Below are 57,671 nucleotides of genomic sequence, written 5' to 3'. Positions count from 1 at the left end.
CTTCGACCCGCTGGCGATGGAGCGCGACGGGCTCGCGGCCTTCCGCGCCCTGGTCCAGGCCAACATGCGCCACGCCGGCGCGATCCGGATCGACCACGCCTTCCAGCTCGCCCGCCTGTTCCTGATCCCGCTGGGGGCAGGGGCCCAGGCCGGAGCCTACGTGGCCATGCCGTTCGAGCCGATGCTGGCGGTGCTGCGGCTGGAGAGCCACCGCAACAAGTGCCTCGTCATCGCGGAGGATCTCGGCACGGCGCCCGAGGGTTTTTCCGACGCGCTGATGCGGGCCGGTGTGCTGAGCTACCGGATCCTCGCCTTCGAGCGCGAGGGCGACGGGCGGTTCAAACCGCCCTCGGCCTATCCGCGCGACGCGCTGACCGCCATCACCACCCACGACCTGCCGACTTTCGTCGGCTGGTGGCGCGGGGTCGACACCGACACCCGCCAGTCGCTCGGCCTCTACGACCAGGAGCGGGCCGAGGCCGAGCGGGGCGAGCGGGTGGTGGAACGCCGCCGCCTCGCCGAGGCGCTGGCGGCCGAGCAGCTGCTGCCCGCCGCCGAGCCCCCGGATTCCGCGCCCTTCGAGGCGGCCGCCCGCTACCTCGCCCGGGCGCCCGCGATGCTCACCGCCGTCCAGTACGAGGACGTGGTCTCGGAACTCGCCCAGGCCAACGTGCCGGGCTCGACCGAGGGCTACCCGAACTGGCGGCGCAAGCTCGACCGGGACCTCGTGGACATCGCCGCCCCCGGCGGCCCCCTGGCGAAGCTCGCGGCCGCCCTCTCGGCCGAAGCGCGCGGCCCGCGCTCGGGCGCCGCGCGCCTCGCCGCGCCGCCGCCGCGGTCGACCTACCGGCTGCAGTTCCACAAGGACTTCACCTTCGCGGATGCGGGCCGGATCGTCCCCTACCTGCGCCGGCTCGGGATCAGCCACGTCTACGCCTCGCCGCTCCAGACGGCGCGGCCCGGCTCGACCCACGGCTACGACATCGTCGACCACGGCGCGATCAACCCGGAACTCGGCGGCGAAGAGGGCTTCATCCGGCTCTCCGAGACGCTGCACGCCCACGGGATGAAGCTGCTGCTCGACATCGTCCCGAACCACATGGGCGTCGGCGGCGCCGACAACCCGTGGTGGCTCTCGGTGCTTGAATGGGGCTCGCTGTCGCCGTTCGCCGACGCCTTCGACATCGACTGGCAGCGGCTCGGGGCCGGGCGCAACCTCGTGATCCCGTTCCTCGGCGACCGCTACGGCGAAGCCCTGGAGAAGGGCACGCTGGAGCTGAAATTCGACCCCGACAAGGGCGCCTTCAGCGTCTGGCACTACGAGCACCAGCTGCCGATCCGCCCCTTGAGCTACCCGACGATCCTCAACCGGGTGATCGCCGCCATCGGGGCCGTGGACGACGACACCACCGCGGAATTGCTCGCCATCTCCGAGCGGCTGCGGGCGATGTCCATCGACCCCGACGAGACCCGCAGAAGGAGCTTTCCTGAGGAGGCCGAGGGCCTGAAGCGCCGGCTCGCCGAGATCTACGGCGTGTCGCCGCTGATCCAGGAGGCCACCGCCAGCACGCTGGCGCTGCTCAACGGCTTCAAGGGCCGCCCGGACAGTTTCGGGCCGCTGCACCGGCTGCTGGAGGCGCAGGCCTACCGGCTGGCCCACTGGCGGGTGGCGTCGAGCGACATCAACTACCGCCGCTTCTTCGACGTGAATTCTCTGGCCGGGCTACGGGTCGAGCTGTCCGACATCTTCCACCGCTCGCACGAGACCGTGTTCCGGCACGTCCGCGAGGGCCGGATCGACGGCCTGCGCATCGACCACATCGACGGCCTCGCCGACCCGCTGGGCTACGCGCGGGCGCTCCAGGCGGCGGTCGGACCGGGCTTCTACGTGGTGGTGGAAAAGATCCTGGAGCCGGGCGAGCGGCTGCGGCCCTGGCCGGTCGCCGGGACCACGGGCTACGACGTCCTCAACCAGCTCGACGGGATCCTGGTCGACAAGTCCCGGCGCGGGAAGGTCGAGCGGCTCTACACCTGGGCCACGGGCTTCGACGAGCCCTACGGCTTCCAGCTCCGCGCCGCCAAGGCCGAGATCCTGGAGATCAGCTTCGCGAGCGAATTGGAGGTGCTGACCTCCGACCTGAAGGAGGTCGCCGACGCCGACCGGCGCACCCGCGACTTCACCGTCAACGCGCTGCGCCGGGCGCTGATCGAGATCATCGCGCGCTTCCCGACCTACCGCAGCTACCTGCCGCCGGAGCTGGAGGAGGGGGAGGTCGAGCCCGAGGACGTGCGCCTGATCGAGGGGGCCGTCGCCAAGGCCAAGCGCTGGTCGAGCCTGCCGGACCGCTCGGTCCACGACTTCGCCGCCGACGTCCTGCTCGGGCGGATCGAGACGTCGGGCCCCGGCCGGCCGGACCCGCGGGTTGCCCTGCGCTTCCGCCGCCGGTTCCAGCAGCTCACCGGCCCGGTCATGGCCAAGAGCCTGGAGGACACGCTGTTCTACCGCTACGCCTGTCTCCTCGGCCTCAACGAGGTCGGCGGCGATCCGGGCGAGTACGGCATCGACGCCGAGCACTTCCACGACCTCCAGACCGCCCGCGCCCGCGACTGGCCGAGCGCCATGATCACCACCGCGACCCACGACACCAAGCGCGGCGAGGATGCCCGCACGCGGCTCCTCGCCCTCTCGGAGATCCCCGAGGAATGGGCCAAGGCCTGGGACCTGTGGCAGCGGACGGCCGGTCCCCACCTCGCGCGCATCGACGGCGAGCCGGCCCCCGACGCCAACGACCAGTGGATGTTCTTCCAGGCGATCCTGGGCGCCTGGCCGCTGGAGCTTCTGGAGCGGGATGAGCCCGGGGCGATCGAGGCTTTCCGCGATCGTCTGATCGCCTATGGCGAGAAGGCCATGCGCGAGGGCAAGCGCCGGTCGAGCTGGGTCAACGTCGACGACGTCTACGAGGGCGCGGTCCGGAAGCTGTTTACGGCGCTGATCGCCCCGGGCTCGGATTTCTTGGCGGAGCTCCGGCCCTTCGCCCGGCGGCTCGCCCATCTCGGCATGCTGGCGAGCCTCGGCCGGACGGTCCTGAAATGCACCCTGCCGGGCCTTCCCGACACCTACCAGGGCACGGAAATCTGGGACTTCTCCTTCGTCGATCCCGACAACCGCCGCCCGGTGGACTACCCGGCCCTGGAGCGGATGCTGGAAGAGGGCGGCGAACCGGCGGCGCTTCTGGCGCACTGGCCGGACGGGCGGGTCAAGCAGGCGACCCTGACGCGGCTCCTCGCCGAGCGGTCCGAACGCCCGGATTTTTATGCGAGCGCCGCCTACGAGCCGGTCGACGCGACGGGTCCGCGCGCCGACCACGTGCTCGCCTACCGGCGGACCGATCCCGGCCAGGAGGGCGGCGACCTGTTCGTGGCGGTGCCGCGGCTGGTGGCGGGCTTCGTCGGGGAGGCGGTCTGGTCGGGGGAGGCCTTCGCGGGCACCCGGGTCGATCTCGGCGCGGGGACCCGCTGGCGGGATCTCGCGACGGGGCGGGTGATCGAAGGGCAGGGGGAAGGCGACGGGGCCGATCTCGGCACCCTCCTGCGCGACCTGCCCTACGCGATGCTGCGGCGGGACGCGTGATCCCTTTGTCGTCGCGGGCGCAGCGAAGCGATCCAGGGACACGCGACCTCGGCAGGCGTGGCGCTTCTGGATTGCTTCGCTGCGCTCGCAGGGACGGCGGCGGTCGGGGTGTTTCGACCTGCTCTCCCTCCGCAGCCGTGTCACGCAACTCTGCTGAGACATGTCGGGCCGATCCGCGCGGCACACCCGCGCGGTTCGGGCGTTACGACACAGGGAAGGGGAGCCGAGGGGCCGCATGAACGCACCGACCAAAGCCGCCGCGACGTCCGGAGCCGAGGCCGTCCTGCCGGCCTCGCTCGCGCCCCGGGCCGAGGGGCCGCGGATCTACAACCTGTTCCCGCTCCTGGTCGGGCGCGTCGCGGACTGGACCGCCGAATTGCCGCGGATCGCGGCCCTCGGCTTCGACTGGATCTACCTCAACCCGTTCCACCAGACCGGCGGATCGAAGAGCCTCTACGCGGTGGCCGATCCGGAGCGGCTGGACGAGCGCTTCCGCGACCCCGACGGCACGCCGGACGACGAACAGATCCGCCGCTTCTGCACCGCCGCACAGGCGCTGGGCCTGTCGGTGATGACCGACCTCGTGATCAACCACACCGCCGACGACGCGCGGCTCGCCACCGAGCGGCCCGACCTGTTTATGAAGGAGCCCGACGGCTCGATCATGCACCCGGCCGCCGTCGACCCGGACGACCCGTCGATCCGCACCGTCTGGGGTGATCTGGCCGAGCTCGACTATCACACGCCGGCCGCCCGGGACACGCTGACCCGGATCTGGGGCGCCTACGTGGCGCATCTCCAGGGGCTCGGCGTGAAGGGCTTCCGGTGCGACGCCGCCTACAAGGTGCCGCCGGAGACGTGGCGGGTGCTGATCGGGCAGGCCAAAGAGCGCGACGCTGCCTGCCTGTTCGCCGCCGAAACGCTAGGCTGCACCTTCGAGGAGGCCCGGGCCACGGCCGGCGCCGGCTTCGACTACCTGTTCAACTCCTTCGCGTGGTGGGACCTGAAGAAGCCCTGGGCGCTGGAGCAGTACGAGCGCCTGCGGGTGCTCGCCCCCTCCATCGCCTTCCCCGAGAACCACGACATGAAGCGGCTGGCCGCCGACATCGGCGGCGGCCCCGAGGCCGTGGCGCAGCACCTGCGCACCCGCTACGCGCTGGCCGCCTTCTTCTCGGCGGGCGTGCTGATGCCGATCGGCTACGAGTGGGGCTACCGCCGGGCGCTGCACGTGGTCGAGACCACCCCGCGTGACCGCGAGAACGAGACCGGCATCGACATCTCCGCGTCCATCCGGGCGATCAACGCCCTGCGGGCGGAGCTGCCGGCCGCCAACGTCGAGGGCGCGCAGGTCCGGATCTCATCCCCCGACAGCGATCTCGTGGCGCTCGCCCGCTTCGACACCGGCCACCCGGCCTCGGCCCGGCACGGGCTGATCGTGCTCTACAACCCGACCGACAAGCCGGTGCCGGTGGAGGCCGGCGCGCTCATCGCCCGCACCGGCGGCCTGCTCGGCGCCTTCGTCGACCGGACGCCCGAGGCCGAGCCGATCGCCTTCCACCCCGGCAGCGCCATCGACCTGATGCCCGGCGAGCTGCGCATCCTCGCCGCCAACGCCCAGGAGGTCGCCCGGCTTCCCGCCCGCGGGATCCCGGACGGCGAGGGCCGGGTGGTGATCGAGGCGGTGAGCCCCGAACTCGACGGCGGCCGCTCGGCGGTGAAGCGGATCGTCGGCGAGTCCCTGCGGGTCGAGGCCGACATCTTCTCCGACGGCCACGAGATCATTGACGCCGCGATCCTGTCGCGGGTCGCCGGCAGCGACAAGTCCGGCGGCGAGACCTGGCGCGAGGACCCGATGGTCTTCGTCGACAACGACCGCTGGGCCGGGCACTTCCCCCTGGAGCGGAACGCCCGCTACGAGTTCACCCTGATCGCGTGGCGCGACGCGTTCTCGTCCTGGGTGCGCGACACCCTGAAGAAGCGCGCCGCCGGCGTCGACGTCCGCCTGGAGACGATCGAGGGCGTGGCGCTGGTCGGGACCGCCGCCTCCCTGGCGCGCACCCGGGGCGGCCGCGACGCCGAGCGCCTCGCCGCGCTCGTGGCGGCGCTCGCCGCCGAGGAGACCGGCTCGGCCGCCCAGCTCGACCGGATCCTCCAGCCCGACGCGTCGCGCCTCGTGCGCCGGAACGCCGAGCGGGTGAACCTCACCCGGTATCCCGTGACCCTGCCGGTGATCGCCGACCGCCTCGCGGCCCGGTTCTCCGCCTGGTACGAGATCTTCCCGCGCTCCCAGTCGATGGACGTGAATCGCCACGGCACCTTCGACGACGTCATCCGGCGCCTGCCCGAGATCCGCGAGCTCGGCTTCGACGTCCTCTACTTCACGCCGATCCATCCCGTGGGCCGCACCAACCGCAAGGGGAAGAACAACACCCTCAAGGCCGAGCCCGGCGATGTCGGCTCGGTCTACGCGGTGGGCTCGGAGGAGGGCGGCCACGAGGCCGTGCACCCGGACCTCGGCACGCTCGCGGATTTCGAGCGGCTGGTCGCGGCGAGCCACGCCTACGGGATGGAGATCGCCCTCGACTTCGCGATCCAGTGCTCGCCCGACCATCCCTGGATCAAGAACCACCCGGAATGGTTCGAGTGGCGCCCCGACGGCACGCTGAAATTCGCCGAGAACCCGCCGAAGAAGTACGAGGACATCTCGAACGTCCATTTCTACGGCGGTGCCCTGCCCTCGCTCTGGATCGAATTGCGCGACATCCTGCTCGGCTGGTGCGCCCGGGGCGTGCGCATCTTCCGGGTCGACAACCCGCACACCAAGCCGATCCCGTTCTGGGAATGGGTGATCGGCGAGGTCAACGGCCGCTATCCGGACGCGATCTTCCTCGCCGAGGCCTTCACCCGGCCGAAGATGATGAAGAAGCTCGCCAAGGCCGGCTACCAGCAGAGCTACACCTACTTCACGTGGCGCAACACCAAGCAGGAACTGACCGACTACGCCCTGGAGCTGGCCGGCGAGATGGGCGAGTATTACCGCCCGAATTTCTTCGCCAACACGCCCGACATCAACCCGTACTTCCTCCAGACCAGCGGGCGCGCGGGCTTCGTCATCCGCGGCACGCTCGCCGCGACCCTCTCGTCGGTCTACGGCATCTACAACGGCTTCGAGCTGTGCGAGGCCGCGCCGTACCCGGGCAAGGAGGAGTACCTCAACTCGGAAAAGTACGAGCTGAAGGCCTGGGACTACGACCGGCCCGGCAACATCCGCGAGCACATCGTCAAGCTCAACAGGATCCGGCGCGAGAATCCCGCCCTCTGGGACTTCCGCAACGTCACCTTCACGGGCGCCTGGAACGATCAGATCATCGCCTACGCCAAGGCGACGCCGGAGCGCGACAACTGCATCTTCACCATGGTCAACCTCGATCCGAAGAACCGCCAGGAATGCACCTACGAGGTGCCGCTCTGGCTGTTCGGCTTGCCCGATGACGGGGCCGTCGAGGTCGAGGATCTGCTGCAGGGCTACCGGTTCGAGCTGCGCGGCAAGACCCACCGGATCGCCCTCGACCCGGCGGAGCGGTCCTGCGTCATCTGGCGCCTCCGGGCGCCGCGGCGGGTTGCGGGCTGAGGCCGCCCGTGGCACTCGACCATGACACGTGAGACCGGCGGCGGCTTGTCCGTCGCCGACCATTGCACCCCGCGCGGCGGCCCACCGCCCGCGTCCCGGCCGGTCCCCCCGCCGGTTCCGTCAGATTCGACCGATGAGGCAGCGACGCGATGATCGATCGCAGCGACCCGCAATGGTACCGTGACGCCATCATCTACCAGATCCACGTCAAGTCGTTCTTCGACTCGAACAACGACGGGATCGGGGATTTCGAGGGCCTGACCCAGCGCCTCGACTACGTCCGGGACCTCGGCGTCACGGCGATCTGGCTGATGCCGTTCTACCCCTCGCCGCTGCGCGACGACGGCTACGACATCGCCGACTACCGGGACATCAACCCGTCCTACGGGACCATGGACGACTTCAAGGCCTTCGTGGAGGCGGCGCACGAGCGGGGCCTGCGGGTCATCACCGAGCTCGTCATCAACCACACCAGCGACCAGCACCCCTGGTTCCAGGCCGCCCGCGAGGCGCCCCCCGGCTCGCCGGAGCGCGAGTTTTACGTCTGGTCGGACACCGACGAGCCGTACAAGGATACGCGGATCATCTTCCTCGACACCGAGGCCTCGAACTGGACCTGGGATCCGGTCGCCAAGCAGTATTTCTGGCACCGGTTCTACAGCCACCAGCCGGACCTGAACTTCGACAACCCGGCCGTGCTGGAGGCCGTGATCGAGGTCATGCGCTACTGGCTCGACATGGGCGTCGACGGCCTGCGCCTCGACGCGATCCCCTACCTGATCGAGCGCGACGGCACGAACTGCGAGAACCTCGCCGAGACGCACGACGTCATCAAGGCGATCCGCGCCGCGCTCGACGCCAGCTACCCGGACCGGATGCTGCTCGCCGAGGCCAACCAGTGGCCCGAGGAGACCGCCCAGTATTTCGGCGACGGCGACGAATGCCACATGGCGTTCCACTTCCCGCTGATGCCGCGGATGTACATGGCGATCGCCCGGGAGGACCGGCACCCGATCACCGACATCATGCGCCAGACCCCGGAGATCCCCGAGGGCTGCCAGTGGGCGATTTTCTTGCGGAACCACGACGAGCTGACCTTGGAAATGGTCACCGCCGAGGAGCGTGACTACCTCTGGTCGTTCTACGCCGCCGAGCGGCGCGCCCGGATCAACCTCGGCATCCGCCGCCGCCTCGCGCCGCTGCTGGAGAACGACCGGCGCAAGATCGAGCTGATGAAGTCCCTCGTCCTGTCGATGCCCGGCACGCCGGTGCTCTACTACGGCGACGAGATCGGGATGGGCGACAACATCTACCTCGGCGACCGCGACGGCGTGCGCACGCCCATGCAGTGGACCCCCGACCGCAACGGCGGCTTCTCCCGGGCGAACCCGCAGCGCCTGTTCCTGCCGGCGATCCAGGACCCGATCTACGGGTTCGACGCGATCAACGTCGAGGCGCAGACCCAGGCGCAGACGAGCCTGCTGAACTGGACGCGGCGGATGATCGCGATCCGCAACAACAGCGTCGCCCTGGGGCGCGGCACGATCCAGTTCCTCTATCCGGGCAACCGCAAGGTCCTGGCCTGGATCCGCGAGCACGAGGACGAGCGGATCCTGTGCGTGGCGAACCTGTCCCGGGCGCCGCAGGCGGTGCAGCTCGACCTGTCGGAGCTGCGCACCGCGGTGCCGATCGAATTGACCGGCGGCACCGAGTTTCCGCCGATCGGCGACCTGCCCTACCTGCTGACCCTGCCGTCCTACGGGTTCTACTGGTTCAGCTTGAGCGCCGCCCGCTCCGGCGCGGTCGGGCCGCAGCAGGAGCCGCCGGAGCTGTTCACCCTGGTGCTCACCGGCGGCATCGAGACCCTGATGAGCGGGCGTGAGCGCGTCGCCTTCGAGCGCACCGTGGTGCCGCCGTTCCTGATGAGCCGGCGCTGGTTCGGCGCCAAGGGCTCGCGGATCAGGGCCACCAAGGTCATCGACTGCGCCGCCCTGAAGGACGTCGACGGCAGCGCGCGCTTCCTGCTGCCGCGGCTGCAGGTGCAGCTCGCCAACGGCGAGAGCCACGAGTACTTCGTGCCCGTGGGCGTCGACGAGGGCCGCGAGGACGAGACGCTGCTGCCCTTCGCGGTGGCGCGGGTGCGCCGCGGCCCGCGCACCGGCCTGCTCTACGGGGCGGCCGGCTCCAACGACTTCGCCGCCTGCCTGATCGACGACATGCGCGAGGGCACCGAGATCCCTACCGAGAGCGGGCGGCTGGTCTTCGCCACCACCTCGGCCTTCGACCCGGAGGTCACGGTCGACGTGGCCGACATCCGCCGGCTCTCGGCCGAGCAGAGCAACACCTCGATCGCCATCGGCTCGAAGATGATGCTCAAGCTCCTGCGCCGGCTGCAGCCGGGCATGCATCCCGAGATCGAGGTCGGGCGCTTCCTCACCGAGCAGGCGGATTTTTCCAACACGCCCGCCCTGCTCGGCACGCTCGAACACGTGGCCGAGGACGGCACCCGCACGGCCCTCGCGGTGCTCCAGAAATTCGTCATGAACCAGGGCGACGCCTGGACGCTGATGCTGGAGGGCCTGCGCCGGGACTTCGAGACCGTGGTGCTCACCCCCGAGAGCGAGGCCGCTACGCCTGAGGAGGCGTTCCAGGCCCACCGGCCCTGGGCGGACCTGCTCGGGCGGCGCACCGCCGAGCTGCACGCGGCGCTCGCCATCGAGACCGACGACCCGGCCTTCGCGGCCGAGCCCTTCGGCGAGGACGACCTCGCGGTGCTGGCCCGCGACGCGCGCCACCAGGCCGAGCGCGCCTTCCGGGCTCTGAAGGGCCTCGCCGACCGGGGCCTCGATGCCGGCAAGCCGGCCTGCGCGGAACTCGGCCAGCGCCGGAGCGAGGTCGAAGCGCTGATCGCGGCGCTCTCCGCGGAACCGGTGCGGGGCGCCCACAAGACCCGCATCCACGGCGACTACCACCTGGGTCAGGTGCTGGTCGCCGAGAACGACCTGATCATCGTCGACTTCGAGGGCGAGCCCTCGCGCCCGGCCGACGAGCGCCGGGCCAAGTCGATGCCGCTGCGCGACGTCGCCGGACTGATGCGCTCCTTCGCGTACGGCGCCGAGACCGTGACCCGCGAGATCGCCGCCCGGTTCGCCGATGCCGAGGAGCGGGCGCGGGGCGCCGCCACCGCGTGGCGCGGCATGATCGAGGCGGCCTTCCTCGCCGGCTACGAGGCGGCCGTCGAGGGCTCCCGGGCGGCGGTGACCGATCCGGAGAGCCGGACCCGGCTGCTGCGCCTCTGCCTGCTGACCAAGGCGCTCTACGAGGTCGACTACGAGGCCAACAACCGGCCGGACTGGATCGAAATCCCCGCCCGTGGGGTTCTCACCATTCTGGACACGGACGGACACGAGCCCGGAGCATCTGAATGACGGTGATCGACGAGACCTTCGCAACGCGGGTCGACCCGGAGGGGGCGACGGCGCGGTCCGCGGATGTCCCGGGCTCCGGCGCCGCGCAGCCGCCGAGCGTCCATCCGGACGCGATCGCCGCGCTGATGGCCGCCAACCACGGCGATCCCTTCGCGGTGCTCGGCCCCCACCGGGTCGGGCCGAAGGCCTGGGAGGTGCGCGCCGTGCTGCCCGAGGCGCGGGCCGCCACCCTGGTCATGGACGGCCGCACCGTGCCGTTCGAGAAGCGCCACCCGGAGGGGTTCTGGGTCGCGAAGGCCGAGGGCGAGCACCGGCCCCTCTACGAGATCGAGGTGGAATCCTGGGACGGCGCCAAGCGCCGCCGCTACGACCCCTACGGCTTCGGCTCCTCCATCGAGCAGTACGACGTGGCGGCTCTGCGCGAGGTCGGCACCAACCTCGTCTACCGGATGCTCGGCGCCCAGTCGGGCCAGCTCGACGGCATCGACGGCTTCCGCTTCGCCGTCTGGGCGCCCAACGCCCGCAAGGTCAGCGTGGTCGGCGACTTCAACGAGTGGGACGGACGGCGCCACCCGATGCGCCTCTGGCAGGACGGCGGCATCTGGGAGCTGTTCGTGCCGGGCCTCAAGGCCGGCGTGCGCTACAAGTTCGAGATCCGCGGCCCCGACGGCGCCCTCGTGCCGCTCAAGGCCGACCCGGTCGCCTTCGCGGCCCAGCACCCGCCGGAGACCGCCTCGGTCACCCACGGGACCGGGGAGTTCGACTGGCGCGATTCCGGCTGGATGACGACCCGCGGCGCCAAGGACCCCCGCCACGCGGCGATCTCGGTCTACGAGGTCCATCTCGGCTCCTGGGCGCGGGTGCCCGAGGAGGGCAACCGCTACCTGACCTACCGGGAACTCGCCGAGCGCCTGATCCCCTACGTCAAGGATCTCGGCTTCACCCATATCGAGATGCTGCCGATCACCGAGTTCCCGTTCGACGGGTCCTGGGGCTACCAGCCGGTCTCGCTGTTCGCGCCGACGAGCCGCTTCGGCAGCCCTGAGGACTTCGCGGCCTTCGTGGACGCCGCGCACGAGGCCGGCATCGGCGTGCTGCTCGACTGGGTGCCGGGCCACTTCCCCCTCGACGCCCACGGGCTCGGCCTGTTCGACGGCACCCACCTCTACGAGCACGCCGACCCCCGGCAGGGCTTCCACCAGGACTGGGGCACCTACATCTACAATTTCGGGCGCACGGAGGTGGCGACGTTCCTCGCCGCCAATGCCCGGTTCTGGCTGGAGCACTACCACCTCGACGGCCTGCGCGTGGATGCCGTGGCGTCGATGCTCTACCTCGACTATTCGCGTCGCCAGGGCGAGTGGATCCCGAACCGCTACGGCGGCAACGAGAATCTCGACGCCATCGACTTCATGCGCAAGACCAACGAGGCGACCTACAGCCACGCCCCGGGCACGATCACGGTGGCGGAGGAATCGACCTCCTGGCCCGGCGTCTCGCACCCGACCTATACGGGCGGCCTGGGTTTCGGCTTCAAGTGGAACATGGGCTGGATGCACGACACCCTGCATTTCATGCAGGAGGATCCGATCCATCGCCGCTACCACCACCACAACCTGACCTTCGGGCTGCTCTACGCCTTCTCGGAGAATTTCATCCTGCCGCTGTCTCACGACGAGGTGGTGCACGGGAAGGGCTCGCTGCTCGGCAAGATGCCGGGCGACCGCTGGCAGAAATTCGCGAATCTGCGCGCCTATTACGGCTTCATGTGGGGGCATCCCGGCAAGAAGCTGCTGTTCATGGGCGGTGAGTTCGGCCAGGAGCGGGAGTGGAACCACGACAACAGCCTGGACTGGCACCTGCTGGAGGATCCCCTGCACAAGGGCGTCCAGAGCGTGATCCGCGACCTCAACCGGCTCTACACCGCGACGCCCGCCCTCTACAGCCGCGACGTCGAGCATACCGGCTTCCAGTGGCTGGTGGCGGACGACCAGGACAACAGCGTGATCGCCTGGGCCCGCAAGGGCGCCAAGCCCGGCGAGGTCGCGATCGTGGTGGCGAACTTCACGCCGGTGCCGCGGGAGGGCTACCGGATCGGCGTGCCGCAGGCGGGGTTCTACCGCGAGGCGTTCAACTCGGATGCCGGGATCTACGGCGGTTCGAACCTCGGCAACCAGGGCGGCCGCCAGACCGAGGATCAGGCGAGCCACGGCCAGAAGCAGAGCCTGTCGCTGACCCTGCCGCCGCTGGCGACGATGATCTTTTTGTTGCAGGGGTAGGACTCACGCGCACCGCGCGTCTCCCTCCCCCCTTGCGGGGGAGGGAGGATCGCAGGACCGTTGGGCGCCTTTTACGCCGCCCGCCAGCGCAGCCCGACGCTGTTGCCGATCGCCCGCCCGTACAGCCCGGCATAGTTGTCGGCGGCCTGATCCCAGCCGAAGCGGGCCGCCATGGCCCGCCGCCGCATGGCGTTGAGGCGCTTCTTCTGGCCGAAGGCCTCCAGCGCCCGCCGCAAAGCCGCCCCGAAGGACGCCGCCGAGGCCTCCCCGAAGGTGAAGCCCGTCACCCCGTCCTCGACCGTGTCGGCGAGGCCGCCGGTCCGCCGCACGATCGGCAGGGAGCCGAAGCGCTGCGCGTACATCTGGGCCAGCCCGCAGGGCTCGAAGCGCGAGGGCATCAGCAGGAAGTCGCTGCCGGCGAACATCCGCCGGGCCTGCGCCTCCTCGAAGCCGACATGCACCCCGACCGCGTCGGGATGGCGCTTGGCGAGCCCGCGCAGGGCCTGCTCGAACCGGCCCTCGCCCTGGCCGATCACCACGAGCTGGCCGCCCTCGGCCACGATGGCCTCGGCCGCCTGCAGGCTCAGATCGATCCCCTTCTGGTGGACGAGGCGCGACACGATGGCGAAGAGCGGCCCGCGGGAGACCGCCAGGCCGAACTGCCGGCGCACCGCCTCGGCGTTCGCCCGCTTGCCCTTCCAGTCGTCGACCTCGAAGCGCGTGGCGAGGTGCGGGTCGGTGCTCGGGTCCCAGGTCTCGTCGATGCCGTTGAGGATGCCGGCGAGCCGGCCCTGGCCGGCGCGGGTGCGCAGCAGCCCGTCGAGGCCGCAGCCCATCTCGGGGGTCTGAATCTCCCGCGCGTAGGTCTCGCTCACCGTGGTGACCTGCGAGGCGTAGAAGATGCCGGCCTTCAGGAAGGAGAGCTGCCCGTAGAACTCGGCGCCGTCCACCTGGAAGGCGGAATCGGGCACGCCGAGGCGGGGCAGGGCGTCCCGGGGAAACAGGCCCTGGTAGGCGAGGTTGTGGATCGTCAGCACGCTCGGGACCCGCCGGCCGCGCCAGGCGAGGTAGGCGGGGGCGAGCGCCGCCTGCCAGTCGTTGAGGTGCAGGAGGTCGGCCGCCCAGTCGGGATCGGCGCCGGCGGCGAGGTCCGCCGCCGCGAGGCTGAGGCGGGCGAAGCGCAGGTCGTTGTCGCCGAAATCGCCGTTCTGGTCGCCGTAGGGCGTACCGTCGCGCTCGTAGAGATCGGGGCTCAGCAGGACGTAGATGCGCAGCCCGTCGGCCGCCTCCACGAGGCCGAGGTCGCAGGGCGGGACGCCCGCGAAGCCGTCGAGCCGGGCCACCACCGGGATCTCCGGGAAGGCGGCGCGCACCTGCCGGTAACCGGGGATCAGGACGCGGATATCGTAATGCGGCACCAGGGCCCGGGGCAGGGCGGCCGAAACCTCGCCGAGGCCGCCGGTCTTCACGAAATCCGCCATCTCGGGCGTGGCGTACAGGATACGGCGGCGCAGCGAGGCCGGGCGGGCCGGGATTGCTGCGTGCCGGATGTTGTCACCCGCGCCGGCAGACCACTCGGCGAAGGCACCACCGAGACGCGCATCGAGCATTGAAACCGATCCTGGCCGGGCGGAATGCCCCGGTCTGGCAGAGGATCGGGCAGGCACGGCTGTCGCGATCTCAACCACGGTCAATGCTCCTCCGCCGCGACGGTTCCGTTGCGACGCACAAACTAGGCCACCGGCATCCTTAAGCCGACGTTACCCATACCGCACTGCGGCAAGAAATCACCGCGGAAATCGTGCGAGAACCGCCGAATACCCTCAGGCGCGGCTTCTCAGGCGCGGCTCAGGATCACCCCTTCGGCGGCATCGAGGATCAGGGTGGAGGCGGTCCGCTCGCCCGCCCGCCCGGCGCGGGTCGAGAGCAGGATTGTCCAGTCGCCCTCGGGCAGAGGGAGGTCCTGCGCCGACCCGCCGAAGTTCAGGATCACGCGCAGAACCTGATCCTCGGCGAACCGCTCGTAGGCGAACACCTCCGTCCCCCCCGGCGGCAGCGCCCGGTATCCGCCGACGGACAACGCCGCGTGGTCGCGGCGCAGGGCCAGCAGACGCCGGTGCAGGGTGAGCATCGAGGCCGGGTCCGAGCGCTGCGCCTCGACGTTGCGGGTCTCCCAATCCTCGGCGAGCGGCAGCCAGGGTTCGGCGGCGGAGAAGCCCGCGTTCGGGCCGTCGTCCCACTGCATCGGCGTGCGCTCCGGGTCGCGGCCGTGCCCGGGCTCGTTGTGCTCCCACGGGTCGCGGGCGCGCCCGGGCGGGATCGGCACGTGGCCGAGGCCGATCTCGTCGCCGTAATAGAGGGTCGGCGTGCCGCGCAAGGTGAGCAGCAGCATCGCGGCGATGCGGGCCTGATCGGCGCCGACCCGCGCGGCGATGCGCGGCTGGTCATGATTGCCCAGCACCCAGTTCGGCCAGCCGCCCTCGGGCAGGGCCGCCTCGTAATCGGCCACCAGCTCAGCCACCGCGTCGGCCCGCCAGGGCGTCTGGATCAGCTGGAAGTTGAACGGCAGGTCGGCCCCGGTGAGGTCCGGTCCGTAATAGGCCACCAGCCGCTCCACCGGCAGGTAGATTTCGCCGATCAGCACCCGCTCGCCGTACTGGCGCAGCACCGACCGCATCCCGGCGATCACGTCGAAGATCTCCGGCCGGTCGGCGGAGTAGACCTGGGTGAAGCGGTTGATCTCGGGCGAGCCCGGCGCGTAGTCGGGATTGGCCGGGTTGTCGCGAAACCCCGCATCCTTCATCAGGTGCCAGATCACGTCGACCCGGAACCCGTCGACTCCGCGCTCCAGCCAGAAGCGGAGCACGTCGTGCATGGCGTCCCGCACGGCGGGATTGCGCCAGTTGAGGTCCGGCTGCTCCTTCAGGAAGGCGTGGTAGTAGTACTGACCGCTGGCCTCATCCAGCGTCCAGGCCGGGCCGCCGAAGTTCGACAGCCAGTTGTTGGGCGGGCCGCCGCCGGGGGCGGGATCGCGCCAGATATACCAGTCCCGCTTCGGGCTCGACCGCGACGACCGGCTCTCCGCGAACCAGGAATGCGCGATCGAGGAGTGGTTCGGCACGAAGTCGAGGATCACCTTCAGCCGGCGCCGGTGGGCCTCGGCGATCAGGACGTCGAAATCCGCCAGCGTTCCGAACAGCGGGTCGATCCCGCAGTAATCGGCCACGTCGTAGCCGAAATCCGCCATGGGCGAGGGGTAGACCGGCGAGATCCACACGGCGTCGACGCCGAGCCACGCGAGGTAGTCCAGGCGCGCCGTGATCCCCGGCAGGTCGCCGACGCCGTCACCGTTCGTGTCCTGAAAGGAGCGGGGATAGACTTGGTAGACGGTCCCGCGCTTCCACCAGACGGTCTCGGTCATGCTGCCCCTCTCGTCTTGCCGGCCCAAGGCCGCCGCCAGGGTTACCCGCAGACCCGCGCGCTGGCGACCGCCGCCGCGCGGCGGTCCGAAGCCGTCCGAAGCCGCGGAGGCTCTACGTAGAGGTATGCAGGGCCTGTGACTGGAATGTCACGATGGCCTGCCATATGTTCCCGGACGTGCCCGCGCGCCGCGCTGGAGCGGCGCTGCCACGACTTCGCCGGAAGCCGACCGCACACTCGGACGCTTCGGGGCACGGATTGCCGGTCCGTTCATGCGGCGGCAATCCATCACGAGAGATAATCCGCCCACGACGCCCCGGCAGAGAATCCGGGGATCAGACTTTTGGGGGACCCGCACGTGTTGAACGACGTTCTGATCCGGCCCGCGCCGCAAGATGCCGCCCGCCAGGATGCTGCCCGACAGGATACCGCCCGTGACGCGCGCGCTCCGGAGGCTCCGGTGGCCGCTTCATGGACCGCCCCGGTCCTGTCCGCAAGTGGCGATGCGGTGGTGGACCTGCGGGAATCGATCCGCGCCAAGCTCGCCTTCGCGCTGGGCCGGACGCCGGAGAGCGCCCGCCCGCGGGACTGGTTCGCGGCGACCGCCCTCGCCCTGCGCGAGCGGATCGTGGCGGCCTGCATGGCGTCCGAGCGCAGCGTGCCGAACAAGCGCGTCTACTACCTGTCGCTGGAGTTCCTGATCGGCCGGCTGATGTCGGACGCGATGAACAACCTCGGCCTGACCGAGACCACCCGCGCCGCGCTCCGCGAACTCGGGGTCGATCTCGACGCCGTACAGGAGGCCGAGCCGGACGCGGCGCTCGGCAACGGCGGCCTCGGGCGGCTGGCCGCCTGCTTCATGGAGAGCATGGCCAGCATCGGCATCCCGGCCATGGGCTACGGCATCCGCTACGACCACGGCCTGTTCCGCCAGTCCTTCGAGGACGGCTGGCAGCGGGAGGCGCCGGAGACCTGGCTCGCCGAGGGCAACCCCTGGGAGTTCGCCCGGCCCGAGGCGACCTACGCGATCGGCTTCGGCGGCGCGGTCACGATGTCCTCCGCGGAAGCCGGGGTGATCCGGCGCCACTGGCAGCCCGCCGAGACCGTGCGGGCGGTGGCCCACGACGTGCCGGTGGTCGGCTGGCGCGGGCGCCACGTCAACGCCCTGCGCCTGTGGAAGGCCGAGGCCGGCGAGCCCGTGGACCTCGCCCGCTTCAACGGCGGCGACCATGTCGGCGCGGTGGCGGCGCGGATGCGCGCCGAGGCGATCTCCCGGGTGCTCTACCCGAGCGACTCCTCGGCCGAGGGCCAGGAGCTGCGCCTGCGCCAGGAATACTTCTTCACCGCGGCCTCGATCCAGGATCTCGTGGCCCGCCACGTGGCGGAGCGCGGCGACGTCCGGTCCCTGCCGGACCACGCGGCGATCCAGCTCAACGACACGCATCCGGCGATCGCCGTGCCGGAGCTGATGCGGCTCCTGCTCGACGTCTACGGCCTCGCCTGGGAGGATGCGTGGCACGTCACCACCCACACGCTGCACTACACGAACCACACCCTCCTGCCCGAGGCGCTGGAGACCTGGCCGGTGGAGCTGATGGAGCGGCTGCTGCCGCGCCACATGCAGATCATCTACCTGATCAACTGGATGCACCTGGAGGAGCAGGCCAAGCACGGCCGGCAAGGGTCGGCGGATGCCGCCGCCTACCTCGCCGCGATCTCGCTGATCGACGAGTCGCACGGCCGCCGGGTGCGCATGGGGCACCTCGCCTTCCACGGCGCCCGCCGGGTCAACGGCGTCTCGGCGCTGCACACGGACCTGATGCGCTCCACGGTCTTCTCGGACCTGCACGCGCTGGATCCGGACAAGATCGTCAACAAGACCAACGGCATCACCTTCCGCCGCTGGTTCCACAACGCCAATCCGGGCCTCACCCGGCTCGCCGTGGAGACGGTGGGGGCGGGCGTCCTCGACAACCCCGAGCTGCTGCGCGGCCTCGAGGCCCAGGCCGAGGATCCGGCCTTCGTGGCGCGCTACGCGGCCGTGCGCCGGGAGCGCAAGGAAGCCCTGGCGGCGATCATCGCCGAGCGCACCGGCATCGACGTCGATCCGGCCGCTTTGTTCGACGTCCAGGTCAAGCGCATCCACGAGTACAAGCGCCAGCTCCTCAACATCATCGAGACCGTGGCGCTCTACCAGGCGATCAAGGCCGAGCCGCACCGGGACTGGACGCCCCGGGTGAAGATCTTCGCCGGCAAGGCGGCGCCGAGCTACGTCCAGGCGAAGCTGATCATCAAGCTCGCCTGCGACGTCGCCAGGGCGGTGAACGACGATCCCGAGGTCGCGGACCGGCTGAAGGTGGTGTTCCTGCCGAACTACTCGGTGAGCCTCGCCGAATCGATCATCCCGGCCGCCGACCTGTCGGAGCAGATCTCCACGGCCGGCATGGAGGCCTCGGGCACCGGCAACATGAAGTTCGCCCTCAACGGCGCGCTGACCGTGGGCACCCTCGACGGCGCCAACATCGAGATCCGCGACCATGTCGGGGCGGAGAACATCTTCATCTTCGGCCTGGAGGCCGACGGGGTGCGGGCCCGGCAGGCCGAGCCGGACTACGCGGCCCGGGCGATCGAGGCCTCTCCGCGGCTCGCGGCGGCCCTCGACATGATCGCCGCGGGGCGGTTCTCGCCGGATGAGCCGGGCCGGTTCCGGCCGCTCACCGACGACCTGCGCCGGCGCGACCAGTACCTCCTCACCGCCGATTTCGACGATTACTGGCGGGTTCAGCGCGCCATCGACGCCGCGTGGCGCGATCCGCGCGGCTGGTGGGCCAAGGCGATCCGCAACACCGCCCGCATGGCGTGGTTCTCCTCCGACCGGGCGATGCGCGAATACGCCGGGGAGATCTGGCGGGTCCGGCTGGGCTGAGCCCCCGGCCCGCCCCCGAGGGGCGGGTCGGCCGTGCGGACGTCCGCCGTCTTCGGAAGGCCCCGCGGCTCTCAGGCGGCGCGGACGCCGACCAGGAAGCGGCCAACCTCCGCCGAGAGCCGCTCGGACTGGCGCGACAGGGCGGTGGCGGCCGTGAGCACGTGATCGGCCGCGACCCCCGTCCGCTCCGACGCCTCGGCGACGCCGGCGATCGTGCCGGTCACCTCGGTGGCACCCCGCGTCGCGTGGGCGATGTTGCGCACGATCTCCTGGGTCGCCGCGCCCTGCTCCTCCACGGCCGCGGCGATCGCGATCGCGACCCCGTTGATCTCGCGGATCCGCGCGATGATCGTGCCGATCGCCGCGACCGCGGCGCCGGTCACGCCCTGGATCCGCCCGATCTGCGCGGCGATCCCGTCGGTCGCCTTGGCGGTCTTCTCGGCGAGATCCTTCACCTCGCCCGCCACCACGGCGAAGCCGCGGCCGGCCTCGCCGGCGCGGGCCGCCTCGATCGTGGCGTTGAGCGCCAGCAGGTTGGTCTGGCCGGCGATGGACGAGATCAGCCGCACAACGTCGCCGATCTCGGCGGCCGCCGCCTGCAGCTCGGACACGAGGCCGGCGGTCTGGTCGGCCTCGCCGACCGCCTGCTGGGCGAGTTCGGACGAGCCGCTTGCCTGGTGGCCGATCGCCAGGATGGCGCTGCCGAGCCGCTCGGTCGAGGCCGCGACGGTGTTGATGTTGACGGCGGCCTCCTCCGCCGCCGTCGCCACCGCGCCGGATTGGATGGCCGTCTCCCGGGCGGTCTCGGTCATCTGGTGGGCGGTGCCCTCGAGTTCATTCGCCGAGGAGGAGACGCGGTGCACGATCTTGGCCACCGCCTCCTCGAAGGTCCGGGCCAGGCCCATCATGGCGTCCTTGCGCACCCGGGCGGCTCCGGCATCCGCGAGCCGCCTGCGCTCGGCCTCGGCGGCGGCGGTGCGGGCGACCATGGCCTTGATCGCCTCGACCGCCCGGCCGACCGTCCCGATCTCGTCGCCCCGCCGCGCCTCCGCGATCGTGGCCTCGATGTCGCCCTGGGCCATGCGCTGCAGCACGGCGACGAGGCGGTGCAGGGGCCGCGTCACGCCGACCATGACGATGGCCGCGGAGAGGCCCAGGGCGGCGAGCAGGCCCACCAGGGCGGAGCCGATCAGCACCGTCCGCGCCTGCTCGGCCTCCTGCTGGGTGGCGATCTTCGCCTCGCCGAGGCGGGCCGTCGCCAGCGCCTCGTAATCCTGGGCCGCCCTCTCGAACCGGGCCCGGATGTCGCGGCCCGCGACGAGGCCGACCTGGATGGCCGCGGCCCTGTCGTTCCGGAGGGCGAGGGCGTTGGCGCGGTCGAGCAGGTCGAAATAATCCCGGGCTATCCTGCCGATGGTGCGCTGGATATCCTGAACCTCCTTTCGCCGGGAACCCGCCGCCAGCGTCTCGATGCTGTCGGCCACCGCCTTGACGGAGTCCTCGTAGCGTTTGCGATACAGGGGGAGGTCGCTCTCCGGCTGGCCGATGATGATGTTGCGGTTCATGAGGGCCGCGTCGAGGAATTTCTCCCGGAGCTGCGCGAACATCTCCAGTCGCTTGAAATAATAGTCCACCAAATAGATGTTTCTCTGCTCCATGGATTTGAAAGAACTTATCGAATAGGAAATCAATATCGAACTAGCCAGCACCATGATGAGAATCGGTGCAGACATCTTCACCGTCAATTTGGCGTTTCTCAAGAACCGCATCCGCGTTGATCTCCGCCTCGACTCGGGCGGGGGCTTAGCACAGATAAATTCTTTGAATCCAGTCTTCAAAATATTTGTTTTTTGATACGATATATTTTTGCGCAGTCGTCATATATTCGATCCGCATATAAATACAACGCACGCGTCAGACATGCGTAAGACAAGTTGCGGCCGTCGAGCGCCACAGAGCCTGCCGCAGGAAATCGCTGGCTGTCCTGGAGGCATCGACGTCCGCGACGCCCTCGGATCGGGTCGGGAGCCGTGGCGTTCGTCTGCGGGAACCCGGCCTTCCGGTCCGATGAGCCTCGCGGCCGCCGGACGGTCTCAGAGGACCGCCATCGACAACGCGCCGCTGCCTGCTCCGGTCAGGACCGGGCTCACGCCCCACAGCCATCCGCGAGCCGCAGTGCGATGCGACGCAGGGTGCGCGAGAGGCGGTGGCGGAGACGTGCGGCGCGCTCGGAGAGGCTCAGGCGGCGTCGGCAGAAGATGTGCGACACGCGCCCGATCCGCGGGCCCGGATCCGGCGTGCCCTTGCGCAGGGCGATGTCCGGGCGCTGCGCCGACTGCGTGATCCTCAGCAGGCGCGCGGCCGGCAGGGGGACGCTGCGGAACATCGACCGCGTGTAGTAGGAGAATTCATCGTAGGCCACGAGGCCGTGCGCGCGCCCGGTCTGATCCTCGACCGTCAGCGTCCCGGCCTGCGGCCCGTAGGTCACCAGAACGCCGATCACGTCGCGGGGACGCCCGAGCGGGACCTCGACGCGCAGGCCCTCGGGGATCTCCAGGAAATGCAGCGGGATGCCGTTGCGCCGCAATTCGAACCGGCAATCCAGGTCGGGGCGGGTACGCAGCGGCAGGGATTCGAACCGGCCCGGCAGGGTCCGGAACCGGGCGACGTAGGCGCGGCCCGGGAGGGGCGCGCGCAGGAAGCTGTAGACCAGGGTGCCGTAGAGTTCGGCGCCGGCCGGCGTGACGTGGGTCCCGTCCTTCAGGAGATAGGTGATGTCGCCGGCGCCGGCCGCCGCCACCGGGGCGGCGACGTCGAGGGCCCGGATGCCGTAGAGGGCGCGGTACTCCGCGAGCAGGCCGGCCACGGGCTCGGCCGCGTAATCGACGCCGCCCTGGTGCAGGTTGAGGAAGGCCACCGGCAGGTCCCGCCGGGCGGTCGCCGCGAGGATGTCGTCGAGATAGGCCCGCATAGTCGCGCCGTCGAAGTAGCGGACATTGCCGGTGAACAGCTCCAGGAGGACGGAGTCGCAGGGGATCGCGTCCAGGATCTCGTCGATCAGGCAGGCGATGGAGGGCAGGGAGTGGCCGCCCCAGCCGCTCCGCAGCAAGGTCACGGGGCTTCCCTCGGCCTCGGCCAGGGCATTGGCCCGCTCGACATAGCCCGGCAGCTCGGTGACGCTGTAGCCGAGGCAGAGGACGCGGAACATCGGGACTCGGATCGGCTCTGGGTCGGCGTCGCGCGGCGGCCATCCCGGCGCGGGTATCAGCGGAGTGCCACGGCGTCGAGGCGGAAGGCGTCGAGGAAGGCGTCGAGGAAGGCGGCGAGGCGGCAACGGTCGAGCCTCGCGCCGAAAGCCGGCGGCGGCCGTTCCGGCGATTCCCGGGACCGTACCCGATCGCGCTGCCATCGGGCGCGGAGAGCGCTCTAATCGAGCAGGATCGGGTAGCAGCGGGCGCCCACCGTGGCGGCGAGCACCTGCACGGCGCCGACCGTCGAGAGATCGCCGGCCACGTGGACGACGTCGGTGGCGCGCAGGCTCGGCAGATGGGCGCTCAGGGGGCCGGAGCGCACGTCCGGCGGACGCTGGCGGCCGCGGTCGGCGCAGAGCACGATCCGGGCGACGCCGGTGCGGCGCAGCCAGTCCAGGCTCTCGCGCATGTAGAGGTCGAGGGCGTCGCGGGCCCCGACCGCGAGCGTCATCTCGCGGGCGGGCTCGACATAGCGGGCCGCCCGGGCGATCGCCCAGATCGCCCCGAAGCCGGCCCCGGCCGCCACCAGCACGAGGCGTCCGCCCCCGGCGCGGTACTGCCCCCGGCCGACAGGTCCCTTCAGCCGCACCGGCTGGTCGAGCCGAAGCGCGTCGAGCGGGTCGCCCTCGGGGTCGCGGGCAAGGTGGAACACCGCCTCGTTGATCTCGGCCGCGCCGTCGACCCGCAGGGTCGGGCACAGGGTCATCGTGGGCAGCCCCGCGAAGGTCACGAGGGCCTGGTGGCCCGGCTCTCCGGTGGGACGTCGGGTCAGGGTCGCCACGACCTCGACGATGCCGGGACTGAGCCGGCGGATCTCCGTGACCGTGCCCTTCCGGACCGCGACGGGCGGCGGCGCCGCCTCCTCCTGGCCCTGGATCGGGGCGCCCGGGAGGGCCGGCCGGAGGGCCTCGGCCCGGGCCCGGCGGGCCGGGTGGCGGCGGCCGGAGGCCGCGGCACTCCCCTGGCCGGCGAGCAGGTTGCCGGGCTGCGCCTGCAGCGGCGCGATCATGCCTTCGGCCAGCGCCGCCTCCAGCGGCGTGTCGCCGGTCGAGACGCGCACCGACCGGCCGTTCACGACGAGCGAGCAGCGCGCACCCATGGTCTGCCCCCGCATGTCTGCCGGCGGATCAGCGGGCGCGGACGAGGAGCGTGTCGACGAGGGCCGCCCAGCGCTCCCGGGTCGCGCGGACATCGTCGTCCGGGGCGGAGTCGGTGAGGAGCTGGCGCTGCGCCCGCAGGGCCTCGACCTCCTGACGCTGGGCCCGGAGCACCGCCTTCACCACGTGGAGTTCGGTCTCGAGCCGGGTGATCTCCTCGGCCTCGTCCCGGTCGTCCGCGTGGTCCTCCCCGGCGATGTCGGAAAGGCGCGGGTCGCGGCCCATCGGGGGCAAGCGGGTGCGGGCCTGCTGCTCCAGCCGGACCGGCCGGGCCATCAGGCGGCGCACGAGGTCGGAGCTGCCTGCCTGCTGGTTACGCCTCGCCGCCTCGGCCATCCGACCATCCCCGTCGCGGGCGAAGCGCCCGTCCATCAACAGGAGCTTGATCGGACATGGTTAAGGGGGGCTTAAGCCGACCGGTGACGCCGCCCGCTCAGGCCGCCTCCGCGGCCGCCTGCTTCATCACGTCGGCGACGAGCGCGTAGGTCGCGACCCAGGCCTCCCGCACCTCCAGGGTGAAGTCCGGGCCCAGCCCCTGCTCCAGGGTCCACAGCAGGGCCTCCCCCACCGGCGCGTAATGGGCTGCTCGCGTGCCGTACGCGATGTGCTTGCGCCCGAGATCCTGGAGCGCCGGCACGACCGTCTCCGGATGGTTCAGGTTGGCCACCGCGAGCCCCAGCATCGCCATCAGCTTCTGCTTCTGCTCGGTCATGTCGTCCGGGAAGAGGCCGCGCACCTGCGGGGCGATCTCGAACAGGCGGCCGTAGAACAGGTCCGCCGCCGTCCCGGCGATCGGCCGCACCTTCGCGAAACTGTCCTGCACGCGCTTGATCTGTTCGGGCGTCATCGCATCACCGGCCGGAGGATACCTGTCCCTCGCTGATTACACGTGGCTGGCCGGCGCAAAATTGACCGAGATCAATATCAGGCCGCCTCCGGCGCCGCGCCGACGATCTGGCGGGCCTGCAGCAGGGTCATGGGCTCGCCGAAGGCGGGGCCGAGGGCGTACTCGCAGCCGAGCCCGGCGAGCGCCTGGGCGTCGGCCTCCGATTCGCAGCCCTCCGCCACGATGGCGAGATTCAGTTCGCTCGCCATCCGCACGATGGAGCGCAGGATCGCGGTCTGTCCGGTGCCGATCTGGCGCACGAAGGTCGCGTCGACCTTGATCGTGTCGAACGGGAAGCGCTGGAGATAGGAGAGGGCCGAGTAGCCGGTGCCGAAATCCGACAGGCACAGGCCGGCCCCGAGGTCGTGGATCCGCGCCAGCATCTGGGCGGCGTATTCGGGGTTCTCCATCACGAGGCTCTCGCTGAATTCTAGCTTGAGCGAGCCGGGCAGGGCCCCGGAGCGGGCCAGCACGGTCTTCACGTCGTGCAGGAGGTCGTGGCGCAGGAGCTGGCGCGAGGACAGGTTGCAGGCCGCGAAGATCGGCGGCTCGACCTCCAGGGAGCGCTGCCAGGCGGCGAGTTCCAGGGCGGTGCGCTCCAGGGCGAAGATGCCGAGATTGACGATGAAGCCGCTCTCCTCGGCGAGCGGCAGGAAGGTCGAGGCGGGGACGCGCCCGAGCTTCGGGTGGTCCCAGCGCAGCACGGTCTCGAACCCCGCCACGGTGCGGTCCTCGAGACGCACCACCGGCAGGAACAGCACCTTCAGCTCGTTGCGCTCGATCGCCTTGCGCAGGTCGCTCTCGAGCATCAGCCGGTCCGAGCGGTCGGTGCGCATGTGGGCGCGGAACACCTCGATCCGGTCGCCGCCGTTGCGCTTGGCCTGGATCATGGCGATCTCGGCGCTCTTGAACACCTCGTCGCGCTTCAGGCTGGCGCCGGCCTCGTAGAGCGCGAGCCCGATCGAGACGGTCAGGAAGATCTCGCGGTCCGCGTAGGTGATCGGCGTGGCGATCGCCCGGCGGATCATCTCGGCGAAGGCCAGGATCCGGTCGGGGTCGCGCTCGGAGAGCAGGATCACCGCGAACTCGTCGCCCGCCACCCGGGCCAGCGTGTCCTGCGGCCGCAGCAGGCGGCCGAGGCGGCGCGACAGGGTCAGCAGGATCGAGTCGCCCGCCGAGAGGCCGATCGCGTCGTTGATGCCCTTGAACCGGTCGACGTCGAGCACGATCACGGTGGGCTTGAGGCGCTGGTCCTGGCCGGCGAAGGCGAGGGCCGCGTCGAGGCGGTCGCCGAACAATTCGCGGTTCGGCAGGCCGGTGAGGCTGTCGTGCACGGCGTCGTGGAGCAGGCGCTCCTCGGCGGTCTTGATCTCGGTCACGTCCGCGATGGTGCCGACCACCCGGATCACCTCGCCGTCGGCGCCGATCACCGGCCGCGCCTTCAGCCGGTACCAGAAGAACGTGCCGGCCTCCGAGCGCAGGCGGAAATCGTGGACGATGCGGCCGCGTCGCTCCTCGATCACCGTGTCGAGGGCGGCCGAGTAGCGCTCCACGTCGAAGGGGTGGAGCGCGCCGAGCCAGTTGGTTGCCGGCCCCTCCAGGGTGCCGCGGGCGAGGCCGAGCTGGGCCTCGATCTCCGGGCCGACGAAGACCCGGTCGGCGGGCACGTCCCAGTCGAACACCACGTCGCCCGCGCCGGTCAGCGCCAGCGCCCGGCGCTCCGTGTCGGAGACCAGGGCGTGGCTCAGCCCGCCGCCCGCGAAGGCGTGCTGGAGCACCGTGAAGCCGATCAGCATCACGATCAGCACGAGGCCGCCGATCAGCGCCGGCTGCACGAGGTCGCTGCCGATCTGGCCGGTGACCGCGAAGCCCGCCGCCGTCACCCAGACCACGAGCAGCAGCCAGGTCGGCACCAGCAGGATCGCCCGGTCGTAGCCGTTATGGGCGGCGAGGTAGAGGATCAGCAGCAGCCCGATGCCGGCGACCGCCGCGATGGAGATGCGCGCCACCCCCGCCGCCACCGGCGGGTCGAACACCGCGAGCCCGACGAGGCCGGCCAGGAAAGCGAGCCAGAAGAACGCCACGTGGCTGTAGCGCACGTGCCAGCGGGCGAGGTTGAGATAGGCGAACAGGAAGACCAGCAGCGTCGCCCCGAGCACCGCCTCGGCGGAGGCCCGGTAGACCCGCTCGGCGAGTTCGGTGACCGGGAAGACCCGCTGCAGGAAGCCGAAATCGATGCAGGCATAGGCCAGCACCGACCACGCCAGCGCGGCGGCGGCGGGGAAGATGATCGCGCCCTTGACCACGAACACGATGGTCAGGAACAGCGCCAGCAGCCCGCTGATGCCGATGATGATGCCCTTGTAGAGGGTCAGGCCGGCGGCCTTCCGGCGGTAGGCGTCCTGATCCCAGAGGTGGAGCTGGGGGATGTTGGCGCCGCGCAATTCGGCGACGTACGTGACGGTGGTGCCGGGATCGAGCGTGATGGTGAACTGGTCGGCCTCGGGGTTCTCGTCCCGCTCCGGGCGGATGCCCTGGCTCGCCGTGATGGCGGCGATCCGCGAGCCGCCGAGATCGGGCCAGATCACCCCGGAGTCGACCAGCCGGAAATGCGGGGCGACGAGGATGCGGTCGATCTGCTCGTCGGTGTCGTTGGTGAGCGCGAACACGATCCAGTCGGGCCGGGCGCCGGCATCGCGGGCCTTCACGACGATGCGGCGGACGATCCCGTCCTTGCCGGGCGCCGTGGAGATCTGGATCAGGTCGCCGTCCGAGCGGTAGCGCTCGATCGCCGAGGTCAGGTCGATCACCGGGGCGTCGAGGGTGACGCGCACCGCCTCCACGGCCCGGGCGGGCCCGCTGAGCGCGAGGGCACCGACGAGACCGCCAACCAGGGTCAGGAGGAGGGCGAGGATGCGCAAGGGTGTCTGGGTGTCCGGCCGTGCGAGAAGCGGCGTCAGCCGCCCGGGCGGCCTCGATCGATAGGCGCGGGCCTAACCTGGGGCAAGATCCCTGGGCGCGGTCCACAGAGCGCGGATCGCGCCCCTTTGCGGCCAAATCAAGTTGGGTGAGGCGGGGAAGGGGATTCCGGGGCATGATCAGGAGCCACTCAGAGCCTGTTCGGCTCCGAGTCCCCAACCCGCACCCTCATCCTGAGGTGCGGCGAAGCCGCCTCGAAGGAGCCTTCCAGGGATCACAGCGCCTTCTGGAGGGCTCCTTCGAGGCCTTCGCTTCGCTTCGGCACCTCAGGCTGAGGGAGATGGGTTGGATCTTCGTCGCGTTGTGCGGCGCGTTGGAGATCGAGGGATCCGGCAGGCCTCACGCCCCCCGGAGCGCGCCCGCGATCCGGTCGAGGGCGGGCAGCTTGCGGATCGGCCCGATCGCCGCCAGCGTCGGCGTGCCCCGCAGCATCGCGGCGGCGGCCGTCCGCACGTCCTCGACCGTGACGGCATCCACCTTGTCGATCACCTCCCCGGCGGGAATCACCCGGCCCCAGGCCAGGATCTGGCGCGCGTTGCGCTCGATGCGGCCGCCCGGGGTCTCCAGCGCCGAGAGCAGCGACACCTTGAGCTGCGCCTTGGCGCGGGCGATCTCGGTGGCGTCGAGGTCGCGGGCCGCCCGGGCGGTGGCCGCCAGCGTCACGTCGACGAGCTCGGGCAGGTCCGCCCCGGCGGTGCCGGCGCCGATGCCGAACAGCCCGCAATCGGAGAACGGCCAGTGGAAGGCCTGGATCTCGTAGGCGAGGCCGCGGGTCTCGCGCACCTCCTGCCAGAGCCGGGAGGTCAGGCCGCCGCCCAGCACCTGCGCGAACATGTGCAGCGCGTAGTAGCCCTCGTCCCGGAAGGAGAGGCCCGGCAGGCCGATCACCACGTTGGCCTGCTCGAGCTTGCGCGGCATCCGCCGCTCGCCGCCGCCGTAGACGCCCGGCACGGCCTCGGGGGCGGATCTGGCGGGCCGGCCCCCGAAATGGCGCTCGGCCGCCGCCACGATCGCCTCGTGGGTCACGGCCCCGGCGCCGGCCACCACGATCCGGTCCGGCGTGTATTCCCGGTCGAGGTAGGCGCGGATCCCGGCCTCGTCGAAGCTCCGGATCGTCTCGGGCCGCCCGAGGATCGGCCGGCCGACCGGCTGGTCCGGGAAGGCGGCCTCCGTGAAGGCGTCGTAGACCACGTCGTCGGGGGTGTCCTCGACGGCGGCGTATTCCTGCAGGATCACGCCCTTCTCCCGGGCGAGCTCGCCCGCGTCGAACACCGAATCGGTCAGGATGTCGCCGATCACGTCGAGGGCGAGGCCGGCATCCTCGCCGAGCACCCGGGCGGTGTAGCTCGTCCCCTCCGTGGAGGTCGCGGCGTTGATCTCGCCGCCGACATTCTCGATCTCCTCCGCGATCTTCTGCGCCGACCGGGTGCGGGTGCCCTTGAACGCCATGTGCTCGATGAGGTGGGACAGCCCCGCCTCGTCGGCCCGCTCGTTGCGCGAGCCCGCCCCGACCCAGACGCCGAGGCTCGCGGTGGCGACGCCCGGCATCGGCTCGGTCACCACCGTGACGCCGTTGTCGAGCCGCGTGGTCCGCAGCGACGGCGAGGCGGCGTGCGTGGAGAAATGCTGGTTCATCGCCGGCTCACGCGCCCCTCGTGATGCGGGCGCGCTCGCGGATGAGCTTTTCCACGGCGGCCTGGTCGTTCCCCACCCGGGTCAGGCGCTCCGGCCGGTCCATCAGGTCGGCGAGGTGCGGGGGCAGGGGCGGGCGCAGGCCGCCCGTGGCCTTGGCGACCGCGTCCGGGAATTTTGCGGGATGCGCGGTGCCGAGCGCCACCACGGGGGTCGCCGGATCCTGCTCCAGGAGCCGCCGCCCGGCCCGCACGCCGATGGCGCTGTGGGGATCGAGCACCACGCCGGTGGCGGCCTGGGTCAGGGCGATCTCTTCCATCACGTCGGGCTCCGGCACCGCGACGGCGTCGAATTCGGAGCGGACCGTGGCGAGAACCTCGGGGCTCAGCGAGAACCCGCCGGACTGCTTCAGCCCGGCCATCAGCCGCGACAGGGCGGAGGCGTCGCGCCCCAGCGCCTCGAACAGCAGCCGCTCGAAGTTCGAAGAAATCTGGATGTCCATGGAGGGTGAGGTGGTGGGCACCACGCCGCGCAGCGCGTAGGCGCCGTGCTCCAGGGTGCGCACCAGGATGTCGTTGGCGTTGGTGCCGATCATCAGCCGCCCGACCGGCAGGCCCATCTGCTTGGCGACCCAGCCGGCGAGCACGTCGCCGAAATTTCCGGTCGGCACCGCGAAGGAGACCGGCCGGTGCGGCGAGCCCAGCGCCACCGCGCTGGTGAAGTAGTACACGGCCTGCGCCGCCACCCGGGCCCAGTTGATCGAGTTGACCCCCGACAGGCGCACGGAATCGGCGAAGTCGGCGTGCTGGAACAGGGCTTTGACGAGGTTCTGGCAATCGTCGAACGTGCCGTCGACGGCCAGCGCGTGGACGTTCTGCGCCGGCACCGAGGTCATCTGCCGCCGCTGCACCTCCGAGACCCGCCCGTGCGGGTAGAGGATGAACACGTCGACGCGTTCGAGCCCGCCGAAGGCCTCGACCGCCGCCGAGCCGGTGTCGCCCGAGGTCGCGCCCACGATGGTGGCGCGGGCGCCGCGCGCGGCCAGCACGTGGTCCATCAGCCGCCCGAGCAGCTGCATCGCCACGTCCTTGAAGGCGAGCGTCGGCCCGTGGAAGAGCTCCAGCAGGAACAGGTTGTCGTCGAGCTGGGTCAGCGGGCAGACCGCCGGGTGGCGGAACGTCGCGTAGGCGGCCTCGATCATCCGGTCGAGGTCGGGGCCGGCGATGTCACCGTCGATCAGCGGGCGCAGCACCCGCTTGGCGGCCTCCGCGTAGGGCCGGCCCGCCAGGGCGGCGATCTCCGGGCGGCCGATCTGCGGCCAGGTCTGCGGCACGTAGAGCCCGCCGTCGCGGGCGAGGCCCGCCAGGAGCGCATCCGAGAACGAGAGCGGCGCGGCCTCGCCGCGAGTCGAGACGTGGAGCACAGGGTCCTCCGAGGGAAGGCGCTCCCTCTACACGATGCCGGCGGACCTGTCGAAAGGCGGGCGCCTCCCGCGAGCCTCCCGTGCCGCGCGGCCGGTCTGTCCGGAGCGCGGGCCCGGCTTTAACCGGGGCTGAACGCGGCGGTTCAGGGCCGGTTCGACCGCCGCGGATATCGGCCTGTCCGCCCCGCGGCACATCCGCCGGCGGGGCGGACGATCCTCAAGAGAGAGCCGACATGACCCGAATCATCGCCCTCGCGGGCGTCGCGGCCCTGCCCATCATCCGGGCGACGCCGTAGGCGTGGAAGGCGACGCCACCCACGCCCATCGCCGAGACCGCCCACATCCCCCATTTGGCGGTCGCTTGGCTCGTCCCTACCGGTTTAGCCGCGGCGCGAACCAAGGGTTCGGCTGTTCGCCGATTAAAGTGGTACGTGAGCTGGGTTCAGAACGTCGTGAGACAGTTCGGTCCCTATCTGCCGTGGGTGTAGGAGGTTTGAGAGGCTTTGTCCCTAGTACGAGAGGACCGGGATGAACGTACCTCTGGTGGAGCTGTTGTCGCGCCAGCGGCAGTGCAGCATAGCTATGTACGGACGGGATAACCGCTGAAGGCATCTAAGCGGGAAACCCCCCTTAAAACGAGACCTCCCTTGAGGGCCGTGGAAGACGACCACGTCGATAGGCCGGGGGTGCAAGCGCGGCGACGCGTTGAGCCGACCGGTACTAATCGCCCGACAGGCTTGATCGCTCCCGTGTGAGCATGCAGAAGCCGACGCCGTGGGCACGGGCACGGCCTGGCCGGGGTTGGTCTGCGCGGCCAGGCGGTCGAGCTCGGGCCGTTCGATCTCGAGCGGCATGGTGTTGTTGGCGTTGAAGCGCGGATAGCTGCAGATCGTGGCGTTGTTGGACAAAGGCGTGACGCTGGCCACGGGCGGGCGGGCGTCCTCAGCTTCCGCGTGGGCGACGAGGCGGTCGAGCCAGTCGCCGTGGACCTGGGCGTCGGAGTTGAGCAGGACGACGGCGCGGCCCTGGCGCAGGCCGAGCGCGCGGTTGACCGAGCGGACGAAGCCGAGGTTGTGCTCGTTCTCGACGAGGTGGAACAGGCCGCGGCGGGCGAGGTCTGCGAGGTCTGCTGAGAGCTGCGGGTCGGGGGATCGGTCGTTGACGGCGAGCAGGGCGAAGGGTGTCGCCTGGGGGGCCGAGAGGCAGGCGTGGATGGCGCGCAGGGTCTCGCCGCGTCCCTTGTAGACGGGGACGATGACCAGCACGCGGGCGTCGGCGATGGGGAGCGCCTGGGGCAGGCCGTCCCAGTCCTGCGGCGCGGGGGCCGTCATGGGCGGGTAGGCGCCGAGATCCTCGGGGGCGGCCATCAGCCCGGCGTCCCGGCCGGTGCGCACGTAGTGCAGGAACGGCGACTCGCCCGGGGCGAACAGGTGGCCGTAGGCGCGACGATAGAACCGAGTCGAGAAGGCCTTGCTCGGGTCCCGACCCTCGTGCTGCCCGTAGGCGACGAAATGGGCGAGCGGGGCGTGGGCGGCGTCGGGGTTGCGCTTGGCGTAGAAGGCGGCGTCGAAGAAGGGTTCGATCTCCCGGGCCTCTTCGGCGAGCGCCGCCTCCCGCGAATCCGGTTCGCCGTAGCGCGGGTGAAAGGCGCCGGCCGTGATGTCGGTGCCGTGCAGGAGCGCCGTGGCCAGGAAGTGCACCAGGGGCGCCAAGCCGGTCTCGCGCACCCCGGGATGCGCGTCGAGATAGGCCTGCCCGTCGAAATCCGGCCTGGGGTTGCGGCCCTTCCTCCAGCCGGTGTCACAGTAGTCGCGCACCGCGTCGGCCTCCTCGGAGAGCCCGTAGCGCGCCCGGTAGAAGCCGTGGTCGAACGCCCCCGCCACAAGCCGCGCCTGCAGGGCGAGCAGCGCCTCCCGGTCCACGGCCTCCCGGCCGATCGCCCCCAGCCAGCCCGTGTCCGCGACGGGCGCCCGCGCCGGCCGCAACCCGCAGACCCGCAGCAGCGCGGCGAGCGTCGAGCGGCCCGGCCCCGGGTCGCGCAGCTCCCGCCAGCCCGCGCCGGCAAAGTGCAGGTACGGCGCCATCCCGCCGACATCCGGGTAGGTCGCCCGGTACCACGCCTCGTCCACCGCCGGCAGGTTCAGACGCTGCGGCCCGGCAAACGGCTCCGCCCCGGTGAGCCGCGCCTCGGCGACGTGGCGGAAGAACGGGTCGTCCGCCACCGCCCGGCTGCCGGCCCGCGCCTGCACGAAGCCGGTCGGGTCGAAGTCCGGCCGCGGGCTGACCCGCGCCCGCCAGCCTTCGGTCACGTAGTGGCGCAGCAGCGCGTCGTCCGAGGCGCCGGCCAGCGCCTCGGCCTGGGGCTCGGCGAGGCCCCGCCGGTAGTGGGCGGCGTCGAAGTGGGGCGCGAGCGTCCCGAGCCGCAGCGCCAGCGCTTCGGCCGGGTCCGGCCGGGCGGGTCCGCCGTGCAGGACGTAGTGCACCAGCGGGTTCTGGGTGGCGAAGGTGAGGCCGCGGGTGAGGCAGTAGGCCAGGGTGTCGAACTGCGGTGCGGGCTCGCGGCCCTCGCGCCAGCCCGACGCCATGTAGTGGTCGGCCGGGTCGACGCCGGCTGCGGCGATGTCGGGGTTGCCCGCAAGGTAGAAGGCGCCGTCGACGAGGCGGCGGGCGAGGCGCTCGACCTGGGCCGTGTCGCGCGGGGCCAGGGGATAGGCGGTGCCCTCCCCGGTGGACGTCCCCTTGCGGCGGTGTCGCGCGAGCGCGTGGAGGAAGGGGTTGATGCCGGCCGGGGCCAGGTGGGGGTGCTCGGTGAGGTAGGCGGCGGACGAGAAGTCCGGGCGCGGGTCGCGGCCCTCGCGCCAGCCGTGGACGAGGTAGTCGCGCACCGGATCGGCCGTGATGCCGTACCAGCTCGCGTAGAAGTCCGCGTCGAAGTACGGCGCCAGCGCGGCGGCGAGGCGCCCTTCGAGGTCGGGGCCGTCCGCCGCCTCCGTGCCGGCCCAGAAGCGGTGCAGGGCCGCTCGCTTGGCCAGCGGATCGCCGAGGCGACGGACGCGACGCGCGATCTGCATCAGGGGCGAGGCCCGGCCGGTGCCGGTGGAGCCGCGATGCATCTAGGACCCTGCGAAGGCGCGTTCACCCTGTGCCGTCACGGGGCATGGCCTCCATCGACCGCTCTCAGAGCGGTCGCGGTCGCGGCGCGGGTCGCGGATCGGTTCATGGGCGGCAGCTGGCGGGCAGCATCGGGCGCAGGGCGGCGCGAGGGGGGCATGGTTCTGGTTCCCTGTCGCACTAACGGAACCGGCGAAGTCCGTAAACCGTGGGCTGCACCGCCGGCCCGGCTCACGGCGAACGGTGCGGCTTCCCCGTCGAAGGACAGGCCACGGAGCCCCGCCCTTGCGGTTGACTGAGTTTCGATATATCTAGTTTTTCGTCATATCGAAATCGAGTCGAATCATGCATCCCTCTCCTTCGGACTTCATCCATCCCGATCCCTTCGAGGCCTTCCGGTTCCGCGCCCACCGCGGCCCGATGGGCGCCGATCCCCGCGGGCGGCACGGCCATCACGGCCGCGGACCGGGTGACCGCGGCCCGTTCGGCCGCGGCGGCCGCGGCGGCCGCGGCGACCTCGCGCGGTTCTTCGCCCACGGCGACCTGCGCCTCGTCATCCTCCACCTGATCGCCGAGAAGCCCCGGCACGGCTACGAGATCATCAAGGCCATCGAGGAGCGGGTCGGCGGCGCCTACAGCCCGAGCCCCGGCACGGTCTACCCGACGCTCACGCTGCTGGAGGAACTCGGCCACGTGACGGTGACGCCCGGGGAGGGCACCAAGCGGCTGCACACGATCACCCCGGACGGCCAGGCGTTCCTGGACGGCAACCGCCCGACCCTGGAGGCGATCCTCGCCCGGATGGCAGAGGCCGAGGCCGCCCGGGGCGACGGTCCGCCGCCCTCGATCGTGCGCGCCAAGGAGGGTCTGAAGCTCGCCCTGCAGATGCGGCTGGCCCGCGGTCCGCTGAGCGCCGAGCAGGCCGACGCCATCACGGCCGCCCTGGAGGCGGCGACCGCCGCGGTGGAGCGGGCGTGACGGGCCGGGATCATGCGCGGGACGCGGCCGGTGCCTGACCCCCGGCTCGGCTGCCTCGCCCTCGGGATCACCCTGTTCCGGCCGGGTCCGGACCAGCTGGCGCGGGTTCACGCCCAGGCTGCTTCAGGGTTCGCCGCGGTGATCGCCTTCGACAACGGCGGCCTCTCGGGGGAGGCGGCGGAGCGCCTCGCCCGGTCCGGCGTGATCCTGCTGTCGGAGGGGCGGAACCTCGGCATCGCGGAGGCGCTCAACCGGATCGCCGCGGCCGCCCGGGCGGCGGGGGCGGACACGCTCCTGCTCCTCGATCAGGATGCCGAGCCGCCGGAGAACCTCGCCGCCGCGCTGCTGGCGGGCCTCGGCCGGCTGCGGGCCGCCGGGATCCCGGCGGCGGTGGTGGGTCCGGTCCCGGCGCCCACGACGGGACACAAGGCGCCCGCCTACCCGCCCCGCCCCGGCGCTCCGGAGCGGGACGCCCTCGCGCCCGTGCAGTTCCTGGCGACCTCGGGCTCGCTGGTCCATCTCGACGCCTTCGCGCGGATCGGGCCGTTCCGCGCCGACTTCTTCATCGACGGGGTCGAGCTCGAATGGTGCTTTCGCGCCTGGGCCTGCGGTCATGGCTGCTACGTCGCCCGCGACGTCGCGATCCCGCACCGGGTCGGCGGCGGGGTGATCCGGGCCTTCGGGGTCGCGATGCCGCGCCAGCCCCTGTTCCGGATGGCGACCTACCTGCGCAACGCGGTCTACGCGTGGCGCCTGCCGCACGTGCCGCGCCGCTGGAAGCTCGCCCAGGCCGCCTACCTGCCGCTCCAGGCCGGGCTGTACTGGGCGGATGCGGGCTTCCGGCCCGCCGTGCTGCTGCGGCTCCTCGCGGCCGCCCGCGACGGCGCCCTCGGGCGCCTCGGGCCGCCCGAGGATCTCCCGAAGGATCTGCCTTGACCGACCGCCCTGCCCTCGACGTCGTGATCGTCAACTGGAACGGTGGCGCGTTGCTGCGGGCCTGCCTTGCGAGCCTCGCGGCGGCGCGGGACGCCGGGACCGTGCAGGTCACCGTGGTGGACAACGCCTCGACGGACGGCTCCACCGAGGACCTGCCCGCCCTGCCCCGGCCGCTGCGGCTGATCCGGAACGACGCGAATCTCGGCTTCGGCCGTGCCTGCGACCAGGGCGCCGCCGCGGGCGACGCCCCCGCGATCCTGTTCCTCAACCCCGACACCCAGGTCGCGCCGGACGCCCTGGGCATCGCCCGGGCCGCCCTGACGGCCGATCCGCGGACCGGCATCGTCGGGGCGCGGCTCGTCGATCCGGACGGGCGGACCGCGCGCTCCTGCGCCCGGGCCCCGACAGCGCTCGGCCTCCTCGGGCGCGCCCTGGCGCTGGACCGGCTGGGCCTCGTCCGGCCCCACTTCCTGCTCGAATGGGACCACGCCGAGGACCGCGCCGTCGATCAGGTGATGGGCGCCTTCCTGATGATCCGCCGCGACCTGTTCACCGCCCTCGGCGGCTTCGATCCGCGCTTCTTCGTCTACTGGGAGGATGTCGACCTCTGCGCCCGCGCCCGGGCGACCGGCTTTGCCGTGCGGCACGTGGCCGGGGCGGTCGCCCGCCACGAGGGCCAGGGCACGACCCGGCAGGTGCGGGCGCGGCGGCTGTTCTACTTCCTGCGCAGCCAGATCCTCTACGCCGGGAAGCACCATGGGCCGGCCGCGTCCCTCGCGCTCACGGCGGCGAGTTTTGGCGCGCAGGTGCCCCTGCGGCTCGCCCTGGCGCTGGCCCGCCGCGCGCCGGGCGAGGCCGCGGAGGTGCTGCGGGCGGCCTCCCTCCTGGCCGCGGCGCTGCCGGGTCTCGTGCCGGGCCTGCTCGGCGCTCCGCGCTGGCGGCCGTGAGCCCGGCCTTCGCCGGGGGCGCCCGGTTCTGGGGCCTCGCCCTGCTCGGCCTCGGCCTGCCGGTCTGCGTCGCGCTGGCGCTGCGCGTTCCCCCCGACGCGGCCGGCCCAACCCTCCCCGGCACCCTCGGCCTGCGGGCCGGGGCGATGCTCGGCCTCGACCCTGCGGGCGCCGCCCGGCTCGGACAGGGCGCGGCCATCGCCGCCTTCCTGGCCCTGGGCCTCGCCGCGCTGACGGTGGCCGACCGCGGGCGGGAGGTCCTGTTCGCGCTCCTCGGCCTGCCCGCTTCGCTGGCGGCCGCGTCCGGCCCGGACGGACCGGTCCTCGGGCTGGCGGCGCTGGCCGCGGCCTTGCTCACGCCCCGGCCGCTGACGGGCCGCGGCCGACCTTGGCGCCTCGCCGGGGCGGCGCTGGCGATCGCCCTCGCGGTGCTGGCACGGCCGGCCTGCGCGCCGCTCGCCGGGATGCTGCTGGTGCCGTTCCCGCCCCCGAGGCGTCTCGCCCGCTTCTGCCGGGACCGGCTGCCGCTCGCCGTCCTGGCGGTGCTACCGGTTCTCCTCGGCGTGCCGCCCGCCGGCGGGGCCCCCGATCCGGCCCTGGCCGTCCCGCTGCCCTGGCCCCTCTACGGCCTCTGGGCCGCGGCGCTGCTGGTGCTGCCCCTCGCCCTGCGGCGCGGCCCCCTGCCCCCGCCCGCGGAGCGGCTCTGGCTCGTGGCCTGCGCCCTGCTGGGGCTGTGGCTCATGGTCCTGAGGCAGGCCCTCGGACCGGCCGGCGGCGGCCTGTCGCCGCGCGACCTGCTCCCGCTCGCGCCGATGCTGGTCCTGGCCTTCGCCCGGGGGCGGATCGGCACGGCGGCGACGCCGCGCTGGCCGGCGCTCCTTCCGGTCCTGGCCGCCGCCGTCGACGCGGTCGCGCTGCCGGCCCTGGCGTTCCGGCCGTGAGGCGCCCTCGGTCCCGGTCGAGCCTCAATCCCGGTCGAGGAAGTCCAGCAGCGCCCGGTTGAAGGAATCGGGCCGGGTGACGCTGTGGGCGTGGCCGCCCTCCGGGGCGAGGACGAGGCGGGCCCTGGGCAGGGCCGCCGCCAGCCGCTCCGAGCGCGTGTAGGGCACCAGCACGTCGTCCCGGGCGGCCATCACCAGGGTCTCGTGGCCGATCGCCCCGAGGCTGTCCGCGATCTGGAAGCGCTCCAGGGCGCCGATGCGCGTCAGCACGGTCTCGACGCCGGGGAAGTGCGCCAGGGCGTGGGCCTCGTCGGCCGCGACCCGTTCGGCCTCAGCCGACAGCCAGGGCGCCGGGTACAGGAAGATCGCCTGCGCCCGCACGAAGGCCTCCGGCCCGCCCCCGGCCAGGATCGCCCGGCGGGCCGCGAAACAGCGGCGCGTGGCCGGGTCCAGGGCGTCCCAGCCGTTGATCACCACGATCCGCCCGACCCGGTCGGGCGCGTCCAGCGCCATCCGGAGGGCGATCAGGCCGCCCAGCGCGTGGCCGACCACGTCGGCCCGGCCGATCCCGGCGGCGTCCAGCACCGCCACCGCGTCCCGTGCCATGGCGGGGATGTCGTGGTCCGGCTCCAGCGGGCCGGGCGAGCGCCCGGTGCCGCGATGGTCGTAGGTGACGACCCGGAACCGCCCGGTCAGGGCCGACATCTGCGGCGCGAAGTAGCCCGCCGCGCCGCCGAGCCCCGGCGAGAGCAGCACCGGCCGCCCGTCGGCCGGGCCGGCCACCGCGTGATGGAGCGGGCCCATCAGCGGCCGAGATGGGCGATCGACGCGATCTCCACGCGGGCGTCGGGCTTCACGAGCCCGCACTGGATGCAGTAGCGCGCCGGCTTGTCGCCCGGAAAATATTCGGCGTAGACGGCGTTGATCGCCGCGTAGTCGGCCCAGTCCGCCAGGAAGACGTGGTTGAAGGTGACGTCGTCCATCGTGCCGCCCGCGGCCGCGACGACGCCCTTGATGGTCTCCAGCACGTGGCGGGTCTGGGCTGCCGCGTCGCCGACATGGACGACGTTGGCGTCCGCATCCAGCGGCAGCGTGCCCGAGACGTACAGCACCCCGTCGGCCAGCGTGCCCGGCACGTAGGGGGCCAGCGGCTTGCCGGTCCCCGGCGGTATCACGACCTGCTTCGGCATGCCCTCAGTGCCTCTCCCGTTCGACCTGTCGGCCGGGCCGGGCAGGCCGCGCGGGAGGCGCCGCGTCGCGGCGGCGTTCGTGCACCCTGCCGGTGACCGGCCGGGTGCGGGATGCACTTATTCGGCCATATCGAAGCCGGCGGCATCAACCGCCGCGTGCGGGCCTGCGACGAGCGCCGCCTCGAAGGCGGACACGTCCGAGACCCAGCCGAAGAAGGTCTCGATGTTGGACAGCGCCCCGTGGTGCAGGCTCTCCGGCCCGGCCTGATGGGTCGCGTCGGCCAGGACGATCCCGAAGTATTCCCGGTGGAACCCGTCCCGCAGGGTCGATTCCACGCAGACGTTGGTGGCGATTCCGGTGAAGACCAGCGTGGTGATCCCCCGCGCGCGCAGCATGCTGTCGAGGGGCGTGTTGTAGAAGCCGCTGTAGCGTGGCTTGCCCAGGACGATGTCGCCGGGCTCGGGCCTCAGGGCGTCCACCAGGGCGTAGTCCCACGAGCCCTTGGCCAGGAGCTGCGCGTTCGCTTGAGGATTCCGCCGCATCGTTTTGAGAGCGTTGGATTTGTGCCAGTTCGGCGAGCCTGGCCCGCCCGCCTCCGCGTAGCCCGGGTCCCAGCCGTTCTGGAACCACAGGATCCGGATCCCGGCCGCCCGGGCCGCCGCCACCGCCCGGGCGATCCGCGCGATCACCGGCCCGGTGCCCGACACGTCGAACCCCGCGAGGTCGAGGTAGCCCCCCGCGCTCGCGTAGGCGTTCTGCATGTCCACCACGATCAGCACCGTGGCGGCGGGGTCGAAGGCGATCGGCTCGGGCCGGGCGGGCAGGACGACGCCGCCGTGGCGGCCCCGGGGATCGCGGTAGCCGGCGGGGGCGTCCATCAGGCGACCTCGGCGAGCGGCGCGGTGACGTGCCGGCGGGTGCGCATCAGCGGCTGGATCCGCATCCCGAAGGCGTCGAGCCCGTTGAGGAAGTCGTCGAACACCAGCAGCACCCCCTCCACCCCGTCGATCGCCATGATCGTGTCGAGCATCCCCGCAACGCTTTCGTAGCTGCCGATCAGCGTGCCCATGTTGAGGTTCACCGCCGCGGCCGGGTCGGCGAGCTGGCGCACGTTGGTGTCGCCGCCCGACCGGGTGTCGGCCGCCCCCTGGAGGCCGAGCCACGCGATCGCCTCCGCGTCGGCCCCCGCCCGGTAATGCTCCCAGGTGGCCAGCGCGGCGGCGTCGGTCTCGTCGGCGATGATCATGAACAGGGCGTAGCAGGTCACGCGCCGCCCGGTCCCGGCGCGGGCCTCCGCGAGCTTCTCCACCACGGGGGCGAAGGCGGTCGGCGTGTTGAGCCCTTTCCCCAGGCAGAAATTGTAGTCGGCGTACTGCGCCGTGAAGGCGAGCCCCGCCCCGCTCTGGCCGGCGCAGATGATCTTCACGGGCGCCTGCGGCCGGGGGCTGAGCCGGCAGTCGTTCATCTGGAAATACGTGCCCTTGCGGTCGCTGGCGCCCGTCTCCCACAGGTCGCGCAGAACCTGAGCATACTCGGCCAAATAGTCGTATCGGTTGGCGAAATGCGCGTCGCCGGGCCAGAGGCCCATCTGGTCGTATTCCGGCTTCTGCCAGCCGGTGACGAGGTTCACGCCGAAGCGCCCCGGGGCGATCGAGTCGATGGTCGCCGCCATGCGGGCGACGATGGCGGGCGGCAGGCACAGGGTCGCCGCGGTGGCGAACAGCTTGATCCGGCTGGTGACGGCGGCGAGCCCCGCCATCAGGGTGAAGGATTCGAGGTTGTGGTCCCAGAACTCGGTCCTGCCGCCGAAGCCCCGCAGCTTGATCATCGACAGGGCGAAGTCGAGCCCGTAGCCCTCGGCCTTCAGGGTGATCTGCTTGTTGAGTTCGAAGCTCGGGCGATACTGCGGGGCGTTCTCCGAGATCAGCCAGCCGTTGTTGCCGATCGGGATGAACACGCCGACGCTCATGGTGGGCTTCTCGGCGGGCGCCTCGGCCTGCGCCTCCCCGGCGGACGTCTGCGGACTCGACTCGAACTGCGTCATCATCTGCGCTCCGCCCGGCCGCTCCCGCCCCCGCGGAGCCGACTCGGTTGCCGGACGGTCGCAAACCCAGGCCGGGGGGTCAAACCCGCGGCGCCGGATCGGCGCGAAAATGCTCATCTTTCCAGCGACTTGCACAACTGGAGCGCGATCCGTGCTCAACCCGTGCGCGTCGCCGGAACGGACCGGCCCAGCGGTCACGCGCCGAGCGCCTGCGCGGGAATTCAGCGGAGGATTGCTTTCGCTGAGCCGGCGACCATTTCGACAGGGTGAGGATTGATCTCGGTTCGATCCTGCCGGAGTGACGTCGATGCGCGCGTGGCCCGCCCTCCTCCTGGTCCTCGGCCTCGCGGGACCGGCGGCGGCCGACGAGGCCGGACGCGCGGCGGCCCGGGCGGTGATCGCCAAGCAGGAGCAGGCGCTCGGCCGCGACGACGCGCAGACCGCCTACGAGCAGGCCGCGCCGGGGATCCGGGCGCTGTTCCCCAACGCCGACCTGTTCATCGGCATGGTCCGCAACCAGTACCGTCCGGTCTACCGCCACCGCAGCTTCGTGTTCGGCGAGGCGCGGGACACGGACGGCGCGGGCGTGGTCCAGTCGGTGCAGATCCAGGACGAGTACGGCGTCGACTGGACCGCCGAGTACAGCCTCGCCCAGGATCCGGACGGGCAGTGGCGCATCACCGGCTGCCGCCTGACCAAGGCGCCGGGCACCAGCGCCTGAGGGGCGCCCGCCGCTGTCGCGGCGGGCGCGTCCCCGCCGCGACGGCGGCGGGCGCATCGCGCTACCGGGCCTCGGGCCGCAGCGTGGCGAGCTTGTCGACGAACTGCAGCGCGATGTCGGCGCAGGCCTTCGTCGAATCGTCGTCGGCGCATTTCAGGTCGATCCGCGCGTCGCCGCGCTCGAGGACGACATGCGCGCCCTTCGACGGCGGCGGGGCGGCGGGGGCCGTCGGGGCCGGGACCGCGCCGGGGGCCGCCGGGCGGCGGAGGCGGGGCGCGCCNTGTGGCAGAAGGCACGACCACGCTTGATCCTGCACCACCCCCACCTCCAACTCCTCCCCGCAAGGGGGAGGAGAGTGCCCAGGGCCAGCGCGCTGCGTGAATATCGTAGCCCGCAGTACAGGGAGGGAGGAGGCGCGGAAGCCAGTCCGTCGATCCTGAGCCGGTTCAGCCCGGCTTGCGCTCGCTGAGGAACGTGCCCATCCGCTCCAGCGCGCGGCGGATGTTCTCCGCCGAGTTGGCGTAGGAGAGGCGGATGTAGCCCTCGCCGTGGACGCCGAAATCCGGGCCGCCGATCACCGCCACGCCCGCCTCCTCCAGCAGGGTGGAAGCCAGAACCTTCGCCTTCCGGCCTGTCCGCGACATGTTGGGGAAGGCGTAGAACGCCCCTTTCGGCGCGATGCAGGACACGTCCGGCAGGGCGTTCAGCCCGTCCACCACGATCGCCCGCCGCCGGTCGAACTCAGCGACCATCTCGGCCACGCAATCCTGCGGGCCGTCGAGCGCCGCGATGCCGGCCCACTGCGTCGAGGCGTTGACGCAGGAATGCGCGTTGACCGCGAGCTTGCGCGCCGCCTCGTAGAGCGGCTTGGGCCAGACCGACCAGCCGAGCCGCCAGCCGGTCATCGCGTAGGTCTTGGAGGCGCCGTCGAGATAGACCAGCCGGTCGCGGATCTCCTCGTACTTCAGGAGCGAGTGGTGGGCCTCGCCGTCATACGTCATGGTGCCGTAGATCTCGTCCGACAGCACCGCCACGTCCGGGTGCTCGGCCAGACCCTTCACCAGAGCGTCGATCTCGGCCTTCGGGGTCACGCCGCCCGTGGGATTGGCCGGCGAGTTGACGATCAGCAGCCGCGTCTTCGGCGTGATCAGCGCCAGGGTCTCGGCCGCCGAGAAGGCGAAGCCGTTCTCCTCGCGGATCGGCACCGGGACCGGGGTCGCGCCGGTGAACTCGATCATCGAGCGGTAGATCGGAAATCCGGGATCCGGATACAGGATCTCGGTCCCGGGCGCACCGAACATCAGGATCGCCATGAACATGGTGACCTTGCCGCCCGGCACGATCATCACGGAATCCGGCGAGACCTCCACGCCGTGGCGACGATGGATGTCGCGGGCCACGGCCTCGCGCAGCGGCGGGATTCCCACGGCCGGCGTGTAGCCGTGATGACCGTCCCGCAGGGCCTTGATGCCGGCCTCGACCACGTGGCCGGGCGTCGGCATATCGGGCTGGCCGATGCCGAGGTTGATCACGTCCCGGCCCTGGGACGCCAGGGCCTGGGCGCGGGCCAGCACCGCGAAGGCGTTCTCCTCGCCAATGCGGGAGAAGGCCGGGACCACGTGCAGCATCGCGCCCTCCGGGACGTGGACAGTTAGTGCTTGGTCCGCTCGGCGAGCTTCATAGCGCCGACCGACATCGCCACCGCGACGGCGCCCAGGATCACGAAGGTCTTCACCGACGCGTAGAACAAAGCCGGCTCGATGCCCGTGTCGGTGTAGAGCACGAGACCGATCGCCGCGAGCGGCAGCGAAATCAGGATGAAGAGGGGGACGAGCGGGTTCATGGTCGACACTCAGATCCGGCACGCGGGCGTCCGCGGCTCTCAAGGCAGCGGGCCTGCATATCACCCTGCCGCGAAGGTTGGGACCCCGCCGGCCGCAGTTTTTCGCCGGATCGGCATCCCGCTCACTGATGCGCAATCATTTGGCGAGATACTGCTTTATCGGGAGGGTCGACAGGTATGCGCCGAACATCGGTCACGTCGGGAGGCAAAGATGCTGGCAACTCCAGCAGCGGCCCGTCCAGCATCGACAGGCTCGCCCTGCACATCGGCAAGCTCCTGCGGCATCCTGCCTACCGGCGCGAGAGCGTCGTGAGCCCGCTGCTGCGGCGCCATCTGCCGTACGATGCGGGCTATGCCTGGAACGATGAGGCCGCCCTGCGCAAGCGGCTCGGGGCCGCCGGCCTCGACGAGGCGAGCCTCGATCACCTCATCCGCAACGTCCAGGCCGAGTTCACGCGGCTGCGCCGGCCGAGCGACGCCTAGGACGGAAGCGCGGCGTCTGCCCTCAGGCCGGCACCCGCACCGTCGCCCGCAAGCCGCCCAGCGGGCTGTCGTGCAGGGCGATGTCGCCGCCATGGGCGCGGGCAATGTCGCGGGCGATCGCCAGCCCAAGGCCCGAGCCGCCGGCATCCTGGCGGGCATCGTCGAGGCGCACGAACGGCTTGAACACCTCCTCACGGCTCTCGGCCGGGATGCCGGGGCCGTCATCGTCGATGGAGACGAAGAAGGCGCGGGCCTCGAGCCGGCCGGAGATCGCCACGGTCTCGCCGTGGCGCGCGGCGTTGGCGGCGAGATTGAACAGGCAGCGCCGGAACGCCCCCGGACGCACGGTCACCTCCGGCGCCCCGGCAAGGTCGACCGCGGAGACGTGCGCGCCCAGGCGCTCGACGTCGGTGCGCAGATCCTCCAGCAGGGCGCGCATGTCCGTGGGCGTCGCCGGCTCGGCGGAATCGCCGCGGGCGAAGGCGAGGTAGCCCTCCAGCATCCGGCTCATCTCGTCGACGTCCCGGCTGAGATCCTCGATCTCGCTGGTCTGCTCGAACAGGGCGAGCGACAGGCGGAAGCGGGTGAGGATGGTGCGCAGGTCGTGGCTGACGCCGTTCAGCATCGTCGTGCGCTGCTCCATGGCCCGCTCGATGCGCCGCTTCATCTCGATGAAGGCGTGGCCGGCCTGCCGGACCTCGCGGGCGCCGCGGGGCCGGAATTCGATCTCGCGGCCCTTTCCGAACCCCTCCGCCACGGCGGCGAGCCGCAGGATCGGCTTGATCTGATTGCGCAGGAACAGGATCGCGACGCCGAGGAGCACCAGCGAGGAGCCGATCATCCAGACGAGGAAGATGTGCGAGTTCGACGCGTAGGCCTGGCTGCGCCGGGCGGTGATGCGCATCACGCCGTCGGGGATCGCGACGCGGATCTCGATCAGGTTCGAGCGGCCGACCGTGTCGATCCAGAACGGTCGGCGGATCTGACGCTGGATCTCGTCCGAGAGAGCCTCGTCCAGGATCGAGAAGAACGGGCGCGGCCCCGGGGGCGGCAGCTTGGCGCCCTTCAGGATGTCGAGGTCGAGGTTCAGTCGCTCGCCCGCGATGCGCGAGAGGGTATCGGCGTCCTTGTCCTGCGGATAGCTCTCGTAGATGTCGATCAGTGCGGCGACGTCCGCGGTCACCGCCGCCGAAAGGCGCTTGGTGACGAGCTGCCAGTGCCGCTCCATGAAGGTGTAGGCGATCACCGACTGCAGCAGCACCACGGGCGCGATGATGATGATCAGCGACCGGGCATAGAGGCCTTTGGGCAGCACGTCGCCGATCGCCCGGCTGACGCGCTTCCACAGCCGGTGAGGTCCCGAGCGCGGCGGATCCTTCCGCAACGCCCGCGCGAGGACGGGATCGGGGGCGTTCATGGGATGGCTGACCCGCGCCGATCCGGCCCGCGGAAGCGGTGGCAGATCCGTTGGCGAGGGGTCCGTTCGTCGTAAGCCGGCATGGTCCGAGCGGATGCGGGTGCCCGTCCGTTATCGCATCGCGCCTTGGATCGGCCAAGGCAGCCGGCCGGGGCGCGACGCAGCCGCTGATCTCGGCACGGTCAAGCCTCGCGGTGATCGTCGCCCCCCGTCTTTGCGAGCATAGCGAAGCGATCCAGAGGCGCCACACTCGCCGATCTCGCGCTGCCCTGGGTCGCTTCGCTGCGCTCGCAAAGACGCAACAGCCGGTTAGGGACTCCTTGGGGGCCACCGCCGCCTTGCACCGCGCCGCCTGGGCCATACCTGATAGGGCGCGGGGGGCGCCCGCCGGCCGAAGGTCTTCGAGGCCATGCTCAGCACCGATACGAACATCCTCGCCGCCGCCGAATCCTGGCGGCGTGACGGCCGCGCGGTGGCGCTGTCGACCGTGATCGAGACCTGGGGATCGGCCCCGCGACCCGTCGGCAGCCATCTCGTGGTCGACGGCGAGGGCAATTTCCTCGGCTCGGTCTCCGGCGGCTGCGTGGAGGGCGCGGTGATCACCGAGGCGATCGAAGTGATCGAGGCCGGCGCGCCGCGCGTTCTCGAATTCGGCGTCGCCGACGAGACCGCCTGGCGGGCGGGCCTGTCCTGCGGCGGCCGGATCCGGGTCTTCGTCGAGCGGGTCGACTGATGCGCGCCGACATCCTGGAGAAGCTCAACGCCGAACGGACGGCGCGGCGAGCCGCGATCCTCGTCACAGACATCGCCGACGGCAGCCAGCGCCTCGTGCGCGAGGCCGAGATCCCCGCCGATCCGCTCGGCGACACGCTGGGAAAGCATCTCGCTTCGGCCAGGAGCGGCCTCGTGGAAGCCGGGGGGCGGACGCTGTTCCTCACCGTGCAGGTGCCGCCGGTGCGGCTCGTGGTGATCGGCGCCGTCCACATCTCGCAGGCGTTGGCGCCGATGGCGGCGGGGCTCGACCTCGCCCTCACGGTCATCGACCCGCGCACCGCCTTCGCGACGCCGGAGCGCTTCCCGGATATCGAACTCGTGGCCGAGTGGCCGGATTCCGTTCTGGGAAGCCGCGTGCCGCCGCTCGACCGCTACTGCGCCCTCGCGGCGCTGACTCACGATCCCAAGATCGACGATCCGGCGCTCATGGCCGCGCTCGCGGCGGGATGCTTCTACGTGGGGGCCCTCGGCTCGCGGAAGACCCACGCGGCCCGCGTCGCGCGGCTCACCGAAGCCGGGTTCTCGCAGGAGCAGATCGGCCGGATCCACGCGCCGATCGGGCTTGCCATCGGGGCGGTGAGCCCCGCCGAGATCGCCCTCGCGGTCCTGGCCGAGATCGTGGCCTGCCTGCGCCGCGTCCCCCGTCCGGAGGTCGCGTGAGGTTCGGTTCCGTCCCGGTTGCGGAAGCCGCCGGGCTGATCAGCGCCCACACCGTCCGGCGCGACGGCATCACCCTGCGGAAGGGCGCGGTGATTGACCGCGATGTGGCGGGCGATCTCGCGCGCTGCGGCCTCGCCGAGATCGTCGCGGCCGTCCTGGAACCGGGCGATGTCGGCGAGAACGCGGCTGCGGCGCGGCTAGCCAGCCATCTCCGCGGGCCGAATCTGCGCGCGGAGGCGCCCTTTACCGGCCGCTGCAACCTGTTCGCCGGGACCGCTGGCGTGCTCACCCTGGATCCGGCCCGGATCGATGCGGTCAATGCCGTGGACGAGGCCGTGACGGTCGCCACCCTGCCGCGGTTCAAGCCGGTCGTCGAGGGCGAGATGGTCGCCACCGTGAAGATCATCCCCTACGCCGTGCCGGGCGCTGTGCTGGACCGCGCGTGCAGGGCGGCGCCCGAGGGCGGCGTCCTCGCGGTCGCGCCCTATCGCCGGCGCCGGGTGGGTGTGGTCTCGACCCGCCTCCCCAGCCTCAAGGAAGCGACCATCGACAAGACGCACCGCGTGCTCGCCGAGCGCTTGGCCCCCGCCGGTGCGGAGATCGTCGCCGACATCCGGGTGGCGCACGCGGATGCGGCGGTTGCCGCGGCCCTCGCGGAGGCGACCGACGGCGTCGGCGCCGATCTGGTGGTGGTGTTCGGCGCCTCGGCCATCGCCGATCGGCGCGACGTCATCCCGGCCGGCATCGAGGCCGCCGGCGGCCGGGTCGCGCATCTCGGGATGCCGGTCGATCCGGGCAACCTGCTCCTCGTCGGGAGCCGCGGGGACGTGCCGGTGATCGGCGCGCCGGGCTGCGCGCGCTCGCCCAAGGAGAACGGCTTCGACTGGATCCTGCACCGACTCCTTGCGGATCTGCCTGTCACCCGGGCCGATATCGTCGCGCTGGGCGTCGGCGGCCTGCTGATGGAAATCATTTCCCGGCCGCAGCCCCGCGCCGGCGGCGAGACAGCCGAAGGAGATCCCGACGACGAGGTTCCCGACGCGGATGCGTGAGGTCGGCACGGTCCTGCTCGCCGCGGGCCTCGGCAGCCGCTTCGGCCCGGAACCGAAGCTCCTCGCGCGGCTCGACGGCAAGCCGCTGGTGCGCCACGCCGCCGAGGCTGCGCTGGGTGCCGGTCCGCGTCCCGTGGTGGTCGTGCTCGGGGCGCACGCGGAGGCGGTGCTTGCGGCGCTCGACGGGCTGGACCTGATCCGCGTCGAGAACCCGGACTATCGGTCCGGCCTCGCCTCGTCGCTGCAGGCCGGCCTTGCGGTGCTCCCGGCCTCCTGCGCTGGGGCCGTGGTGGTGCTGGGCGACATGCCCCGCGTGACGGCCGCCCATATCGACGGCCTCGCCGCGGCCTTCGCGGGCGCCGCCGCCGAGCCGGCGGCCGTGATACCCGTGCGGGCGGGACGGCGCGGCAACCCGGTCCTCCTCAACCTGCGCCGCCTCGCCCCCGAGATCGGGAGGCTGAGCGGCGATCACGGCGCCGGGCCCCTCCTCAAGGGGCGTGCCGACGTGCTGGAGATCCCTGGTGATGCGGCCACCGCCCTCGACATCGACACGCCGTCCGGCTTGGCAGCCCTGCGGGCCGGCCCCTCGTGACGGGCCGTCTCAGGCCTGTCCATCGCTGCGCCTGCGCGCCGTCCGGGCCTCGTCACGGCACCGGTCGGAACAGTAGCGCACCTCGTCCCACACGCGCTCCCACTTCTTGCGCCACGCGAAGGGGCGGCCGCACTGAGCGCAGATCTTCTCGGGAAGGTCGCCCTTGCGGCGCATGCGCGGCATCCGCCAAGTCCATCCTTTGACCGTTCAGGGACGGCCGGGCACCGGAGCCGCCGGCCGCTTGAGGCGGACATCCTGCCAATGGGCGAGCCCCAGCATTACCGCGAGCCCGCCAAGGTTGACCGCGATCTGCAGCGGCCATGTGGCGTCGAAGGTGCGGTAGAGGATGCGGCCGATGAGCGCCGCCAAGCAGCCGGCCGCGAAGATCTCAAGTGAGTGGCGGCCGCAGGCATCGACCAGCCGAAGCCAGGGGAGCCGGCAGAAGCGCGCCACGGCCGGCGCGCTGAACAGCAGGTAGGACAGGGCCAGGATGTCCAGAAGGCGCAGGGGCCCGACGTGGCTCTTGTCCGGGACGCCGATCGCGAGCGGCTTGAGATCGGGCAGCCCCCAATCGGACCACGAGCCGCCCTGAAGCAGCGCGAACGCCAGGTAGGCTGCGGCGATCGCTGCAGCCCAGCCCCGCCACGGCAGGAGCCCGTTCCCGGCGCGGACCGCCACCGCAAGGGCGGCGCCGATCACGAACAGGAATTGCCACGCGAACGGGTTGAAGTACCATCCGTCATCCACCGCCGCGGCGTTCGGCAGGTTCAACTGATGATCGAGGTTGGCAGTAAGCCACACGGTGCCCGACAGAGCCAGCACCCCCCAGATCCCGCGGCGGATCCCGAAATAGACCAGCGGGAACAGTGCCAGCAGCAGGATGTAGAGCGGCAGGATGTCGAGGTAGTTCGGCAGCGCATTGAGCGCGAGCCCGCGCAGAAGGCCCGGCAGCAATCCCATCTGGATCAGCGGCGCCACGCCGAAGCGTGGCGTCAGGCCGGTGAGATCCATCCAGATCCGGACGATGACCAGGGTGGCGAGCAGCAGGCCCGCCTGAAACAGGTAGATCCGCAGGCAGCGCCGCGCGATGCGGATGAGAGTCGTGCGGATGCCGGAGCGGTGGAACAGGCCGCCATAGGCGATCATCGACGAGTAGCCCGCCAGCAGCACGAAGATCTCGGCCGCGTCCGAAAAGCCGAAATTGTGCAGGGTGAACAGGGCCGGGACGTTGCGGGGGATGTGGTCGACGAAGATCGTCAGCAGCGCGAAGCCGCGCAGCACGTCGACCCGCGCGTCGCGGACCGGCTTGGTGGGGCGCGGCTCTGACGCGGGCCGGCCTGCGGCCGTGGGCCGTTCGAGTTCCTCGGTGGTCGCCACTCAGCCCATCACCGCGCTGTTCGCCAGCCGACACCTTCGGCGGCCGACCGCACTGCAACATAGCGCGATGCGCGGCACGTGCCGCAGGAGACTGCGCCGATCACGCGCCTTTGTTCAAGTGTCGACGGAATCCAGATCGCGCGCCCGGCGCGCCCGGCGCGCTCAGACCCTCGCATCGCAGCTGTGCCCGGTATAGACGCGACGGATCGAACCCGGCTTTCGCCGACCACGCCGGGCAGGGGCAGGGTTCATGCGCGTCCTCGTCACCGGAGCCGGAGACTATCTCGGCCGGCGCCTGCTCGAGGCGCTCCGGCACGGTCTTCCGACCGGCAGCCGCATCCTCGGCATCGACCGGCGCGCGCAGCCAGACCTCGACGGCGTGATCTTCCTCGACCTCGACCCGTTCGAGGCCGACAGGCTGGCGGAGGCGGTGACGGCCTTCGACCCGACCGTCGTCTTCCACCTGGCGGCCCTGGCCTCGGTGGCGCAGTCGAGCGAGACGCCATCCTACGCGTGGCGGGCGGACCTTCTCGGGACGCTCAACCTCGCCGAGGCGGTGGCCAGGACCCGCGCCACCCTGGTGTTCCTGAGTGCGACCGTCGTCTACGGCGAGGCCTTCCGGGACCGCGCGCGCCCCGACGAGGCCGTGACGCCGCGGCCCGATACCATCTCCGGTCGGACCAAGAACGCCTGCGAGTACATCCTGCGCGACGTGCTGGCCAATGCCGGCGTGAAGCACCTCGTGCTGCGGCCGTCGAACTATATCGGACCCCAGCAGAGCGAGACCTTCGTGGTCGCCTCCTTCGCCGGGCAGATCGCCCGTATCGAGCGCGGGCTGGCCCCGCCCGTCCTGGAGGTGGGCGATCTTTCCGCCGGGCGCGACTTCCTCGACGTGGCCGACCTCACCGCGGCCTGCCTGCGGGTGATCGAGCGGATCGACGACCTGCCCGACGGCGGCATCTACAATGTCGGGTCGGGCGTGGTGACACCGGTCGCAGAGATCCTCGACGCCCTGCGGACGCTGACGGGCACGGCCTTCACGGTCCGGGTCGCCGCCGACCGGGTTCGGTCGGCCGGCGTGCGTAGCGAGGGCTGCGACCCGGGCGCCTTCTCTGCCGCCACCGGGTGGACGCCGGCGATCCCGCTCGCGCAGAGCCTGTCGGCGATCCTCGCGGAGGCGCGGGGACGCCTGGGCTGAATCGAACCCGGGAGGACGCGATCGACCTCCCGGCCGCGGCGATCAGCGCGAGAACCGCTTGTACTTGATCTTTTTCGGCATGATCGAATCCGCTCCGAGCCGGCGCACCTTGTCGGCCTCGTAGTCGGAGAAGTTGCCCTCGAACCACTCGACGTGGCTGTCGCCCTCGAAGGCGAGGATGTGGGTGGCGATGCGGTTCAGGAACCAGCGATCGTGGCTGATGATGACCGCGCAGCCGGCGTAATCCTCCAGCGCGTCCTCGAGGGCGCGCAGAGTCTCCATGTCGAGGTCGTTGGTCGGCTCATCGAGGAGCAGCACGTTGGCGCCGCCCTTCAGGGTGCGGGCGAGGTGCACGCGGTTGCGCTCGCCGCCCGAGAGGGTGCCGACCTTCTTCTGCTGGTCAGGCCCCTTGAACGCGAAGGCCGCGCAATAGGCGCGCGAATTGATCTCGCGCTTGTTGAAATAGATGATGTCGTTGCCGCCCGAGACCTCCTGCCAGACCGTGGCGTTCGGATCGAGGGCGTCGCGCGACTGGTCGACATAGCCGAGCTTGACCGTCTCGCCGATATCGATCTTGCCGCTATCGGGCTTCTCCTGGCCGGTGATCATCTTGAACAGGGTGGTCTTGCCGGCCCCGTTCGGGCCGATCACCCCGACGATGCCGCCCGGCGGCAGCTTGAACGAGAGGTCCTCGATCAGCAGCCGGTCGCCGAACGCCTTGCTGAGGTTCTCGAACTCGATGACGTTGTTGCCGAGCCGCTCGTCGATCGGGATGACGATCTGGGCCGCGGCATCGACCTTCTGCTGCTGCTTGGCGACCAGCTCCTCGTAGCGCGTGATGCGCGCCTTCGACTTCGACTGGCGGGCCTTCGGCGAGGCGGCGATCCACTCCTGCTCGCGGGCGATGGAGCGCTGCCGGGCCATGTCCTCGCGGCCCTCCTGCTCCAGGCGCTTCTGCTTCTGAACCAGCCAGGCCGAGTAGTTGCCCTCGTACGGGATGCCCTTGCCGCGGTCGAGCTCCAGGATCCAGCTCGTGACGTTGTCGAGGAAGTAGCGGTCGTGGGTCACGATCAGGATCGCGCCCGGATACTGGCGCAGGTGGCCTTCGAGCCAGTTCACCGTCTCGGCGTCGAGGTGGTTGGTCGGCTCGTCGAGCAGGAGCAACTCCGGCTCCCACAGGAGCAGGCGGCAGAGCGCGATGCGGCGGCGCTCGCCGCCCGAGAGCGTGGCGACCGGCTGCTCGTCGCTCGGGCAGCCCAGGGCCTCCATGGCCTGATCGACCTTCGAGTCGAGCTCCCAGAGGCCCAGGGACTCGATCCGGTCCTGGAGCTCGGTCATCTCGTCGGCGGTCTCCTCCGAGTAGTTCATGGCGAGTTCGTTGTAGCGGTCGAGCATGGCCTGCTTCTCGGCCACGCCCTCCATGACGTTCTCGCGCACCGACTTGTTCGGATCGAGCTGGGGTTCCTGCGGCAGGTAGCCGACGCGCGCGCCCTGCGCGACCCAGCCGTCGCCGGTGAAATCCTTGTCGATGCCTGCCATGATCTTGAGCAGGGTCGACTTGCCGGCGCCGTTGATGCCGAGCACGCCGATCTTGGCATCGGGGTAGAAGGACAGGTTGACGCTATCCAGGACCTTCTTGCCGCCGGTATAGGCCTTCGTCAGGCCCCGCATGTGGTAGATGAATTCGCGAGCCATCGCGGATCGTCCTCGGCGTGGTGTGCGGGATTGCGCGGTGCGTGCCAGCGGCACGGGGCAGGCGCGGGGCCCTGAGCCCTCGTCCTGTACGCGCTTTCCTCACGATATAGAATGACGCCGACCGAGTATCAGCCCCGCAGGGCAGCGGCAAGGCTGGCGGACGGTGGCGCAGGTGCCGCGGCCACTTACGCGAAGGGATTGGGAACCGAAGTCGGCGCGTCGTCGGCGGCCTCGGCCACCGTCTCGGGCAGGTCGCCGGCCTCCAGGACCGCCACGATGGCGTCGATCGTCTGCTTGAGCAGGCGTGCCTGAGCGAGGCCGGCCTTGTCCCGCATCAGGTCGAGGGACCCGTGCAGGGCGATCCGGTCGGTGCCGTTCTCGAAGGAGAGGGCGCCGATGGTGCGCGCGCCGGCCGCATCCGCGAAGGGCTCGAAGGAACCTCCTCCGCCTGTCCCGGCCGACGCCTTGCGCCGGCGTTTGTCCTCGGTCATGGGGCCTCTCAGAAGAGCGCATGCAGGAGGTCGCGGATGATCTTGCGCAGGGCGCGGCTTCCTTCCCGCTGCAGCCAGTCCTGCCACGACTGCTCCTGTCGCGGGCGGCGCTCGTCTCCGCGCGTGAAGGCGTGGGGTTCCGGCAGGTTCATCGCCGCGGTTCGTGCCGCGGCGGGGAGGGCGGGGAACACGTCGATCCCCGCTTCCCGGGTCAGGTCGTCGATCGAGACTGCGCGCCAGTCCTTCGTGTCGTCGTTCCGGGCGAGGTAGGCGCCGGCCTCGCCGCTCGCGGGGTCATAGAGCGCCTTGAACAATAGAGTCGGAACCAGAACGCCGCCCTTGATCTGCTGAACCGCGTCCCCGGAGAAAATCACGCCGGTCACCACGAAGATCGAGCCGCGCCGGCTCGCCAGGCGCCGCGTGCTCTCCTCGATGTCGGACCAGAGGCCGCGGTTCAGCACCCGGTTCTGGGGAACGATATTGGCGAGGCTGAAGGACTCGGCCTGGGCGCTCACCGTCGGCATGTCGCCGGCCGGTGCCAGATGACCGCGGTCGAAGCCGCTTCGGACGTAGTCCTCGAGCGAGGCGCGTCCATCGGCCGGCAGCCGCATCTCCTCGTGGAAAGAGTCATCCCGCGCCACCGTCCGGGCGGCCGCGACGCTCGCCCGCGTGAGGTGCTCGGCGGAGTAGAGCGGCGTGCGTGTCACCCCGGAATCGAGCACCGCGAAGGCCTCGAAGCACAGCGGGATGGTCCGCGCCGCGAGCTTGGCATTGATCAGGACCGGCAGCCGTCCGTCGGCGAAATGAGCCGGGCAGATCTCGTCCCCTCGGACCTGGGCGGCCCCGAGCACCACCAGCATGCAGGCTGCGGCCATGACCCTCCGGGCCTGCCTCACCAGCACACGCGCACCCGCCGCACGCCCTCCGGCGTCGGACGGTCCCGCCACGCGCAGGGCCGGCCGAGGCTGCCGGTGAAGGGCCGCGAATCGCGGTCGGGTCCGCCCGGCGAAACGCGCGCCGGGCAATCGCCCAGGAAGTTGCAGAGGAAGTCGAGGTTGCCGTCCGGCAACCGCGGGCCGGCATAGGCTTGGCTGTTTCCCGTAATCGCGAGCGCCAGCAGGATTGTGCACAGACGAGCCGGACTCAAAGGCGGACCTCTTGTGGCGGTAAGGGCACGAAAGCGAAAAAAACGCCGGCCCGACATTGATCGCGCGGCCGATCATCCGTAACTGGCACTATCATGACAGCGACGGCCGGGCGGCTTCTAGCATGAACGCGCGTCCCTGGGTGCCGTCGTTGCGACAGTCGTACCGCGTGACGGGGCTGTCGCCAGACTCGAACGAGCGGATGCGATCATTGGCCCTATCACCTGAGCAATCGGCGTTGCTGGATCGTATCCCGAACCCTGCTGCGTTGCGCGGTCTTCCGGAGTCGGAGCTGCAGGCGGTGGCGGACGCGGTGCGGGCCGAGATGATCGACGCGGTCTCGATCACCGGCGGCCATCTCGGCTCCGGGCTGGCCGCCCGGCAATCCCGCCGGCCAGCCCGCCCGCTTGTCAGAAGATGGCTCAGCGCCCGGTCCACTTCCGCGGCCGGCGCCGATGAGCCGGGGTATACGGACACTCAGATGGCCCGTCAACAGGGTTGCTGCGGTGCGAAGCATTTTTTCTGTCGCAGGGTCGCGACGGGCGTGTGACGCCTTGCCGTGACATTGCAGGGCCGTCCCGACGCGGCGTGTCAGTAGCCCTTCTTCACCTGCTTGAGCGCCTCGCCGAGACCGTGCGCCACCCGGGCCCGCTCTTCCGGCCCGGCATCCCGGGCCACGAGGGCCTGCTGACGGCGCGAGACCAAAGTCAGGCGCTGGAGGCCGTACTCGTCGTCCTCGACGGTCTCGAGCTTGGTCCAGAGGGGGTTGAACCGCCACTCGCGCCGCTCTCCCCGGTGGCTGACCCGGGCGAGGAGGATCTCGATCTGGGAAATCATCACCTCCTCGAAGGAGCGTCCGCGGCGGAAGCTGACCTTCAGCGCCGCGTAGATCGCCAGCATGTCGAGGCCGAAGAAGCCGGCCACCGGCCAGAAGCCCATGCGCCAGGCCCAGACCGAGACCGTGAGCGAGACCGCGCAGCAGCCGACCATGACCACGCGGAAGCCGCGTCGGCTCAGGGACTGGTGGGGACGGATGGTCGCCGCGAAGACCGGTCGGTCGATCGTGTCCGGATCGAGCCCGTACGGGTGGACGGAAGGATTGCCGCTCGCCATACGATCCATATAACGCGCGCATGCCCGCCAGAAAGCCACCGTCTGCCGTGACGGATCGCGCCAGCCGCCGCTCCGCGACGCCGTCGGCGGGGTCGTCGAAGGGGCCCGCCGCGGCCCGCCTCGGCGGCCCGATCCAGCCAGCCGTCACCGCACAGGTGGTGACAGCTCCCCAGGCGGTGGACACCGCGACCCTCGCGGAGATCTTCCGCCGATTCCAGGCAGCCGAGCCAGAGCCGAAGGGCGAACTGCACTATGTCAACCCGTTCACGCTCCTCGTCGCCGTGGTGCTCTCCGCCCAGGCCACCGACCGCGGCGTCAACCTCGCGACCGGCCCGCTCTTCGCGGTCGCCGACACGCCCGAGAGGATGCTGGCGCTCGGCGAGGAGCGGGTCCGCGACTTCGTGCGGACGATCGGCCTGTTCAACACCAAGGCGAAGAACGTCGTCGCGCTCTCGCGCATCCTCTTGGAGGAGCACGGCGGCGCGGTTCCGGCGAGCCTGGAGGCGCTTCAGGTGCTTCCCGGCGTCGGCGCCAAGACGGCGAGCGTCGTGCTGAACATCGCCTTCGGGGTGCCGCGGATCGCCGTCGACACCCATATCTTCCGGGTCTCGAACCGCATCCCGCTGTTCCTCGGCGCGACCACCGACAAGGTGCAGGCGGGCTTGGAGGCGATCGTGCCGGAAGCCTACCGCCTGCATGCCCATCACTGGCTGATTCTGCACGGCCGCTACACCTGCAAGGCGCGCAAGCCCGAATGCCCGCGCTGCCCCATCGCCGACCTCTGCCGATACCCGTCGAAGACGACGGCGTGAGGGAGTTCCGGGCACGTACGGGGCGCCGTCCGCAATCCCGCCCCGCGGGCTAACGCGTTGTGCTGGCAGCCCGGTTCGGCTAGTTTGGCGCCCGGTCGCCGGGGCCGTCGGGCAGAGGCCGTCCGGCTGCCCGACCTCGCGTCCGGTCGCCGCGCCGCGGATTCCTCCCCATCGTCGCGCATCAGGAGCCTCGGCCCATGGACTTCCTCAAACCACGGTACACGCCTATGAACCGCCGCCGTCGCATCTACGAGGGCAAGGCGAAGGTCCTCTACGAGGGGCCCGAGCCCGGCACGCTCATCCAGCACTTCAAGGATGACGCGACGGCCTTCAACGCGAAGAAGCACGAGGTCATCGACGGCAAGGGCGTGCTGAACAACCGGATCTCCGAGTTCGTTTTCCAGCACCTCAACGACATCGGCGTGCCGACACACTTCATCCGCCGGCTGAACATGCGCGAGCAGCTCATCCGCGAGGTCGAGATCATCCCGCTCGAGGTGGTGGTACGCAACGTTGCGGCCGGGTCGCTCGCCACACGGCTGGGTCTGGAGGAAGGCACCCAGCTGCCGCGCTCGATCATCGAGTTCTACTACAAGAACGATGCGCTCAACGACCCGATGGTCTCCGAGGAGCACATCACCGCCTTCGGCTGGGCGACGCCCCAGGAGATCGACGACATCATGGCGCTGGCGATCCGCGTCAACGACTTCCTGTCCGGCCTCTTCCTCGGCGTCGGGATCCGGCTCGTGGACTTCAAGATGGAGACCGGCCGCCTCTGGGAAGGCGACATGATGCGCATCGTCGTGGCCGACGAGATCTCCCCGGATTCGTGCCGGCTGTGGGACATCAAGTCGTCGGACAAGCTCGACAAGGACCGGTTCCGCAAGGACCTCGGCGGCCTGATCGAGGCCTACACGGAGGTCGCCAAGCGGCTCGGGATCATGTCGGAGAATGAGAAGGTCCAGGGCGGCGGCCCGCGCCTCGTCCAGTAGGCCGTTCAGGCGGGCGGGCGGCGCAGGGGCGCCGGCCCGGCCGCCGGGAAGCCGCGGCGCAGCCGCGCGTGGGTCGAGAGCTCCGGGTCGAAAGCCGGGTGATAATGGGGGTCCTGCACCAGCAGCGGCCCCCATCGTACTTTCAGCGCGGCGATCTCGCGCGCGTGCCGGGCACGGGCCTCCGGGGTCCAGCGGCGGCTCGCCGCCTCGCGGTGGTGCAGGACTGCCTCCGGAACCAGAAGCGTGCGGTAGCCGGTCGCGTTCAGGCGGAGACAGAGATCGACGTCGTTGAAGTCGACGGCGAAGACCGCCGCGTCGAAGCCGCCGACCGCCCGGAACTTCTCCGCCTCGACCGCGAGGCAGGCGGCCGTCACCGCCGAGACCGCGTGGGTGCCGCGCAGGGCGGCGAGGTAGCCGGCGGCATCGCCCGGGAAATGGCGGTGGCCGTGAGTGACGAAGCCGCCCGTACCGAGCACGATTCCGCCGTGCTGGATCCGACCCGCGCCGTCGAGGAG

General features: G+C 71.3%; 44 protein-coding genes, 2 pseudogenes and 2 other annotated features (2 of these 48 running past the window's edge). Of the genes and pseudogenes, 20 read left to right on the top strand and 26 right to left on the bottom strand.

The window, feature by feature from the left end:
- The 4 genes from MMSR116_RS30700 to glgB form a co-directional block, all read left to right on the top strand.
- On the top strand, positions 1-3,631 hold the 3' portion of the coding sequence (locus MMSR116_RS30700; protein WP_010687037.1) for a malto-oligosyltrehalose synthase. It extends 1,283 nt beyond the left edge of the window; 3,631 of the gene's 4,914 nt are visible here — the last part of the coding sequence; its start codon lies off the left edge, out of view; its stop codon occupies positions 3,629-3,631.
- Positions 3,632-3,866: 235 nt separating this feature from the next.
- Positions 3,867-7,262 carry a maltotransferase domain-containing protein gene (locus MMSR116_RS30695; protein WP_010687038.1) on the top strand — a complete coding sequence of 1,132 codons (3,396 nt, stop codon included), beginning with the start codon at positions 3,867-3,869 and terminating at the stop codon, positions 7,260-7,262.
- Positions 7,263-7,411: 149 nt separating this feature from the next.
- A complete protein-coding gene (treS, locus tag MMSR116_RS30690) occupies positions 7,412-10,690 on the top strand; it encodes a maltose alpha-D-glucosyltransferase (RefSeq protein ID WP_010687039.1) in 3,279 nt (1,092 codons plus the stop codon).
- Complete coding sequence (gene glgB, locus MMSR116_RS30685; protein WP_010687040.1) at positions 10,687-12,969, top strand: 1,4-alpha-glucan branching protein GlgB; 2,283 nt, start codon at positions 10,687-10,689, stop codon at positions 12,967-12,969. The genes treS and glgB overlap by 4 nt, the downstream gene beginning before the upstream one ends.
- A 71-nt stretch (positions 12,970-13,040) precedes the next feature.
- Here the strand turns inward: glgB and glgA are convergent, their stop codons facing one another.
- Both glgA and MMSR116_RS30675 read right to left on the bottom strand, forming a co-directional pair.
- Complete coding sequence (gene glgA, locus MMSR116_RS30680) at positions 13,041-14,579, bottom strand: glycogen synthase GlgA (protein WP_010687041.1); 1,539 nt, start codon at positions 14,577-14,579, stop codon at positions 13,041-13,043.
- A 227-nt stretch (positions 14,580-14,806) separates the two neighbouring features.
- Positions 14,807-16,390: an alpha-amylase family glycosyl hydrolase gene (locus tag MMSR116_RS30675; RefSeq protein ID WP_010687042.1), complete on the bottom strand. Its 1,584-nt coding sequence runs from the start codon at positions 16,388-16,390 to the stop codon at positions 14,807-14,809.
- Between the two features lie 459 nt (positions 16,391-16,849).
- On the opposite strand from MMSR116_RS30675, the gene MMSR116_RS30670 reads away from it, so the two are divergent.
- Positions 16,850-19,315, top strand: coding sequence for a glycogen/starch/alpha-glucan phosphorylase (locus MMSR116_RS30670; RefSeq protein ID WP_244625569.1), 2,466 nt, complete (start codon positions 16,850-16,852; stop codon positions 19,313-19,315).
- Between the two features lie 71 nt (positions 19,316-19,386).
- Here MMSR116_RS30670 and MMSR116_RS30665 read toward each other — a convergent pair whose 3' ends face one another.
- From MMSR116_RS30665 to MMSR116_RS32145, 9 genes and pseudogenes are all read right to left on the bottom strand, one after another.
- On the bottom strand, positions 19,387-21,084 hold the full coding sequence (locus tag MMSR116_RS30665) for a methyl-accepting chemotaxis protein (protein ID WP_083920325.1): 1,698 nt from the start codon (positions 21,082-21,084) through the stop codon (positions 19,387-19,389).
- 377 nt (positions 21,085-21,461) lie between these two features.
- Positions 21,462-22,523 (bottom strand): hypothetical protein, encoded by a 1,062-nt coding sequence (locus MMSR116_RS30660; protein ID WP_010687045.1) that lies wholly within the window; start codon positions 22,521-22,523, stop codon positions 21,462-21,464.
- A 218-nt stretch (positions 22,524-22,741) separates the two neighbouring features.
- Positions 22,742-23,680 (bottom strand): ferredoxin--NAD(+) reductase, encoded by a 939-nt coding sequence (locus MMSR116_RS30655; protein ID WP_039894742.1) that lies wholly within the window; start codon positions 23,678-23,680, stop codon positions 22,742-22,744.
- 13 nt (positions 23,681-23,693) lie between these two features.
- Positions 23,694-24,059, bottom strand: coding sequence for a hypothetical protein (locus tag MMSR116_RS30650; protein ID WP_039894764.1), 366 nt, complete (start codon positions 24,057-24,059; stop codon positions 23,694-23,696).
- 97 nt (positions 24,060-24,156) lie between these two features.
- Entirely contained in the window at positions 24,157-24,570 is a 414-nt protein-coding gene (locus tag MMSR116_RS30645) for a globin family protein (RefSeq protein ID WP_010687048.1), read from the bottom strand.
- Positions 24,571-24,647: 77 nt separating this feature from the next.
- A complete protein-coding gene (locus MMSR116_RS30640) occupies positions 24,648-27,524 on the bottom strand; it encodes an EAL domain-containing protein (protein ID WP_432419922.1) in 2,877 nt (958 codons plus the stop codon).
- Positions 27,525-27,927: 403 nt separating this feature from the next.
- Positions 27,928-29,223, bottom strand: coding sequence for a M16 family metallopeptidase (locus tag MMSR116_RS30635; RefSeq protein WP_010687050.1), 1,296 nt, complete (start codon positions 29,221-29,223; stop codon positions 27,928-27,930).
- A gap of 7 nt (positions 29,224-29,230) precedes the next feature.
- Positions 29,231-30,643 (bottom strand): threonine synthase, encoded by a 1,413-nt coding sequence (thrC, locus tag MMSR116_RS30630; RefSeq protein WP_010687051.1) that lies wholly within the window; start codon positions 30,641-30,643, stop codon positions 29,231-29,233.
- A 361-nt stretch (positions 30,644-31,004) separates the two neighbouring features.
- Positions 31,005-31,107: a sequence feature (23S ribosomal RNA rRNA prediction is too short), on the top strand.
- 20 nt (positions 31,108-31,127) lie between these two features.
- Positions 31,128-31,375 (top strand) — a sequence feature (23S ribosomal RNA rRNA prediction is too short).
- A 263-nt stretch (positions 31,376-31,638) separates the two neighbouring features.
- A pseudogene (locus MMSR116_RS32145) lies at positions 31,639-31,974 on the bottom strand (glycosyltransferase family 2 protein); the annotation flags it as partial.
- Between the two features lie 180 nt (positions 31,975-32,154).
- On the opposite strand from MMSR116_RS32145, the gene MMSR116_RS32140 reads away from it, so the two are divergent.
- The 5 genes from MMSR116_RS32140 to MMSR116_RS30605 are packed head-to-tail and all read left to right on the top strand — an operon-like array spanning position 32,155 to position 37,556.
- Positions 32,155-34,053 (top strand): hypothetical protein, encoded by a 1,899-nt coding sequence (locus MMSR116_RS32140; RefSeq protein ID WP_244625568.1) that lies wholly within the window; start codon positions 32,155-32,157, stop codon positions 34,051-34,053.
- A gap of 46 nt (positions 34,054-34,099) precedes the next feature.
- Positions 34,100-34,732 (top strand): PadR family transcriptional regulator, encoded by a 633-nt coding sequence (locus tag MMSR116_RS30620; protein ID WP_010687387.1) that lies wholly within the window; start codon positions 34,100-34,102, stop codon positions 34,730-34,732.
- 12 nt (positions 34,733-34,744) lie between these two features.
- Positions 34,745-35,668 carry a glycosyltransferase family 2 protein gene (locus MMSR116_RS30615; protein WP_051072320.1) on the top strand — a complete coding sequence of 308 codons (924 nt, stop codon included), beginning with the start codon at positions 34,745-34,747 and terminating at the stop codon, positions 35,666-35,668.
- Entirely contained in the window at positions 35,665-36,615 is a 951-nt protein-coding gene (locus tag MMSR116_RS30610; protein ID WP_010687389.1) for a glycosyltransferase family 2 protein, read from the top strand. Before MMSR116_RS30615 ends, MMSR116_RS30610 begins: the two co-directional genes overlap by 4 nt.
- The gene (locus MMSR116_RS30605; protein ID WP_010687390.1) at positions 36,612-37,556 is read left to right on the top strand and encodes a hypothetical protein; all 945 of its coding nucleotides are present in this window, start codon (positions 36,612-36,614) and stop codon (positions 37,554-37,556) included. The genes MMSR116_RS30610 and MMSR116_RS30605 overlap by 4 nt, the downstream gene beginning before the upstream one ends.
- 24 nt (positions 37,557-37,580) lie before the next feature.
- On the opposite strand, the gene rutD is transcribed toward MMSR116_RS30605, so the two are convergent.
- The 4 genes from rutD to rutA all read right to left on the bottom strand — a co-directional run bounded on the left by rutD (position 37,581) and on the right by rutA (position 40,716).
- The gene (gene rutD, locus MMSR116_RS30600) at positions 37,581-38,363 is read right to left on the bottom strand and encodes a pyrimidine utilization protein D (RefSeq protein ID WP_191991984.1); all 783 of its coding nucleotides are present in this window, start codon (positions 38,361-38,363) and stop codon (positions 37,581-37,583) included.
- Complete coding sequence (gene rutC / locus MMSR116_RS30595; protein WP_010687392.1) at positions 38,360-38,746, bottom strand: pyrimidine utilization protein C; 387 nt, start codon at positions 38,744-38,746, stop codon at positions 38,360-38,362. Before rutC ends, rutD begins: the two co-directional genes overlap by 4 nt.
- A 117-nt stretch (positions 38,747-38,863) precedes the next feature.
- Positions 38,864-39,625 (bottom strand): pyrimidine utilization protein B, encoded by a 762-nt coding sequence (gene rutB, locus MMSR116_RS30590; RefSeq protein WP_010687393.1) that lies wholly within the window; start codon positions 39,623-39,625, stop codon positions 38,864-38,866.
- Positions 39,625-40,716, bottom strand: coding sequence for a pyrimidine utilization protein A (gene rutA / locus MMSR116_RS30585; protein ID WP_039894901.1), 1,092 nt, complete (start codon positions 40,714-40,716; stop codon positions 39,625-39,627). Before rutA ends, rutB begins: the two co-directional genes overlap by 1 nt.
- Before the next feature lie 382 nt (positions 40,717-41,098).
- On the opposite strand from rutA, the gene MMSR116_RS30580 reads away from it, so the two are divergent.
- Positions 41,099-41,512 (top strand): DUF4864 domain-containing protein, encoded by a 414-nt coding sequence (locus MMSR116_RS30580; protein ID WP_010687395.1) that lies wholly within the window; start codon positions 41,099-41,101, stop codon positions 41,510-41,512.
- A 446-nt stretch (positions 41,513-41,958) separates the two neighbouring features.
- Here MMSR116_RS30580 and MMSR116_RS30575 read toward each other — a convergent pair whose 3' ends face one another.
- On the bottom strand, positions 41,959-43,140 hold the full coding sequence (locus tag MMSR116_RS30575) for a pyridoxal phosphate-dependent aminotransferase (RefSeq protein WP_158169272.1): 1,182 nt from the start codon (positions 43,138-43,140) through the stop codon (positions 41,959-41,961).
- A 23-nt stretch (positions 43,141-43,163) separates the two neighbouring features.
- Positions 43,164-43,355 (bottom strand): hypothetical protein, encoded by a 192-nt coding sequence (locus MMSR116_RS30570; protein WP_158169270.1) that lies wholly within the window; start codon positions 43,353-43,355, stop codon positions 43,164-43,166.
- A 177-nt stretch (positions 43,356-43,532) separates the two neighbouring features.
- Between MMSR116_RS30570 and MMSR116_RS30565 the strand changes: the two genes are divergently transcribed.
- A complete protein-coding gene (locus MMSR116_RS30565) occupies positions 43,533-43,838 on the top strand; it encodes a hypothetical protein (RefSeq protein WP_158169268.1) in 306 nt (101 codons plus the stop codon).
- A gap of 22 nt (positions 43,839-43,860) precedes the next feature.
- Here the strand turns inward: MMSR116_RS30565 and MMSR116_RS30560 are convergent, their stop codons facing one another.
- Entirely contained in the window at positions 43,861-45,255 is a 1,395-nt protein-coding gene (locus MMSR116_RS30560; protein ID WP_158169266.1) for an ATP-binding protein, read from the bottom strand.
- A 409-nt stretch (positions 45,256-45,664) separates the two neighbouring features.
- On the opposite strand from MMSR116_RS30560, the gene MMSR116_RS30555 reads away from it, so the two are divergent.
- The 4 genes from MMSR116_RS30555 to MMSR116_RS30540 are packed head-to-tail and all read left to right on the top strand — an operon-like array spanning position 45,665 to position 48,333.
- Complete coding sequence (locus MMSR116_RS30555) at positions 45,665-45,988, top strand: XdhC family protein (RefSeq protein ID WP_158169264.1); 324 nt, start codon at positions 45,665-45,667, stop codon at positions 45,986-45,988.
- Positions 45,988-46,689 (top strand): XdhC family protein, encoded by a 702-nt coding sequence (locus MMSR116_RS30550; RefSeq protein WP_158169262.1) that lies wholly within the window; start codon positions 45,988-45,990, stop codon positions 46,687-46,689. The genes MMSR116_RS30555 and MMSR116_RS30550 overlap by 1 nt, the downstream gene beginning before the upstream one ends.
- On the top strand, positions 46,686-47,741 hold the full coding sequence (locus MMSR116_RS30545) for a molybdopterin-binding protein (protein WP_158169260.1): 1,056 nt from the start codon (positions 46,686-46,688) through the stop codon (positions 47,739-47,741). The genes MMSR116_RS30550 and MMSR116_RS30545 overlap by 4 nt, the downstream gene beginning before the upstream one ends.
- Positions 47,734-48,333, top strand: a complete 600-nt coding sequence (locus MMSR116_RS30540) for a nucleotidyltransferase family protein (RefSeq protein ID WP_158169258.1) — start codon at positions 47,734-47,736, stop codon at positions 48,331-48,333. The genes MMSR116_RS30545 and MMSR116_RS30540 overlap by 8 nt, the downstream gene beginning before the upstream one ends.
- Before the next feature lie 9 nt (positions 48,334-48,342).
- On the opposite strand, the gene MMSR116_RS30535 is transcribed toward MMSR116_RS30540, so the two are convergent.
- Positions 48,343-48,516 carry a DUF2256 domain-containing protein gene (locus tag MMSR116_RS30535; protein ID WP_191991854.1) on the bottom strand — a complete coding sequence of 58 codons (174 nt, stop codon included), beginning with the start codon at positions 48,514-48,516 and terminating at the stop codon, positions 48,343-48,345.
- Between the two features lie 24 nt (positions 48,517-48,540).
- Positions 48,541-49,710 (bottom strand): OpgC family protein, encoded by a 1,170-nt coding sequence (locus tag MMSR116_RS30530; protein ID WP_158169256.1) that lies wholly within the window; start codon positions 49,708-49,710, stop codon positions 48,541-48,543.
- A 250-nt stretch (positions 49,711-49,960) separates the two neighbouring features.
- Here MMSR116_RS30530 and MMSR116_RS30525 point away from each other — a divergent pair, with 250 nt between their 5' ends.
- Positions 49,961-50,908, top strand: coding sequence for an NAD-dependent epimerase/dehydratase family protein (locus MMSR116_RS30525; RefSeq protein WP_158169254.1), 948 nt, complete (start codon positions 49,961-49,963; stop codon positions 50,906-50,908).
- A 42-nt stretch (positions 50,909-50,950) separates the two neighbouring features.
- Here the strand turns inward: MMSR116_RS30525 and ettA are convergent, their stop codons facing one another.
- The 4 genes from ettA to MMSR116_RS30505 all read right to left on the bottom strand — a co-directional run bounded on the left by ettA (position 50,951) and on the right by MMSR116_RS30505 (position 54,241).
- Positions 50,951-52,603, bottom strand: a complete 1,653-nt coding sequence (gene ettA / locus MMSR116_RS30520; protein WP_158169252.1) for an energy-dependent translational throttle protein EttA — start codon at positions 52,601-52,603, stop codon at positions 50,951-50,953.
- 185 nt (positions 52,604-52,788) lie between these two features.
- Positions 52,789-53,094, bottom strand: a complete 306-nt coding sequence (locus MMSR116_RS30515) for a hypothetical protein (RefSeq protein ID WP_158169249.1) — start codon at positions 53,092-53,094, stop codon at positions 52,789-52,791.
- 8 nt (positions 53,095-53,102) lie between these two features.
- A complete protein-coding gene (locus MMSR116_RS30510; RefSeq protein ID WP_158169247.1) occupies positions 53,103-53,969 on the bottom strand; it encodes a DNA/RNA non-specific endonuclease in 867 nt (288 codons plus the stop codon).
- 17 nt (positions 53,970-53,986) lie between these two features.
- Positions 53,987-54,241 carry a hypothetical protein gene (locus MMSR116_RS30505; protein WP_158169245.1) on the bottom strand — a complete coding sequence of 85 codons (255 nt, stop codon included), beginning with the start codon at positions 54,239-54,241 and terminating at the stop codon, positions 53,987-53,989.
- 200 nt (positions 54,242-54,441) lie between these two features.
- Between MMSR116_RS30505 and MMSR116_RS32640 the strand changes: the two are divergent.
- A pseudogene (locus MMSR116_RS32640) lies at positions 54,442-54,612 on the top strand (1-deoxy-D-xylulose-5-phosphate synthase N-terminal domain-containing protein); the annotation flags it as partial.
- Between the two features lie 218 nt (positions 54,613-54,830).
- Here the strand turns inward: MMSR116_RS32640 and MMSR116_RS30495 are convergent.
- Positions 54,831-55,352: a DUF2244 domain-containing protein gene (locus MMSR116_RS30495; RefSeq protein ID WP_010684693.1), complete on the bottom strand. Its 522-nt coding sequence runs from the start codon at positions 55,350-55,352 to the stop codon at positions 54,831-54,833.
- 20 nt (positions 55,353-55,372) lie between these two features.
- Between MMSR116_RS30495 and nth the strand changes: the two genes are divergently transcribed.
- Both nth and purC read left to right on the top strand, forming a co-directional pair.
- On the top strand, positions 55,373-56,164 hold the full coding sequence (gene nth, locus MMSR116_RS30490) for an endonuclease III (protein ID WP_010684692.1): 792 nt from the start codon (positions 55,373-55,375) through the stop codon (positions 56,162-56,164).
- A 197-nt stretch (positions 56,165-56,361) separates the two neighbouring features.
- The gene (gene purC / locus MMSR116_RS30485) at positions 56,362-57,156 is read left to right on the top strand and encodes a phosphoribosylaminoimidazolesuccinocarboxamide synthase (RefSeq protein WP_010684691.1); all 795 of its coding nucleotides are present in this window, start codon (positions 56,362-56,364) and stop codon (positions 57,154-57,156) included.
- A 5-nt stretch (positions 57,157-57,161) separates the two neighbouring features.
- Here purC and MMSR116_RS30480 read toward each other — a convergent pair whose 3' ends face one another.
- Positions 57,162-57,671: the final stretch of a glycosyltransferase gene (locus MMSR116_RS30480; protein WP_010684690.1), read on the bottom strand. 1,098 nt of this gene lie beyond the right edge of the window; only the last 510 of its 1,608 coding nucleotides appear in the window; its start codon lies off the right edge, out of view; its stop codon occupies positions 57,162-57,164.

Origin of the sequence: Methylobacterium mesophilicum SR1.6/6 (assembly GCF_000364445.2) — a bacterium.
Classification (GTDB): domain Bacteria; phylum Pseudomonadota; class Alphaproteobacteria; order Rhizobiales; family Beijerinckiaceae; genus Methylobacterium; species Methylobacterium mesophilicum_A.
This window is presented reverse-complemented; position numbering and strand designations above follow the sequence as displayed.

Excerpts from the sequence above, each read along its gene's own strand:
- MMSR116_RS30695 (WP_010687038.1), top strand. The coding sequence starts at position 3,867 with ATGAACGCACCGACCAAAGCCGCCGCGACGTCCGGAGCCGAGGCCGTC.
- treS (WP_010687039.1), top strand. The coding sequence starts at position 7,412 with ATGATCGATCGCAGCGACCCGCAATGGTACCGTGACGCCATCATCTAC.
- glgB (WP_010687040.1), top strand. The coding sequence starts at position 10,687 with ATGACGGTGATCGACGAGACCTTCGCAACGCGGGTCGACCCGGAGGGG.
- glgA (WP_010687041.1), bottom strand. The coding sequence starts at position 14,579 with ATGCTCGATGCGCGTCTCGGTGGTGCCTTCGCCGAGTGGTCTGCCGGC.
- MMSR116_RS30675 (WP_010687042.1), bottom strand. The coding sequence starts at position 16,390 with ATGACCGAGACCGTCTGGTGGAAGCGCGGGACCGTCTACCAAGTCTAT.
- MMSR116_RS30665 (WP_083920325.1), bottom strand. The coding sequence starts at position 21,084 with ATGCGGTTCTTGAGAAACGCCAAATTGACGGTGAAGATGTCTGCACCG.
- MMSR116_RS30660 (WP_010687045.1), bottom strand. The coding sequence starts at position 22,523 with ATGTTCCGCGTCCTCTGCCTCGGCTACAGCGTCACCGAGCTGCCGGGC.
- MMSR116_RS30655 (WP_039894742.1), bottom strand. The coding sequence starts at position 23,680 with ATGCGGGGGCAGACCATGGGTGCGCGCTGCTCGCTCGTCGTGAACGGC.
- MMSR116_RS30650 (WP_039894764.1), bottom strand. The coding sequence starts at position 24,059 with ATGGCCGAGGCGGCGAGGCGTAACCAGCAGGCAGGCAGCTCCGACCTC.
- MMSR116_RS30645 (WP_010687048.1), bottom strand. The coding sequence starts at position 24,570 with ATGACGCCCGAACAGATCAAGCGCGTGCAGGACAGTTTCGCGAAGGTG.
- MMSR116_RS30635 (WP_010687050.1), bottom strand. The coding sequence starts at position 29,223 with ATGAACCAGCATTTCTCCACGCACGCCGCCTCGCCGTCGCTGCGGACC.
- MMSR116_RS32140 (WP_244625568.1), top strand. The coding sequence starts at position 32,155 with ATGGGCGAGCGGGGCGTGGGCGGCGTCGGGGTTGCGCTTGGCGTAGAA.
- MMSR116_RS30620 (WP_010687387.1), top strand. The coding sequence starts at position 34,100 with ATGCATCCCTCTCCTTCGGACTTCATCCATCCCGATCCCTTCGAGGCC.
- MMSR116_RS30615 (WP_051072320.1), top strand. The coding sequence starts at position 34,745 with ATGCGCGGGACGCGGCCGGTGCCTGACCCCCGGCTCGGCTGCCTCGCC.
- rutC (WP_010687392.1), bottom strand. The coding sequence starts at position 38,746 with ATGCCGAAGCAGGTCGTGATACCGCCGGGGACCGGCAAGCCGCTGGCC.
- rutB (WP_010687393.1), bottom strand. The coding sequence starts at position 39,625 with ATGGACGCCCCCGCCGGCTACCGCGATCCCCGGGGCCGCCACGGCGGC.
- rutA (WP_039894901.1), bottom strand. The coding sequence starts at position 40,716 with ATGAGCGTCGGCGTGTTCATCCCGATCGGCAACAACGGCTGGCTGATC.
- MMSR116_RS30580 (WP_010687395.1), top strand. The coding sequence starts at position 41,099 with ATGCGCGCGTGGCCCGCCCTCCTCCTGGTCCTCGGCCTCGCGGGACCG.
- MMSR116_RS30575 (WP_158169272.1), bottom strand. The coding sequence starts at position 43,140 with ATGCTGCACGTGGTCCCGGCCTTCTCCCGCATTGGCGAGGAGAACGCC.
- MMSR116_RS30570 (WP_158169270.1), bottom strand. The coding sequence starts at position 43,355 with ATGAACCCGCTCGTCCCCCTCTTCATCCTGATTTCGCTGCCGCTCGCG.
- MMSR116_RS30565 (WP_158169268.1), top strand. The coding sequence starts at position 43,533 with ATGCGCCGAACATCGGTCACGTCGGGAGGCAAAGATGCTGGCAACTCC.
- MMSR116_RS30560 (WP_158169266.1), bottom strand. The coding sequence starts at position 45,255 with ATGAACGCCCCCGATCCCGTCCTCGCGCGGGCGTTGCGGAAGGATCCG.
- MMSR116_RS30555 (WP_158169264.1), top strand. The coding sequence starts at position 45,665 with ATGCTCAGCACCGATACGAACATCCTCGCCGCCGCCGAATCCTGGCGG.
- MMSR116_RS30550 (WP_158169262.1), top strand. The coding sequence starts at position 45,988 with ATGCGCGCCGACATCCTGGAGAAGCTCAACGCCGAACGGACGGCGCGG.
- MMSR116_RS30540 (WP_158169258.1), top strand. The coding sequence starts at position 47,734 with ATGCGTGAGGTCGGCACGGTCCTGCTCGCCGCGGGCCTCGGCAGCCGC.
- MMSR116_RS30535 (WP_191991854.1), bottom strand. The coding sequence starts at position 48,516 with ATGCCGCGCATGCGCCGCAAGGGCGACCTTCCCGAGAAGATCTGCGCT.
- MMSR116_RS30525 (WP_158169254.1), top strand. The coding sequence starts at position 49,961 with ATGCGCGTCCTCGTCACCGGAGCCGGAGACTATCTCGGCCGGCGCCTG.
- ettA (WP_158169252.1), bottom strand. The coding sequence starts at position 52,603 with ATGGCTCGCGAATTCATCTACCACATGCGGGGCCTGACGAAGGCCTAT.
- MMSR116_RS30515 (WP_158169249.1), bottom strand. The coding sequence starts at position 53,094 with ATGACCGAGGACAAACGCCGGCGCAAGGCGTCGGCCGGGACAGGCGGA.
- MMSR116_RS30510 (WP_158169247.1), bottom strand. The coding sequence starts at position 53,969 with ATGGCCGCAGCCTGCATGCTGGTGGTGCTCGGGGCCGCCCAGGTCCGA.
- MMSR116_RS30495 (WP_010684693.1), bottom strand. The coding sequence starts at position 55,352 with ATGGCGAGCGGCAATCCTTCCGTCCACCCGTACGGGCTCGATCCGGAC.
- nth (WP_010684692.1), top strand. The coding sequence starts at position 55,373 with ATGCCCGCCAGAAAGCCACCGTCTGCCGTGACGGATCGCGCCAGCCGC.
- purC (WP_010684691.1), top strand. The coding sequence starts at position 56,362 with ATGGACTTCCTCAAACCACGGTACACGCCTATGAACCGCCGCCGTCGC.